Below are 57671 nucleotides of genomic sequence, written 5' to 3'. Positions count from 1 at the left end.
CCGAAATTTCATCAGCTCAAAGAAGTTTATATATGCTTTTAGGTGGAGCTATAATTGTGTTTTCATTTGCTTTTGTCACTCAGGTAACACCATTTAATCTGGAAATTTTTATGAAATGGGGAATTGTGCTGTCTTTATTCGGAACTATTATTCCGCCAATGCTTATGAATGCTGGTTTTCCGTTAACCGGAATTGGTTTAGGAAGCATTGTTTCAGCTTTAGAATTACCTGTTTCAGTAATGATGGCTTATGTCCTTTTAAACGAAAAAGTAATCTTTTCTCAATGGGTCGGAATTGTTTTAATTATCCTGGCCATTATTATAATGAATGTAAATTTTAAGCGTAAAAACTAGTTCATTTTACATAGTATTAAAAAAAAGCTTCTTGTAATGTTATAATTGTTAATTTTTTTATAAATTCGTGATAAACAATACGATATCATGAACTTACCCTGGCATTTATATTTAATGGCTTTTCTGTATATAGTTGCTGGAATTAATCATTTTAGAAAACCGGGAATGTATATCAGAATCATTCCACCTTTTTTTAAAAATCCCAAATTGATAAATACTTTAAGTGGAGTTGCCGAAATACTTTTAGGCATTCTTGTACTTTTTCCTTTTTCAAAAAAATTTGCTGCATGGGGAATTATAGCATTGCTAATAGCTATATTTCCTGCAAACCTATTCATGTTTCAAGATAAAAAAGCTAGTTTCGGCTTGCCAAAATGGATTTTATTTGTACGTTTGCCCTTACAAATTGTTTTAATTTATTGGGCTTACCAATATACATTCTAACATTAACCATTAAATTATTTTTATTATGAAAAAATTATTTGCAGAATTTTTCGGAACCTATTGGCTGGTATTTGGAGGTTGCGGAAGCGCCATTTTCGCCGCTGGAATTCCTGAATTAGGAATTGGATTTGCAGGAGTTGCTTTAGCTTTTGGTTTAACTGTATTAACGATGGCTTACGCTGTTGGACATATATCGGGTGGACATTTTAATCCTGCGGTTTCTTTTGGTTTGTGGGCTGGTGGAAGATTTCCGGCAAAAGATTTAATTCCATACATCATTGCACAGTGTATTGGAGCAATTGCAGCAGCAGGCACTTTATACACGATTGCACTAGGAAAAGCTGGTTTTGTTATTGACAATACTAAGGCTGGAGCATTTGCATCTAATGGTTTTGGGGCATTTTCTCCAGATGGATATTCGCTGCAATCTGCTTTTATTGCTGAGTTCGTACTAACCTTGTTTTTCTTATTGATAATTTTAGGAGCAACCGATAAATTTGCAAACGGAAGATTTGCCGGCATTGCTATCGGATTAGGTTTAACTTTAATTCACTTAATAAGTATTCCAATTACTAATACTTCTGTAAATCCTGCAAGATCATTATCACAAGCTATTTTTGTTGGTGGAGAACCATTATCTCAGGTTTGGTTATTTTGGGTAGCACCAATTTTAGGAGCAATTGTGGCCGGTTTTATTTATAAGTCATTACTTCAGAATCACGACGAAGCATAATTTTTTTACTGAATTATAAAATTTTAAGAGAAAATCAGATATATTTATATTTGATTTTCTCTTTTTTATTGATTGTAATAAAAGCATATTACCATGAATGAAATTATTGCTTATTTCAGTACAATTCCCTCTTCTCACCGCAGTTTAATCTTGGTTGGAGGGATTACTATTTTTTGGCTGATCGAAAATACATTTCCGTTATTCCAAATGCAATATCGAAAGTGGCATCACGCCGGAATTAACTTTTTCCTGACATTTACGACGATTATTGTCAATTTTGTTTTGGCTTTTATCCTAATTAAAACCGCCAGCTGGACAACAGAAAATCATTTCGGAATATTAGAATGGTTACCCGAAATTCCAATATGGTTATACACTATTATCGGATTGCTTCTTTTAGATTTAATTGGCGCTTATCTGGCTCATTTTGTACAGCATAAAGTAAAAATTCTATGGCGCTTTCACCTCATTCATCATACTGATACCTGGATTGATACTACGACAGCCAACAGACATCACCCTGGTGAAAGTATAATTCGTTTTTTATTTACCACTGCAGGCGTTTTAATTGTGGGAAGTCCGATGTGGATGGTTTTTCTTTATCAATCTTTATCGGTCGTAGCTTCCCAGTTCAATCATGCTAATATTTCTTTACCAAATAGATTAGATGTTTTTCTGAGTTATTTTATTGTTTCTCCCAATATGCATAAAGTTCATCATCATTATGTATTGCCTTATACAGATAGCAATTATGGAAATATTTTTTCTGTTTGGGACCGGCTTTTTGGTACTTTTACCACCTTACCAAAAGAGGATTTAATTTACGGAGTCGACACTCATATGATGCCTGAAGAGCACAACAAATTGAAAAATTTATTGCAAATTCCGTTTCAAAAATCAAGATCTGTAAAAAACAGTTAAAATCATTAAAAAAAATATCCCTGATCGTACCAACTAATTATTTTTTTTATTAATATTGATACTTAAATTGAAAATCAATCTATTAATCATTAACCCCTATTTTGAATTAATTTTCACGTGATGAAAAAGAGTAACCGCAAAGAGTTGAGCTGGGAACAAACAGAAAAACTTGTTTCGTTAGCCTTGGAAGAAAGAAATCCATTTGAAATTATTAAAAAAGAATTTGGATTGGCAGAAAAAGAAGTTTTGGAAATCATGAAAAAGAAAATGCCGCTTGAAAAATTTGAAATGTGGAAAAAGAAGGCTATAGCAAATAAACCAAAACCAAAACCCGTTAAAATAGATGATTTTGATGAAGATCTGGATGGTAAATATTATATAAAGAACAAACTAGATTAGCATAAAACTCCTGAATTTCAGGAGTTTTTTTTATATTTATCTAAGGACTGTAACAATTTTCTATTTTATAAGTCAAATACACATAACTAAACGCGAACAAATGAAAAAAATAATTTACACCTTAGCCCTTGCTGTAACACTATGGAGCTGTAAAACGGGTAGTACATCAGGTGCTGCAAAAAGCAATACTGTAGATGTAAACATTAATCTTACAGATGTGAAAGATGATAAAGTACTGGTAACGGTTACTCCTCCGGCGATTAAAACGGACGAAATTATCTACAGTATTCCAAAAACAGTTCCCGGAACTTATTCTACAGATAATTATGGAAAATATTCAGACGACTTTAAAGCCTTTGATGCTAAAGGAAACACTTTGACTGTAAAAAGAATTGATGATAATTCATGGTCAATCTCTAATGCAAAAACATTAAAAAAGATTACCTACTTAGTTGGAGACACTTTTGATACTGAAAAAGGAGCTGGTTTTGGAGGCGGAGACGTTTTTTCTCCAGCTGGAACTAACATCAACGCCGGAATCAACTTTATGGTTAATACGCATGGTTTTGTAGGTTATTTTCAAGATAAATTAGATGTGCCATATAAAGTTACCATTACGCATCCTGAAACATTATGGGGTGCAACTTCTATGACAGATACTGACGAGAGCAAAACAAGCGATGTTTTTACAACGCCACGTTACGCTGTTTTAGTTGAAAATCCAATTATGTATTCTAAGCCTGATTATACTACATTCAACGTAAATGGAATGGATATTTTGATTGCCGTTTATTCTCCGACAGGAAAATTTACTGCAGAAAGTATTACGCCGGAAATGAAAACGATGATGACGGCTCAGAAAAACTTTTTAGGAAAAGTAAATGCTACTAAAAAATACACTGTTTTATTGTATTTATCAAGCATGACCAAAGATGATGCACATGGATTTGGAGCATTAGAACATCCAACGGCAACAACGGTAGTTTTACCGGAATCGATGCCAAAAGAAAAATTAGTGGAATCAATGAAAGACGTGGTTTCACACGAGTTTTTTCATATTGTAACGCCATTAACTATTCACTCAAAAGAAATTCAGTTTTTTGATTACAATGATCCAAAAATGTCAGAACATTTATGGATGTATGAGGGAGTAACAGAATATTTTGCAAACCTTTTCCAAATCAATCAGGGTTTAATCAATGAAGATGAATTTTACACCCGTATTGCTGATAAAATTGAGCAGGCTAAAAGATTAAATGACACTATGTCTTTTACCAAAATGAGTGCAAATGTTCTTCAAGAGCCTTATAAAGATCAATACTTAAATGTATACCAAAAAGGAGCTTTAATTGGAATGTGTATTGATATTATTATCAGAGAAAAAAGTAATGGAGAAAGAGGAATTCTTGATTTAATGCATAAATTATCAAACGAATATGGTGTTGAAAAACCATTTAACGACAATGAACTTTTTGCTAAAATTACCGAATTGACTTATCCGGAAGTTGGAGAATTTTTGACTAAATATGTAGCCGGAACAACTCCAATTCCTTACGATTTTTATTTGGCAAAAGTTGGCGTAACTAAAGCATCTGAGAAAAAAGCAGGATCCATTTTTATTAAAGGGCAAACTCCATATATTGGTGTTGACAAAACAACGAAAGCAATAAGTGTTCGTCCTGATATTGACTTAAATGCGTTCTTCACTAATTTAAATCTTAAAGCTGGTGATGGAATTGTTTCTATTAACGATAAAGCATATAACTTAGACAACATTTATGATCTAATTGGAGAAAGCGAAAACTGGAAAGAAAATGATCCGATTACAGTTAAAATAAAACGTGCTGGTGCTGAACAAACTATCAAAGGAACTGTGAAACTACCATATGAAGAAACAGAAACTTTTAAAGCTACAGATGCCTCAAAAGAGAAACTTAAAAATGCCTGGTTAAAAGGATAATAATTCTTTTACTCATCATAAAAAAACCGACAAGTGATTGTCGGTTTTTTTGTTTTTTGTCAGGATGACAATATTGCGTTTATTTCTTAACTGGAAATTTCCAGTCAAATTCGTCTTTGTCATTAATGATCGCACCAATTTCAAATTTCACTACTTCATCAAATTCAGTTTGAAGAATAAACCAGTTGTCTTCATTAAAATAGTTTTCAAAAGTATCAAAAGTTTCCTGAGTATATTTTGTAATTCCTTTTGTTGCCAAATCTTTCTTTACATCAGCAATTTTTCTTCCGATTATTTTGAATCCAAAAACTTCTAAATCATTGCTTGAAGCTACTAAATAACCTAATTTTGAGTCTTCTTCTTCATAAAATGTCAATCTGATTTTTTGTGCATTGTATACAAAAATCACATTATCATCTTCGTCTTTATAATTCTTATCCGGTTTTCCTAAAGCAGCCGTAACATCGTTTTGCTTCATTCCGAAAAGCAATTTGTCAATTCCCGATTTTAGATTTATTTTCATATGGATTTTATTAAATTTTGAAGTACAAATTTCGTGAAGTTTTTTTAAACTCTCGTATGTTTGCCTTTTTATTAATTTTGATAATTCTTCTTATTCGGTTTACTGCTCATATAAAATGTAATTTTTCCACCATTCATAACATTTTCATGTTTAAGGAAAGATTTCGAAAGTTCTTTTCCGTTTAAAAGCACTTTGCTTACAAACACATTTTTATCGGATTGATTAACTGTTTCAACTTCAAATTTCTTTCCGTTTTCTAAATTAAAAATTGCATTTTTTACCAACGGACTTCCCAATGCGTATTCATCAGAACCAGGTGCTACAGGATAAAATCCTAAACTGCTAAAGATATACCACGCACTCATTTGTCCGAAATCATCATTTCCACCCAAACCGTCAGCACCGTTTCTATACATTTTTTTCAGGATCATTCTGATTTTGTCCTGTGCTTTCCAAGGTGAATTTGTCCAGTTGTACAAATAAACCACATGATGAGATGGTTCATTTCCATGCACGTAGTTTCCAATAATTCCTTCCCTTGTAATATCTTCTGTATTTTCGAAATATTTGTCTGGCAAATGCATGTTGAATAACGAATCTAATCGAACATTGAATTTGTCATTTCCACCCATCATTTTAATCATTTCTGCAGGATCTTGTGGTACGTACAAACTATAATTCCATGAATTTCCTTCAATAAAACCTTGTCCGTGAGTATCTAACGGATCAAATTCTTTTTTGAAAGTTCCGTCGTTTAGTTTAGGGCGCATGAAACCTGTTTTTGCATCATAAACGTTTTTATAATTTTTAGATCTTTCAATAAATTCATTATAGATTTCCGTTTTACCTAATTTCTTCGCAGCCTGAGCAATTGCCCAGTCATCGTATGCATATTCTAAAGTTTTTGAAACCGAAGAACCATTTTTATCTTCAGGAACATAACCAATCTTCATATAATATTCCAATCCGTCATAATAGGGTACTTTTGCTGTATTAATACAAGCCTGAAGTGCTTTTTCCGGATCGAAACTAGTATTACCTTTTACAATTGCATCTGCTACCACAGAAACCGAATGGTACCCAATCATACACCAGTTTTCATTGGCATAATGTGACCAGATTGGCAGCATTTTATGCACACTTTGGTCTGAATGTGCAAGCATCGAACTCACCATATCTGAATTTCTAGTTGGCTGAACAATATTAAAAAACGGATGCAAAGCCCTATACGTATCCCACAACGAATAACTGGTATAATTTTTAAAGTTCTCGGCTTTATGAACATTCATGTCCAAACCTTTGTAATTTCCATCTAAATCCATGTATTCTGTTGGACCTAAAAAAGCATGGTACATTGCGGTATAAAAATTCACATAATCTTCTTTTTGAATGGCGTCAATCTGAATTTTATTCAATTCATTATTCCACACTTCCTGACTTTGTTTTTTTACTTTTTCAAAATCCCAACCTGGAACTTCTTTCTTCATATTTTCTAAAGCTCCCGCAGAACTTACAGGTGATAAGGCCATTTTTATTTTGATTTTTTCACCTTCTTCAGTATTAAAATCAAAAAATAATTTTAAGTTTTGTCCTGCCATTTCCGGGAAATTTTTGGTTTGATCAAATCTTCCCCAAAAACCTCTATAAACACTTTTCTCCTGCGCTGCTTGTCCGTAACTCTTAATTGGTTTACTGAAAGACATCGCAAAATAAACTGTTCTGGTTCTTGCCCAGCCATTTGTTTGTGATATCCGGTAATTAAAGTATCATTTTCAATGCGAACAAATGTCCAAACATTCTTTTTATCGTAATTGTAAATTCCTGAAGTTAAATCCAGAATGATATGTGCTTCATCTGACTTTGGAAAAGTATATTGATGCATTCCCACGCGCGTTGTGGCTGTTAGTTCTGCTTTAATATTATGATCTTCCAAAAGAACGCTATAATACGCCGGCTCCGCTTTTTCGGTTGTGTGAGAAAATGCAGAACGATATCCGGAATGTGGTTTTGAAGCTACTCCTGGATTCAATTGCAACTTACCATTTGTCGGCATGATTAAAAAGTCGCCTAAGTCAGAATGTCCAGTTCCGCTGAAATGAGTGTGGCTGAAACCTACGATTGTTTTGTCTTCATATTGATATCCTGCACAATATTTATAGACATTACCATTATATTTTCCGTTTAAACCGTAAGCAATCGTATCTGTTTCAGGGCTTAATTGTACGCTTCCAAAAGGTACAGTTGCACCAGGATAAGTGTGTCCCATTTTTGCAGTTCCAATCATTGGATCTACATATTGAATCAAATTTTGTTTTTCAGTTGTTTTTTTCTGAGCATTGGCAACGCATCCAAGCATTAAAAATGACAATCCAAAAAGAATCTTTTTACAATTTAATCTATTCATTGGGCGGTTTTTTTTTAATCATTATTTTTTGGACAAAACAATATCAGGTATTTACTAAAACGTTTTATCAATATTTTTAGGTTAGAAAAATACAATAAAATATGCTTTTTAAAAAATATAAATTTCACTGAGCTGAAAAGGTTTTAAATATCTTTGATTCACTAAAATGTAATCCCATTCATGAAAAATTATATTTTCACATTGCTTCTTTTTTCTACCACATTTATTTACGCTCAAAAAGTAGAAAGTTACAGACTTACAAAAGAACAAATTATAGAACGAGAACTGGACGGTACGACAGACTTTCCAATCTATAAAGCGTTTGAATACAGTGATAAAGGCGGCGTTTATGAACTACTTTTATGCGAAAATCAAAAAACAATTACTAAAAAAGATACGCTAAATACTAAAATACAAGCCATTTGCACAATTAATGATCACGGAGGTTTTCTTGAAAAGTGGCGCATAAATGATCTTCTTGAAATTACAGAACCAAATGAAACTAATATCTGGTTTTGGACAAAATATTGCAGTACGAAAGATATTGACGGAGATGGTTATATTGAACCTATTATTATTTACGGAACAAGAAATGAAAATGATGAAATAAGTCGCGTTAAAATCATTACTATTTACAAAAACAAAAAATACGTAATTCGTGCTGTCGAATGCGATCTTGACTATTGCAGAAGTTTTAAAAAAGATGCTAACTGGAATTTATTACCACAGAAAATAAAAACTTATGTAGATAACTTAGTCGAGAAAATAAGAAAAGATCAGGGATTATTATTGAAAAATGGTTAGAGAATTCAATATCAAAAAGTCCAGCACTACAATATTGGTCACCCTATGCCTCTTTTTACAGCTTGCGCTTTAGATTTTCTTTTACTTCTTCAAACCATTCGTTTCTCAGAATACTTAAAACAATAGAGTCACGACGAACTTTACTGTTGGCTGTTGGCATATGGCTTCTTAAAACACCTTCGACTTTGCAACCAATACTTTTCATTGCAGCAATACTTCTTTCGTTGTTATTATCGGCGCGGAATTCTACTCTTTCTAATCCAAGGTTTTCGAAAGCAAATTGAAGTAATAGAAATTTACAATGCTTATTAAGACCAGTTCCTCTAAAAGCAGAACCATACCAGGTGTAACCTAATTGTACCGTTTTATAGGAAAGCTGAATATCGTAAAAACGAGTTGAACCAGCGTATTTTTGAGATTTTTTATCGAAAACAATGAAGGGAAATTCTCTTTTTTCGTCTCTTGCTTTTATTGCTGATTGAATGTAATTAATAAGGTTTTCTTTTCCGTCTGCTCCCACTAAAGAATATTTCCAGGTTTCTGGTTCATTGATGGAAATATCCAAGAGATTTTCGATGTCGGTAAGTTCTAACGGACGAAGTAAAACCATTTCGTCTTCGAGTACTAAATTTTGCGGAAAATTCAAATTCATATCTACACTATTTTGGACGAATACAAAGAAACGAAGTTCTTTTAAACATTAACCATATAAGATGTCAAAAATTAAAAATCAAGTTTTACAACAAACGTTAGTTGTGCCAGTTTTACTTAAAAATTAACAGAATTTAACTTATTAACATTCAATATTTTATTCTTTTTATTTCATTAATTTCGTTTTAAAATTCACTAACCAATTTATTTTAAGTAAAAAAAAATCAAGTTTAAACCACAAAAGCCAAACCATGAAATCAAATCTATTTTTAATACTTCTCTTTGTTTTTTTTACTGGATTTTCTTCTTATTCGCAAAATCAGAATAAAACAAGCCAGTCGAAGGAATTTAAGGTAGAATTTGAACAGTTTACATTAGATAACGGGCTAAATGTAATTTTTCATATTGATCGCTCTGATCCGGTTGTTGCTGTTGCTTTGACGTGTCATGTAGGGTCTGCCAGAGAAACTACAGGCCGTACCGGATTTGCCCATTTATTTGAACATTTACTTTTTCTCGAATCAGAAAACTTAGGAAAAGGAGGGCTTGATAAAATGAGCGCACGAATTGGTGGCTCTGGTGCAAATGGTTCAACAAATAGAGATCGTACGAATTATTATCAAACGGTACCTAAAGATGCTTTGGAAAAAATGATTTGGGCAGAAGCCGATAAACTAGGTTATTTTATTAATACAGTAACAGATCCGGTTCTTTCCAAAGAAAAACAAGTGGTTAAAAATGAAAAAAGACAGAGTCACGATAATAAACCTTATGGAAATACCCTTGCCGTAATTGATAAAAATTTATATCCTGCTTCACATCCGTATAGCTGGGAAGTTATTGGTTCTTTGGAAGATTTACAAAATGCGACACTAGATGACGTAAAAAATTTCTACAATCGCTGGTATGTGCCTAATAATGTAACATTAACCATTGCTGGTGATTTTGATACAAATCAAGCAAAAAAATGGGTGGAAAAATACTTTGGTGAAATAAAACCTGGCATAGATATTCCGAATATGGAGAAGCAGACTGTAACGCTCACAGCAACTAAAAAACTTTATTATGAGGATAATTTTGCCCGTTTACCGCAATTAACGATTACCTGGCCATCTGTTTATAAATATCACCCTGATAGTTATGCGTTAGAAGTTTTGGCCAATTATCTTTCAATAGGTAAAAAAGCACCTCTATACAAAACACTTGTAGAAGACAAAAAAATGACCGATGATGTCGAGATGTTTCAATATAATTCTGAAATAGCGGGTCAGTATTTTGTTCAGATTACCGCTTTTGATAAAACAAATTTAAATGAAGTACAAAAAGGAATAAACGAATCGTTTAAAAATTTTGAAGCCGAAGGAATTTCACAACAAGATTTAAATAGAATTAAAGCCACACAGGAAACCGCTTTTTACAATAACTTAGCAAGTGTTCAGGGTAAAGGATTTCAATTGGCCCAATATAAGATTTTTGCGGGAACGCCAGATTATATTAATCAGGATATAAAAAATATCCTTGCAGTAACTTCTGAAGATGTTATGCGGGTTTATAATAAATATATAAAAGGAAAATATTTTATAGCTACGAGTTTCGTACCAAAAGGTCAGGCGAATTTAGCTTTGGAAGGTTCTGAGTTAGCTGTGCTTGAGGAAGAAAAAATAATTAACGGTAAAGAGGATACTTTTGATGCCAGTATTGCAGCTACGTATAAAAAAACACCTTCAGCTTTTGACAGAAGTGTAGAGCCTCCATACGGACAAAGTCCCGATGTAAAATTGCCAGTGGTCTGGAGAAAGAAATTATCATCTGGTATAAACGTTTTGGGTATTGAAAACCATGAAGTACCTCTTGTTCAGTTTCAATTACAAATTAAGGGCGGAATGCTTTTAGAAACTGCAAATAAAATAGGCGTTTCTAATATGGTGGCACAATTGATGACAAAAGGAACACAAAACAAAACACCTGAACAATTAGAAAATGCAATCGAAAGTCTTGGCGCTGTAATTGACGCTTATGTAACTGATGAAGCTATTTTTATTACAGGCAATACCCTGGCAAAAAACTACAATGAAACAATGAAACTGGTTCAGGAAATAGTACTTACACCACGTTGGGATGCAAAAGAATTTGATTTGATCAAACAAAGTACTTTAAGTAAAATTCTAAAGCAAAAAGCAAATCCAAGCAATATTGCAGATAATGAGTTCAAAAAATTAATTCACGGTGAAACATCTATTCTATCAAATAACCTCATTGGAACCGAAAATTCTGTAACAAATATTACTATTGAAGATTTGAAAAATTATTATACAACGAATATTTCGCCATCTATATCCAATTTTCAAATCGTTGGTGCCATTTCTGAGAGAGATGTGAATAATTCTTTAAATTCCTTAAATGAAAATTGGAAGCCAAAAGATGTTGTTATTCCTAAAATAGAAAATACAAAAGGAGTAGTAGCCAAATCAAAAATTTATTTTTATGATGTTCCTGATGCAAAGCAATCTGTTATTCGAATAGGATACCTTGCTCTTGCTGCTACTGACAAAGATTTTTATCCTGCCAAAGTAATGAATTACCGTTTGGGAGGAGGTGGCTTTGCCTCTGAACTGACACAACAATTAAGAGAAGGAAAAGGATATACGTATGGAATCAGATCTGCGTTTCAAGGTTCAAACAACAAGGGTCCTTTTACTATTGATAGCGGCGTGAGATCCAATGTAACTTATGAATCAATTAGTTTAATAAAAGAAATAACGGAGCAATACGGTAAAAAATTCGGCAAGAGTGATCTTGATGTCAGTAAAGACTTTTTAATTAAAAGTAATGCACGAGCATTTGAAACTTTGTCGGCTAAACTGAATATGCTTTATGAGATCTGCAATTATAACTTTCAAAATGACTATGCTAAACAGCGTGAAAACATTGTAAAAAGTATAACAATTGAGGAGATTCAAAAACTTTCTGACAAATATTTAAATGTTAGTGAGATGATTTATGTAGTAGTAGGCGATAAAAAAACACAGCTGCAGAAATTGGAGCAAATAGGTTTTGGAGCACCAGTTCTTTTAAATTAATAACAGAAATGGCAAAAAAATAAAATCGCGTATAAATAAAAACTGTCCCTAAATTGGGACAGTTTTTTATAATTATTCACTCATTTCGTCATAACGCTCCGGAACCTGCGGATCATAAAGCGGACATTTGAATTCTTCCATTATGTCGACCAATTTATTCATGGTTTTTCCTTCTGTTCCGTAACAATCGATTTTAATACTTTGCGGTGTTGAAATTACCTGAAAAGCACCTTTTCCTTTGGTATTTTGCCAGCTGTTTTCATCTACTTTTTCCCATTCAGAGAATATCGAAGCGATTCGGTTTAAGATTACTTCAATAGGAAGAATCTCTAATCCATCAACTTGTTCTTTTTCAAGAAGTGCCTCATAAACTTCGTGATGATTCAAATAAATCTCATCTAAATATCTCCAAAAAAGTAGTTCGTACATAATAAAGTTTTTTTAAACCATATAAGTAATATAAGTTCATATTAAAAAATCGTCTTTCGCAATGTTAGACGCACTGCTGTGCGCCTCTACAAAAAACCTTTGTACCTCAGTACCTCTAAAAATTAATATTCAAATGTTCCGTATTCGCTAGTAATTGTTAATTTCTTAGCATCAGCCGCTTCTACTCTACCCACAATTTGTGCATCAACATTGAATGATTTTGAAATCGCAATAATATCCTGAGCAATATTTTCAGGAACATAGATTTCCATACGGTGACCGCAATTGAAAACCTGATACATTTCTTTCCAATCTGTTTTTGATTGTTCCTGAATTAACTTGAACAATGGTGGAACCGGGAATAAATTATCTTTTATAATGCGTAAATTCTGAACGAAATGTAAAATTTTAGTTTGCGCTCCTCCACTGCAATGCACCATTCCGTGAATTTCATTTGGAGTATACGTATCTAAAATTTTCTTGATAATTGGTGCATAAGTTCTCGTTGGAGAAAGTACCAATTGACCAGCATTTATTGGGCTGTTTTCAACCTCATCTGTTAAGTTTACCTGACCTGAATAAATTAATTCTTCAGGAACAAGGGCATCATAACTTTCCGGATATTTTTTAGCTAAATATTTTCCGAAAACATCGTGACGCGCAGATGTCAATCCGTTGCTTCCCATTCCGCCATTATAGCTTTTCTCGTAAGTTGCCTGTCCAAAAGAAGCCAAACCAACAATTACATCGCCCGCTTTAATATTAGCATTATCAACAACATCGCTGCGTTTCATACGAGCTGTTACGGTAGAATCTACAATAATGGTACGAACGACATCTCCAACATCTGCAGTTTCTCCACCAGTTGAATGAATGGTTACACCAAAAGATTTTAATTCGTTGATTAATTCTTCCGTTCCGTTGATGATTGCCGAAATAACTTCAGCAGGAATTAAGTTTTTATTTCTTCCGATAGTAGACGAAAGCAAAATATTATCTGTTGCCCCAACACATAATAAATCATCAATATTCATGATTAAAGCATCCTGAGCTATTCCTTTCCAAACTGAAATATCTCCGGTTTCTTTCCAATACATATACGCCAAAGACGATTTTGTACCAGCTCCGTCAGCATGCATAATTAAGCAATGATCTGAATCCTGAGTTAAGTAATCAGGAACAATTTTACAGAATGCCTGCGGAAATAAACCTTTATCAATATTTTTTATGGCGTTGTGTACGTCTTCTTTTGATGCTGAAACACCTCTTTGTGCGTACCTTTTGCTAGAATCTGAACTCATGAAAATTAGTTTGTGTTGATGTGGTGCAAAGATAACCAGTTTTTTTAAATCTTAGGTTTATACCAAATTTAAAATTAGATTTTATTCTAACTTAAATCCTGATTTTATTTTGTTTTTGATTCACAAAAAAATCGGCAGTTTTTGATCTCTGCCGATTTTTTAGAATTAAATTGTTTTGAAAATCTTATTATTTTATATTATTTCCAATCAGGCATTGAAGCATTTTGAAATAAGGTAGTCCTTGTGGTATCATCTGTTGTACTGACTGTTTGAATATTTTTAGCAGACAAACCATCATTCGATGTATTCACAAAAATTACTTTTGCTTCATTTGGCGAAAACTTCACATCTAAATCGTTAAAACCATTTTCTTTATTAGAAGCCAGTTCTGCTGAAGTATTTGTTGCTACCGTGTAAATAAATATTCTTGAATCTAATCGTCTGTAATTTGCATTTTCGAATCCTGAAACATCTCTGGTATACACAACACGTTTATTGTCAACAGAAATATCAATTCCGCTTGCACCGCCCGTTACTCCTGAAAGCACTTGGTATAAAACAGTTCCGCTCATATTTATTGCATAAATTTCAACATTGTAACCTGAAACATCATTTACTTTTAGGATAATCTGACTTCCATCCCTGCTCCATTCACATTCAGAAATAAATTTACCATTTGGCGTTTTAAATAACTGTACTAAACCTGATCCGTCAGAATCAATACGGTAGAGTTTGTCAAAATTTGGATAAATAATTTGTTTTCCGTTTGTACTCCATGCATAACTAACATTATCCATATTAAAACCAGCTATAGGGACAAAATTTGTTATTTTTTTGACATCTGTGCCATCCGGATTCATACTGAAAATTTGATTTAGAGATCCATCAGAACTGATATAAGCAATTCTGTTGATGCTTAAATTTTTTCTCGGTCTGTAACTATTCACTTCAGCTGAAGACAATTGGAGTTCATTTCCGGCTTCATCTGCTGTAAAAATTACATTGTTGTTTTTTATCTTTTTAACATACATATATCTCGGATTTGGGAAAGCCAATGTTCTAAACGAATTTGTCACGCTATTTATAGGCTTATTAATTCCGTCATCGACAGTTACCTGCCAATAATATTTTGTGCTAAAACTTAAATCTTTAATATTTAAAGTTGTCGTTTTAAGATCAGAATAGGTTTTAACTTCATCTGTCGTTCCATTTTTCACGGTAACTGTATAAGTAAGCGGATCTCCTTCCGGATCTTTAGCAGTCCAGGTCAGGTTAAGACTTAAAGCCTGACCAACAGCATTATCTGCAGGAGCCGTAAGCACGGGAATTTCTGGCGGTTTATTAGTAGCGGTTGACACTTCTAACTCAAAAATAACTTCAATTTCAATATCTTTTTCAATTGTAGCAGGTACAAATCTGGCAATAAAACCATCTTTTTGAGCCTGAAATGCATATTTACCACCTGGCACTTTATCGATTTTAAAGTATCCATCTTTATCTGTATAAACAGTGCTTGTAGTTGGACTAGACGACACACGGGCATTTTCGATTCCTGTGTAGGTACGAACATCAACAACTCTTCCTTTTATTGATCCTGTTCCTGTTTCGTCAAGTTGTTCTTCACTGCAAGAAATTAAAAGAATAAAGCATACCAAAATTTTAAATCCTATTTTCATTTGAGACTGAATTTTATTAAACTTATATTGAACTTAATCCTTTAATCTTTAATAATTAATGATTAAAAGGCTGCCTATTTTTTCTTGTAATTAAGATTTTTCGGAAAATAATATGTCATTCCTAAACCAAACCGATAGAAATAATCGTCACGGACTCCGGCTATCTTATGATCGACATTATCGCTAAAAGCAGCATTAAATTCGCCGTATAATTTGAGCCCAACATGTGGTGAAACAAGATATTCGACTCCTGCTCCAGCCTGAACTTTGGTATGAAAATTTTCGCGATGATGATCGAATTCAAATCCTGTTCCGGCAAAAAAGAAAGGAGAAAATACGTCCCGGGGCAATACGATGCATTCCAGATTTAAATCTAAAGACAGATAACCATAATCCATATAATTTTTATTTGCTACCTGAAAAGCATTTGATGAAGCGCTCAGGTTAAATGTTGGCGAAAAAAAGTACTTCACGGCTCCTCTTATCATTGGCATAGGTTCCGGATTTGGATAATCTCCCTGCATTAGGGTTGTTCCTCCTACGGCTTCAATTCCAAATCGGGCTCTTCTGTTTTCGCTTAAATTTCGGTTATATAATTGTGCTAAATCGGCTTCGTTTTTCTCCTTATCATATTCCGCAACAAAATCGTCAATTTGTTTTTGTGGCGCGTTTACCTCCCAAAGTTTATCTTTGATTCCGTCTACAATAAGTCCTTCAACCGCTTTTTCGATTGCCTCTGTCACCGCCATCTGAATGGGTTCATTTCGGGTAAAACCCGTTTCAACTTCTAAAAGTCTGTTTAAATTAACGTATCTGAATAAACTTGCATCGACACTTTGTGATAAAATAGTTTTAGAAACATAAACGGTATTCAATATTTTTCCGTTTGAGGTTGATACCAATCTCAAATAGACAGTTACGCGATCTTGTCTATATTGTGTTGACCCCCCAGCGCCAAAATACCTTGCTCCAAAACCACCTGTAATAATATTGGTATCATAAGAAATAATTCCCCCTTCCAGCAGTACTCCTGCAAATAAAAGAGGTGTTAAGACTGCTTCATTGGCTTCTGTTTTTGATGCATATTCCTGACGTGTTGAACGAATAATGTTTCTTTCATTTAAAAGGTTTCCTAAATTTTCACGTTCTATGGGTATAAACCATTTTGAGTCTTGCAAAGCTTTTATTAAAATAGATGTTGCTCCTTGTGTAACAGCAGTACTAAATGTACTTCCCAATTCGGTAGGTTTATACTGCCCGGTTTGGTCTTTAAATTTATAAACACCTACAACTACCTGTTCTTTTGGTTTTGGCATTTCTACTAATACAGTGGTTGCAGGAGTACTTTCTCCAAATACTGCTTTCTGCACTCCAACAGGTTGATTAAAATAAGCTCCGCATCCCGTGAACAGGAAAGTTACTAATAATAGAAAAAGGGGACTTTTATTCATAATTTTCAATTATTTATAATACTAAATGAACCTAACTACTATAAAACTAAATCTATTGACCTGGTAAAATTACTTGTGTCTGTTCGCCGGTCTCTGTATCCAGTACGTCGACTACCAATCCTAAATTAGAATGGTAAATATCAACTGATAAAGTTCCAAATACATAACTTCCGGGAGCAAGTGTACCTGTGCCTGTTCCAGTACCTGTGCCCGTTCCAGTACCACTTCCTGTACCTGTACTACTTCCGAATTGATTTTCGAATAATGAATTTGAAAGTCGGTTCAGTAATTGATTATTCAAATTGCTTTTGAAACGTTCCAAATCGGTCTGCTGTTTATATGCCGAATTGCTATCTTCCTTGTAATCATTCTGGGCCTGCGCCGAACTTAACAGCCAGGGATAGTTGAAAGTTTCGCCTCCAAAATTTGGATTTGCAGCTTTATATGCCAGGTTTTGTGCTATTGAAACAGTAGTAAAACCAAATAAGCAAACGAGTAACGCTATAGTTTTCATATAGATACTTTTTTATTATTTTGAACATTAAATTGTTATCGAAAAAAGACACTCAATTGTTTAATATTGAGTAATCATTTTATTTTGCTTTTCCTGATCTTTAAAATACTTGAATAATTTTGAAGCGGCTGATTCTGCCATGTATTTTAAAAAATCTTCATCAGGACGTGAAATAAACTCCTCTATAATATTACTGTCTACTAATATTGTGATTTTTGTTGTGCGTCCAAAAGTCAATTCCTCCTGAACGGTTACAATTTTAGTAGTATGAACTTTTAGTTTAGAATATTGAGCGTAAAACATATCATAATAATCATTTCCCAATTTTGTTTTGGTATCATTGGCCACGATTCCAACCATTTCGATACCATCAACAGGAACAGATTTTTCTGCGTCTGATTCTGTTTCTTCATTAAAAACAATTCGGTCTTTGCCTATTATGGCATTGCTTTCGTCATAAATCAATAACATTACAATTACTTCATCCTGTTTGGTATAATTTACCTGTGTTTTAGATAGTTCTACTTTTTGAATGGGTTCTAATGTTACTCTTCCGTCTTGAGCGTTTGTTGATTTATTTGAATTTGATTTGTTTTTCTTAAATACACTTAGCTTATATGAAATATTCTTAAACTCTGATTTTAAATTTTCTACAGTTCCGGTTATAAACAACAAATTCTCGATTTCCTTAACTTCTATTTTCGCTTTTACCTCTTTGTAAACGGTTTGCGAAAATCCGTTTTCAGAAAAAAAAATTAAAAAAACTGCAACAATTATGTTCAGATACTTTTTCATGATCTTAGCGATTGAATACGTAAATAGTACCCGAATTTCCAGACTGATTAATGATCATATCTTTGGATATCGAATTTGATCCTGTACTGAAAATCGTTAAATTATTGCCTTCCTGATTGACTTTCATTTGTTCATCTCCGCGGGAGTATAATGAAACATCACTTATATAATTATTGTTGCCTGACTGTATATAGGATTGGTTTATTTCGTCTGCTTTTTTGTAGACATTCATGTAGTTATTGTTACCAGTTTGCTGTGCAGTTACATTAGCATTATTACTGATAATAGTTAAATTGGCTTGATTATAATTGCCAATTTGAGCGATTTTGACTATATTATGACTAATAATATAGTGATTTGGATTTTGATTGCGATTGTTTGATTCATTCATTGCTATAACATATTCATTTATATTCCCATCGACTGATTGTGAGAATATAATTCCTGTAAAAAGAAAAAATATGATTATTGTAGCTTTCATAATTTTTGAAATAATAAAAAAAGGAAGAACTGATTGTATCAAGTCCTTCCTTTTTCTGGTTTGTTTTAGTTAGATTGGATTACTAAGCTTCCGTTAAGTGCTCCAACTTGAGTAACAGTGCTATCATGGCCCCATCCAAATTGTGCTGTAGCTGCAAAGTTAGCGATTCCATACTGTTGAATACTAGAATCGTTAAACAATCCTGCTTGAACTGTCAAAGCATTATTGAATATTCCGTATTGCTCAGTAGAAGCATCATTGCCAAATCCTACCTGAATTGTTGCTTCATTATTTAACCAGCCAACTTGTGTAGAAGAAGCTGTGTTGAAATCACCAAGCTGGAAGATATCAGAAGAGTTGTCTGCTCCAAACTGAGTAACATAAGCTTGATTTCCAATCCAGAATCCTTGAAAAACATTTGAATCATTGTCATCTCCTATTTGAGTTACAACGGCAAGATTTCCAGCTCCTAATTGAAGAATTTGAGAGTCATTGCCCTCCCCATATTGCCCAACAATAGCAACGTTTGCAATTCCGATTTGGTCAACATCAGATACGTTGTCCTCACCAACCTGAACTACTAATGCGCCATTTAATAAACCAGCTTGGTCTACATCACTGTTATTGTTTTGCGCAAAGGCAACGCCTACAAACAGCATCGCGGAGATGCTTAAAATCACTTTTTTCATAATAAATATATTTAATTGGTTATTAATACAACTTATTATGTAGGTTCGCAATTTGGGGTTATGCAGGTTGGCAACTTGGGGGAAGAACGGGGGCTTAAAAACATCATTTGAAAATAAAAATCTATGCTTATTTTCTCAATTTCATATTCAAAATTAGAAAACTTATCGAAAATCGAAACAGGTATAAATACCTATTTTCCAATATCTTAATGCCTTTTCGATGAACTGTGAAACTATGTCGATGAACTGCCGTTTTTATTTTTTGGCACTATAAGAAAAAGACTACTTTTTACAATTTCCTTACATTTAAAGCCAAACAATTGTTAAAAAAGAGACCTTCCAACGTTTATTTTAACATTATCACAAAAAAAGCCTGTCTTTTTAGGACAGGCTTTAAGTGAATGTTTTCTATATATTACTTGGTAAACAATAATTCTCTGTATTTTGTTAAGGTCCAACTTTCATCGTCAACCAATAATTCTAATTTATCACAGTGATTTCGAATATCTTCAAAATAGGGCTTTACATTATTACAATATGTTTCTGCCATTTTTTGGGCATCGGTCAATTGATTTGCTTTCTTTCTTTCATTGGTCATTGCCAATACTTTAGAATTAATTCCTTCAATATGACCAGAAATCTCTTTAATTAGAACGATTTGTTCTTTTGCAATGGTTTCAAACTCTTTTCCGAAGATTTCTTTTAAACCTTTTACGTTCTCAATTAAGGTATTTTGATAACGAATTGCTGTCGGAATAACATGATTTCTGGAAATATCACCTAAAACTCTTCCTTCAATCTGAATTTTTTTAGTGTATTCTTCCAATTCAATTTCATAACGGGCTTCAGCTTCTACATGATTTAGAATTCCTAATTCATCAAACAAATCAAGTGCTTGTTTTGAAACTTTAGCTTTAATAGCTTCCGGAGTAGTTTTAAAATTACTTAAACCTCTTTTAGCTGCTTCTTTTTCCCAGGCATCACTATATCCGTCACCTTCAAAAAGTATTTTTTTAGATTGTTTGATGTATTCTCTTAAAACATTAAAGATGGCATCATCTTTTTTCATGTCTTTAGAATCAATCAAATTATCAACCTCTATTTTAAAATCTTTTAATTGTTTGGCTACAATTGCATTCAATGTAGTCATGGCATTCGAACAGTTTGCATTTGAACCAACTGCTCTAAACTCAAATTTATTCCCTGTAAAGGCAAAAGGTGATGTTCTGTTCCTATCAGTATTATCTAAAAGAACGTCCGGAATTTTACCCACAACATTCAGTTTTAAATCGGTTTTTTCTTCTGGAGATAATTTACCTGTTGTTACACTTTCTAATTCAGATAAAACTTTTGTTAATTGTGCTCCAATAAAAACAGAGATAATAGCCGGCGGCGCCTCATTTGCTCCTAACCTGTGATCGTTACTTGCGGTTGCGATAGAAGCTCTTAATAAAGTCTCATAATCATTTACCGCTTTTATAGTATTGATAAAGAAAGTCAAAAACTGTAAATTACTCATTGGCGTTTTACTCGGACTCAACAAATTAACCCCTGTATCTGTCGCTAAAGACCAGTTATTATGTTTTCCTGATCCGTTTACGCCTTTAAATGGTTTTTCGTGAAATAATACTTTAAAATCATGACGTTCTGCAACACGCTGCATTACATCCATTAATAAAGAGTTATGATCTACAGCAAGATTCGTTTCTTCAAAAATAGGTGCCAACTCAAATTGGTTTGGCGCTACTTCATTATGACGCGTTTTTACCGGAATTCCCAATAACATACATTCTTGCTCTAAATCTCTCATGTACGTTAAAGCACGCGTTGGAATTGATCCAAAATAATGATCGTCAAGTTGTTGTCCTTTTGCAGAGGTATGTCCTAATAAGGTCCTTCCTGTCATCATTAAATCAGGACGTGAATTAGCCAAAGCTTTATCAATAAGGAAATATTCCTGCTCCCAGCCTAATGTTGCTGTTACTTTTTTGACATTTTTATCAAAATAGCGACAAACCTCAGTTGCAGCTTCATCCATTGCCGATAATGCTCTTAATAACGGAATTTTATTATCTAAAGCTTCACCTGTGTAGGCAATAAAAACAGTCGGAATACATAAGGTTGTTCCATAAATAAAAGCTGGAGAAGTTGGGTCCCAGGCTGTATAACCTCTGGCTTCAAAAGTATTTCTGATTCCGCCATTAGGAAAACTTGATGCATCAGGTTCTTGTTGTACTAATTGTGCTCCCCCAAATTTTTCTACAGGATCACTTCCGTCATATGATGTTTCAAAAAAAGCATCATGTTTTTCTGCCGTTGTTCCTGTAAGCGGCTGAAACCAGTGTGTATAATGTGTAACACCTTTGGCCAAAGCCCATTCTTTCATTCCCATGGCGATATAATCTGCCAGTTTTCTGTCTATTTTAGTTCCGTGCTGAATCGCATCCCTAACTCCTTTTAAAGCATCAGAAGTTAAATATTGCTTCATTGCTTTTTCATTAAACACATTTGAACCAAAAATGTTAGACTTTCTATCAATTTCTTCAAAATGTACTGGCTTTCTTGTAGAAGCTTCTTTTAAAGCTTGGAAACGTAATGTTGACATGTATATAAGTTTAAAGATTCGTAATAAATTTCACTAAAAAAAGAGGAACAAATATAAACAATAATACAGCCTATTTAAAAGATATATTTTAGAAATTTATGTGGCAATATTTCAATAGAAGGTCGTTTTTTCAAAGAATAATTAATTCAATTTGAAGAAATGTAACAAAATACACCGGTATTATTCATTAAATAAACATTTTTTCATAATTCCTTAACCCAGAAATTCAAAAAACTTCCGTAATTATTACGAATTTATTTTTTTATAGTGTTAAAAATTGCTTTTTTAAAAATATACCCCCATCTAAATTGCGCTTCTCTAAAAAATAATACTCCGTAAAACAAAATAGCCCCCTAATTTTTAGGACTAAAAAAATAAATCTATATTTGACCCAGCGAAAAAAAACAAAAAAATAAATTTATATTATTATGGCTAAAATTAAGTTAGAGTACATTTGGTTAGATGGATATGAACCAACTCAAAATCTTAGAAGTAAAACTAAAGTAGAAGAACACGAAAATTTCAAAGGTACATTAGAAGAACTTGGAAATTGGTCATTTGATGGTTCGTCAACAAAACAAGCAGAAGGTGGTTCTTCAGACTGTCTTTTAGTTCCTGTTGCAATTTACCCTGATCCAACACGTATCAACGGATATTTAGTAATGTCTGAAGTTATGTATGCTGACGGTACACCACACCCTTCTAACGGAAGAGCTACAATTGATGATGATAATGAAGATTTCTGGTTTGGTTTCGAACAAGAATATTTCATCATGGATACTAAAACTTTATTGCCATTAGGTTTCCCTGTTGGAGGATATCCTGCTCCACAAGGTATGTACTACTGCTCTGTTGGTGGAAAAAACACTCACGGAAGAAAATTAGTAGAAGAACATGCTGATTTATGTATCGCTGCCGGAATTAACTTTGAAGGTATTAACCAAGAGGTTGCTTGCGGACAATGGGAATTCCAATTATTCGCTAAAGGTGCTAAAAAAGCCGGAGACGAAATTTGGGTTGCTCGTTACTTATTAGATCGTTTGACTGAAAAATATGGTTACTATATCGAATATCACCCAAAACCATTAGGAGATACAGACTGGAATGGTTCAGGTATGCATGCTAACTTCTCTAACGAGGTGTTAAGAACATGTGGAGACCAGGCAACTTACGAAAGAATTTGTGAGGCTTTCCGTCCTGTTACTGCTGAGCACATCGCGGTTTACGGAGCTTACAATGACCAACGTTTAACTGGTAAACACGAAACTGCATCTATCCACGATTTCTCTTATGGAGTTTCAGACAGAGGATGTTCTATCAGAATTCCTTTAATGACTGTTCAAAAAGGATGGAAAGGTTGGTTAGAAGACAGAAGACCAGCTTCAAACGGAGACCCATACAAAATTGCTGCTAGAATTATCAAAACTGTAAAATCAGCTTTGTAATTATAGTTCAAATTATACTGAAAAGTGTCATCTTAATTGATGGCACTTTTTTTTTGCACAATTTTGTCATTTCAACGAAGGAGAAATCACACTAGAGACTCAGCAAAGCATGTTACCATCTTTGTGATTTACGCATGTGATTTCTCCTTCGTCGAAATGACAAAGATTGCGTTAAATTTGAAAGTAATTTTCTAATAATTAATTTTTAAGTTAAACTTCAAAACTTATCTTTGTAAATCATTTAAAAAATATCACAATGGTCTGGATTTTCTTTTTATTAGCCGTCATAATTATTCTTGCTTTAGATTTGGGCGTTTTTAACAAAACACCTCATATTATCAGTACTAAAGAAGCAAGTAAATGGACATTGATTTGGGTGACACTTTCATTTGCATTTTCAGGAGTAATTTACTGGCTTTATACTACAGATTATATCGCTAACCCGGATCAGCTCAAACCTGCCGTTGCTTCTATGAAGTTTATTACAGGTTACTTAATAGAACTTTCTTTGAGTGTTGATAATATTTTTGTGATTGCGATTATTTTTGCTTCGTTTAAGATTCCGCAAAAATACCAGCATCGTGTTTTGTTCTGGGGAATTTTAGGAGCGATCGTTTTCCGTGGTTTAATGATTTTCTTCGGAGTAATGTTAATTAATAAATTTACATGGACTACTTATGTATTTGGTTTATTCTTGCTTTTTACCGCTGTAAAAATGTTATTTTCTGGTGAAGACGAAGATTTTCATCCAAAAGATTCTTTTGTTTATAAAGTTTTAGGAAAAATAATCCCGATTACTTCTGAAACAGATGGTGAGAAATTTTTCCTTTTAACCGAAAAAGGAAAAAAAGCAGCTACTCCATTATTTGTAGCTTTAATTGTTATTGAAGTTATGGATGTACTTTTTGCAGTAGACAGCGTTCCCGCAATCTTAGCTATTACATCTGACCCTTTTTTAGTGTTCAGTTCTAATATTTTTGCAATTCTTGGTTTACGTTCTATGTATTTCTTCCTTGCAAATATGCTGGCAAAATTCAGTTACTTAGAATATAGTTTAGTTGCTATTTTAGCCTTTGTTGGATTAAAAATGCTACTTCATGATTTTATTCACGTTCCGGAATGGGCTTCTTTAGGATTTATTGCACTTTCGCTTTTAGTGGGAATATTGGTTTCTCTTAAATTTGGGAAAGAAAAAGAACTTACAGATTTAGATCTGGATTAATTTTCCGGAATTATATATTCATAAAAAAAGGAGATCAACATTGATCTCCTTTTTTACTTCTAATCTTATGATTATTTTATTCTCTTAACATTACTGTCATCAATATTATACTTTTTAATAACTGCATTATAATCTGAATAATCAACTTTATTTACAGTTTTAGAATTTGGTCCTCCAGTATTAACTCCATCATCTCCAGGAATAATAACAACTCTAAATACTTTTGCTGTTGTAAAACTAGATGGTAACTGATTTAAAGGAAAACTAGCATCGATCAAAATAGAAAATTGATCATATGAGAATTCATAATTATACTGTGCTGTACCGCTTGGGAAATAATAAATTTGTGGTAATAATGCCCAAGTATCAATTCCACTATTAGTATTAACTAATTGATAAATCAAAAGATTATCTCCTGAATACATTTTAGGATTTAAAGGAAAGGTTCTACCATAATTATTAGCAGATGTGAAATCCATCTGAACTTCAAAAACTTCAGCAATCCATTCACCACCATCTTGTCCCGGAGGTCCTTCTGGTCCTTCACAACTAGAGAATGCTATAAGTCCAACAATTGCGAAAAGGGTAAGTATCTTTTTCATAATATATTTTATTTTTTAAGGTTTATATATAAAGGTATTTCAAAAATCAAACCAAAAAAAATATTTCACTACTTCTCTGTTAAAATTTTTCTTATTTCTTTGCAACCAACTGATTTTTAAGCAATATTTTATTAAAAAATAATACATGATAAGGTAATGAATTTTCCCAATAATCCCATGTATGTGCTCCAGGTCGTTCTGTGTAATCATGTTCAACTTTATTATAAACTAATCTTCGGTGCAATTCACGGTTTGGTTCTATTAAAAAATCATCAACACCGCAATCTATAATTAAAGGCAATTTATTTTCTTTGATTTTATCCAACATATTCATAACAGCATATTTTGCGTACATTTCAGAGCTGTCACTTTTATCTCCAAATACAGGCTGCATCAATTTGACAACTTGAGCCGAAGATTCACGATTCAGCATTGTACTCATGTCTACTGCTCCACTCATACTTCCGGCAGCGCAGAATAAATCAGGATGCTTAGTGGATAAATAAAGTGCGCCGTGTCCGCCCATCGAAAGGCCGGTGATTACTCTTCCGTTTCTGTTGCTAATCGTTCGGTACGTTTTATCTACTTTCTGAATAACTTCCTGGGTAATAAAAGTCTCAAACTGACTTTCTTTGTTTACCGGACTATCCAGATAAAAACTAAAAGTTTCACCTTCGGGCATTACTATAATCATATTGTATTGATCTGACAATCCCTGAACTAATTTTTTATTAGGTGTGTTTTTCAACCAATCACCAAAATGTCCGTAAGCACCGTGAAGTAAATAGAGTACCGGATATGCCGTTTTACTTTTGGCATACGAATTTGGTAATACAACTGCAGCTTTGTAGGTTTTACTCATCGCTGTACTGGCAATTTGCAAAGTATCTACTTTTGCAGCATAACTCATAGACGAAATGCACAAAAAAGCTGCAAATACTAAAATTTTAAAATTTTTCATATTGGTATTTTTTGATTAGGGATTGTAAATATACTTTTTTCAAAATAAATGATATGAAAAATCTCACCTGTTTTTTATCGATAAGATTATCTATTTGTTGTATTTTTTTTCCACATATTAAAATCTGATAGAAATAAAAAAACCATTCGTTACGACGAATGGTTTTTTACTTTATGAATATTTATTTCCTACCAAATTGCGACGCGCAAACTATCCGGTTGATACATTTTATCTCCTTTTTTGACATTAAATGCTTTATAAAATTCCGGAATATTACTCAACGGTCCGTTTACTCTAAATTGTTCCGGTGCGTGAACATCAGTGGTAATAAGATTTAATTTAGATTTATCTCTCCTATTTACCATCCAGGAATAAGCATATGCAAGAAAATAACGCTGACCTGGAGTCTGTCCGCTGATTTTTTCATTATTTTTATATTGAGCCGTTTTTTGAAAAGCCTCATACCCCATAACTACTCCTCCTAAATCGGCAATATTTTCACCCTGAGTTGCATCTCCGTTTACATTTTTTCCAAGAATAGTAAATTTATTGTATTGAGAAACAATCAATTTGGTTTTATCATTAAATTTTTTCAAATCTTCTGCAGTCCACCAATTATTTAAATTTCCTTTTTCATCATATTGGCTTCCCTGATCATCAAATCCGTGTGTAATTTCATGTCCGAAGAATGAACCTCCAATTACACCGTACAATATTGCATCGTCTGGTATACGACCTTCATAACCTGGCACTATAATATTACAAGCCGGAATAACAATCTCATTATTACTCGGATTATAATATGCATTATAGGTTTGTGGCTGCATAACCCATTCGTTTCTGTCAACCGGTTTACCAAATTTATTGGTCATATAATTGTAATCCCAAATTTTTGCTTTCATGACATTGCCGCAATATGATTTTCTGTCAATTACCAGTGAGCTCATATCTTTCCATTTATCAGGATAACCCAATTTCATTACAATTTTACTCAGTTTGTATAATGCTTTTTGTTTCGTGGTTTCGCTCATCCAATCTAACTTTTTGATATGCGAAGCAAATACATCACGAATATTATTTCCAACTTCCAATAGTTTTTCTTTTACTCCTTTTGGCATATAATCACTAACATATACCTGACCAACCAATTCGCCTAAATATTCATCCGTTTTTCCCACCACTCTTTTCCAACGAGGCTTTTGAGTTGAGACACCAATCATTACGGTAGAATAAAACTTGAAATTTTCTTTCTCAATAGCTGCATTTAAATACGGTGCATAAGAATGCAAAAGATTCCATTTCAAATAAGTCTTCCACTCCTCAATTGTATAGCTTTTTAAAATGCTGTTAAATGCCTTAAAGAATTCAGGCTGACCAACAATTACAGTATCAGCTTTTGCTATTCCTAAAATCGGAAGTACTTTTTTCCAGTCAATATTTGGTGTAAGGACATTAAATTGATTAACGGTAAGTTTGTTATAGTTTTTTGCAGGATCGCGAAGCAATTCTAATTTTCGGGATGATTTTGCTAATTCCGTTTCCAGTTTCAGAATTGTTGCTGCACTCTTTCCTGCAACTGATTCATCTTCTCCCGTAAATCGCATCATTGTTTTAAGATGTGATGCATAAGCTGTTCTAATTTCTGTATTTCGCTTATCTGTTTCAAGATAAAAATCTCTCTGTCCCATACCTAAACCGTCTTGTAAAAAATACAATGCATATTTTGTACTTATCTTATCATCCTGATAAACATTAAATGAAAAAACCGGATCTACTCCAACCGTATGTAAATGTGCAATTGTATTTACAACGCCTTCAACATCGGTAATTTCGTTTATTTTTTTGATTTCGGGATTTAAGGGAGACAACCCTGCTTTTTCAATGGCAACAGTATCCATTCCGGAAGAATAAAAATCGCCAATTTTTTGTTTATTGCTTCCTTTAACGACAGATTCGTCTTTTGCTGCTTTTTCGCAAATGCTTTTAATTTGCCCGTTGATTGTATCCATAACAGTTCGCATTATACCATTATTACTGTCTGTGCCTGCAATCGGATTTTTTTTAAACCAGCCATTATTAGCATAATTAAAAAAATCGGTCGCGGGACTAATCGTTGTATCCCGATTAGTAATTAATGGATCTGAAAATGCTGTTTCTTTTTTGTTACAGCTAAAAAGAGTCATTCCTATAATAAAGAAGACAACAGGTTTTTTAAATAAATTCATTCAGTTATAAATTTGGTGGTTATATAAAAGCTAATATTTACGAGATTATTAGTTTTAAATTGTACTAATAATCTCGTAAATATATATTTTTTAACCTTATAAATGAATGGCTTAACTAATTATAATCTTGTGTTCGTGACGATATTGTGACGCACTTACACCAGTATACTGTTTAAAGGATTTACTAAAATGGCTAAAATTATTAAAACCACTTTCGTAACAAACTTCATTGATACTTATTGGTTTCTCTGCCAAAAGTTTTGAGGCATGAACCAAACGATATTCATTGACAAACTCGGTAAATGTTTTGTTTGAAACTTTCTTGAAATACCTGCAAAATGAAGGTGTTGTCATACTAACCAGACTTGAAACCTCATCTATAGCAATTGATTCCTGAAAATGATCTTTCACATAATTAAAAATCATTTTCATTCTGTCATTATCCTGAGTGTTCAATTCGAGTGAGAAACCATCTGCATTCAAAACGGTATACTCTTCTGACGCTTCCAGTTCGTCTAAAATACTCAAAAGAGTAAGCAAACGCTCAAACGGAAGCTGGTTCTCCATTTTTTCAATTTTATCACCAATTTGCTTTTTAGTTTTACCTCCAAAAGCAATTCCTCCTTTAGACTGTGTCAGGACATTTTGAACCCTTCTCATCTCTGGAGCACCAAAAAAGTCACTACCTAAGAATTCAGGCTTAATATGAATAACTGTTTCGTTTATATTTCCTGTCAACTCATTTGTAAAACCACAATGAGGTAAATTAGCACCTATTAGCATCAAACTACCATTTGTATAATAAGAAACATGGCTTCCTATTTGTCTTTTCCCTGCCCCGCCGTTAATATAAACCAACTCAATTTCAGGATGATAATGCCATAAATGAGCTTTACTATTGGTCTTTTCGGCGTGTTTAGTGTAGGTAAAAGAACTTCCGTATGAGTTTGATATCACTTCAAGAGCTGGGGCTATTGTCTTCATGATATATTTTTTAAATAATAATAGCAAATTTAACAAAAACACCTAAAATAATTCAAATTTTAACCTATAACGGTTTCGTAAATGAGAATTCATCATCGTTTTTCATCTTTAAATTATGTCGAAAAAAGGCTTATTTAGCCATTTTTTTTCAGACCCTTATTTTTATCCATGATTTTTTTAATATATCATATTTAATCAGGCATTTTTATATATATAAAGCATTTTTGTAAGAATGTTAGAATATTATAAAAATGTTAAAAAATAAAAAATGATTGAAAAATAATTCCAGAATTAACCAAAACACCAATAATAATTCAAATTTTAACCTATAACGGTTTCGTAAATGAGAATATAGCATATAAATCGGCAAATATAGTTGTGAAAAAAAATCAACAACCGAAGTAATTTAGCATCAGAAAAAGAAACTAATAATTTAAAGCATAATGATTATGAAAAAGATTTTAAAATTAAGTTTAGTATGTGCAGTACTTTTTACAGGAATGAGCACTTATGCAATTGATGGTAATGAAGATTTTGGCCTACATGTATTAAAAGGAAGCGGAAACGGAAAATTAGTAACTTTTGCTCTTAATCAGGTTAAAAAAGCAAGTCTAACTATATATGATAAAGATGGTTCAATACTTTATCATGAAAACGCTTCTGGTAAAGATGGAATCTTAAGAACTTTTAGTTTTGAAGAATTTCCAGCAGGAACTTACATCTTAGAAGTTGAAGACAGTTCAAAAAAAGTAAAACATGAAATTACAGTAACTGATGATGCTTCTGTATTATCATCAAAAGCAGTTTCATCAGTTTATAAAGCAGATTCTGCTGCTAAAAATACAAGCGTAGTAGTACGCTAAAAAAGTTATACTCTTATAAAGTATAAAAATGAGGTTAGATAGTTAGTAAAGTTTAAAAACTGTATAGTTTTAGAAACAGCTCTTTGTGGTTATTGAGCTGTTTTTTTTTGCTTTTAACTTAATCATTTAACCGCAAAGTACGCAAAGGTTTATTCTGGATTACTTATAGCACACATAAGTTCGCAAAGCTTTATCAATACAAAGCTTTGTGAACTTTGTGTTTGTAAAAACAGGGTATAAAAAACCTTTGCGCACTTTGCGGTTAATTTTTTACGAACCTATTTTTTGTAAGAAATACAGATAATTTCACATTATCTTAATTCATACGAAACATTGAAAAATAATAACCATATCAACGAAAACGCTAAAAATAATTCAAATTTTAACCTATAACGGTTTCGTAAATGAGAATATAGCATAGAAATTGGAAAATAGAGTTGTGCAAAAAACAGTATAACTGAAGTAATTTAGCATCAGAGAATTAGAACTAATAATTTAAAAACTAATGCCATGAAAAAGAATTTAAAATTGAGTTTAGTATGTGCAGTGCTTTTCACAGGAATGAGCACTTATGCAATTGACGGGAATGAAGATTTTAACCTTCATGTATTAAAAACAAATGGAAAACTAGTGACTTTTGCGCTTAACCAGGTTAAGAAAGCAACTTTAACTATTTACGACCAAGATGGTTCTGTACTATATTATGAAAATGCTTCTGGTAAAGATGGAATTCTAAGAACTTTCCGTTTCGAAGAATTTCCGGAAGGAACTTACATCTTAGAAGTAGAAGACAGTGTAAAAAAAGTGAAACATGAAATTACAATTACTGACGAAACTTCAGTTTTATCATCAAAAGCAATTTCATCAGTTTATAAAGCAGATTCTGCTGCAAAAAATACAAGCGTAGCAGTACGCTAAAAAAGTTTATACTTCTCATAAAGTATAAAATGAGGTTAGATAGTTAGTAAAGTAAAAACGTGATTGTTTATAAACAGCTCTTTGTGGTTATTGAGCTGTTTTTTTTGTGCTTTATTTAACCGCAAAGAACGCCAAGTTTACGCAAAGTTCGCAAAGTTTAATTATAAGCTTTGCGAACTTTGCTTTTTCAATTGCGCTTTTTGCGGTTAAATTTTAAAACATTTTTGTAAGAAATAGAGATAAATTTACATTATCTTAATTTAGGTAAAACGTTGAAAAATAATAACCATATCAACGAAAACGATAAAAATAATTCATATTTTAACCTATAACGGTTTCGTAAATGAGAATACAGCATCGAAATTGGAAAATAGAGTTGTGAGAAAAAATTCATAACTGAACTAATTTAGCATCAGAGAATTAGAACTATTAATTTAAAACTAATGCCATGAAAAAGATTTTAAAATTGAGTTTAGTATGTGCTGTACTTTTCACTGGAATGAGTACTTATGCAATCGACGGGAATGAGGATTTTAATCTTCATGTTTTAAAAACAAATGGAAAGCTTATCACATTTGCCCTTAATCAGGTAAAAAAAGCAAGCTTGGCTATTTATGACAAAGATGGTAATCTAATTTATTCTGAATATGCTTCAGGTAAAGATGGAATTTTGAGAACTTTTAGCTTAGAAGAATTTCCGGAAGGAACTTACTATCTGGAAGTTGAGGATAATGTAAAAAAAGTAAAGCATGAAATTACTATTACTGATGGAACTTCTGTTTTATCAAAAAAAGCATTTTCATCAGTTTACAAAGCAGGTTTTTACGATAAAAATACAAGTGTGGCTACACGCTAAAAAGTTATACTCTCTTACAGTATAAAAATGAGCTTCGATAGTTAGTAAAGTAAAAACATGATGTTTTAAAAACAGCTCTTTGTGGTTATGGAGCTGTTTTTTTATGCCTTATATTTTTTGAAACCCCTTGCCGAATTATTTTTGAAAAACTATTCTTAATAATTTTAAAAGTCTGGTTTTTACACTTTTAAAAAATAACACAAAAAAACATCCAATCCTTAAGTTTTTACGTACATACTTTAATAAAAACATAGAAAGATCTTTAATTCAGCAACTTATCCGTTTGAAAACGGCATTTTTTTGCACAAAATTAATTTTTTTTGCTAGTTTTACCGTTCCACTATATTAGTATTAACAATTAAAAAAACAATTAAAAAAGACATGACAAAATTTACCCAAATGGGCTTAGTTGTTGCCTTATTTTTAACAACAATTTTTACCTACGCAATTGATGGAAAAGGAGATTATATTTTGAATATAATTACCGGAAACGGAAAAGTAGTTAGCTTTACTTTAAACACCGTTGAAAAATCAGTTTTTTCTATTTATGACCAAAACAATAATTTAGTTTACACAGGAGACTCTGCTGCAGACAAATTAGAGATTTCTAAAACAATAAGTTTAGAAGGTTTTCCAGCCGGAACTTATGTATTAGAAGTAAAAGAAAATGGTACGGTTGCAAAACATGAAATTAAAGTTGTGGCTAAAAAAGTGAAAAAAACTTCTTTAGACGAATCTGTAAACGAAAGTCCTGCTTTTCGTCGTTAATCACTCTTTTTGCCCAAAAAAGTAAAAGCAGCTCTTTACCAGGAGCTGCTTTTTTTCTTTATAATACAATATAACAGAATTATTCCGTTACACTATTACAGACTTAACAAACTGTAATTATGGAAGTTAATCTAAAATTATAGCTGTAAAAAAATCAAACTTGAATAGATTTAAATACATTTGCACTATTAAAGTTACTTATTCTCAGAGGCGTATGAAAAAAAAGTTAGCCATTTTATTATTATTAAATCTTTTTTGTTTAGAGCTTTCTGCTCAGAATGAAAATTACGTGACCAATAAAATAGGCGAAAAATACGCTTACATTGATGTAACCAAAACTTACGAGAAAGTGGCTGCAAAAGGTTATAAGTCTATAGATTTATTCCAAAAACTAGGAAATTCTTCTTATGCTATTTGTAATCTGGATAAAGCAGCAAAATGGTACGGCGAGTTATTTGCTATGACATATGATCTTGACCCCATGTACTATTACCGTTATGCCGAATCCTTGCGATTCATTTCTCAAAATGAAAAAGCTGATGCGCTGATTGAAAGATTAAAACGTAAATCAAAATAAACGCTGCTCATTTTTAGATCTGCTTTTTATTTAATTTGTTTCCGTAATAATTTTATACAATTCCTGACAATAAGTAAACTTGTCATTTTGTTGGTTTCTTTTATATTCCTGCCCAGTTTCATAAACCGAAACCTGAAACCAAAATAATATCCTAATAGCCATATTCTGGACTAAAGGATTTTTGTTGTCAAGTTTCATAACATTTAAATCCTGAATTTCAGATTTCCAAAACTTAAAATTAGTATTACTCTTAGCCGATTTTAATTCCTGGTCAAAACGAAGCGAAAGTTTATCCAAAATTTTATTTTCCAAAACCTTTATCTCCTCCATTTTTGCTATTTCATCTTTGTACTCTTTAGATTTTTTGATTTCGGCAATATTAGCTCTTAGAAAATTGTCTTCATTCGTATTAAAAAAAGTAATTCCTTTTTCGTACGCATTTACCGAAAGCACCATTTCTTTATTCGCCTTTAAACTATCCCCTATTCGCAGATTCTTATTATAAATTTGTTTAATAATAGTATCGTTCTTTGGTCTTATATTTTTTCTATAAGCCTGAATTTCCAACCAGTTAAATGCGAGAAGCATTTCAGATTGTTTCGGCCAAACATGTTCTTCATGAGCAATAAATAGTGTATTTACAATTTTTGTGTTATCCAGCCAATCTTTATTTTCTATCATTTCCTGATAATTCATATCCCGATCTCCAACCATACCTACATACGAAAAATTATTAGAAGGAGGTATAAACTTATCCATACCATTAAAAGAAGCGCCACAAGCAATAACCCCTTGAAAAGCGCCTGCGGATATACCAAAAAAACCAGCTAATCTTGCACCACCCGAAAAACCTGAAATATAAAGTTGTGAAGTATCAATAGTATAGGTTTGCAATACATCATCAAATAATCTATTGGCAATAGTAATATTCTTTTCGACTGATCCATTTCTCAAAGTATTAGAGCATACCAAAATATAATGATACGTTTCTGCAGCCAGAATAAAGGGCTCAATTCCTTTTTTGCCTCTCGCAGCTGGCTCAAAAATAAAAACCAATGCCAATGGGGTTTTACCATCGTATTTTTTAGGGAAATATATTGCATAGGATTCTGTTGGAGCAACTGCAATTTTCACCGAATCGATAATAACTCCCGTTTTTAATAATTGTTTATTTTGGGCATACCCAAAAACCGTAACAAAAAGAAAGAGAATATAATAGACAGTACTTTTCATGACATTAAAATTAAAAAAACCTTTCGTTTCTGAAAGGTTTTTATTTTCGTTAAAAATCTGAAGATTTTACCTATTGCTGTGCGAAGTCTTCCGACTTCGTGCCGGTCGCTATATTCTATTCCAATATTATTATGTTTTATTCTCTTCGTTGATTATTGGAATGGGTACGAAGCCAGGAGACTTCGCAGAGCGGGGAGCGTAATAAAAATAACAATCATACTTATTGTATACTATATTTTAATTATTAATAAACTTTTCGAAAATTTTTGATTTATATTTTTTGATTTAGTTTTATAACTCCTATTGATGATATTATAAAAGTCAAAAAGAGAAATAAAAACAAAAAATCGATTCTTTTATAATTAGTTATTAAACTAGGTATCTGTGTTATTAATAAACCTAAAAAGCAAAAAAGTAAAATTTTATTGTTTTTACTAATAAAAAAAACAACTAAAGTAGCCAATATAGGTACAACAAAAAGTCCTTGCCAAAATATAGTATCTAACTGACCAAATATGCTCATAATAAATAGCCATAAACAATATAATAAAAAAGCAAAATATGGAATTCCATTTTCACTAAGTCCTGGTAGCATTAAAAATGAAATTATTGCTACTATTTTTAGAATTTTTATTAAGAACATATTTTTTTTGTTTTTGGTGCATAATTAGTCTTTGAAGTATGATTTGGTAGTTTTTCTAATATGCTTTCTACTGTGTCAGGAGTATCAATCTGATTATTACTTTTAACTCCCACAATACTTAATACATCAGTTGCGAAATCAGAACAATTATTATTATCTAGTTCGTACCAACTACTTTGATATTTTTCTGACAAAGAAATAATTTTCTGCAATTGTAGTGGCGTAATTTGTCCTATGTTTCCGGATACATTATAAATATGGCCTCCATTTTCTCCCATATGCTGGCGCGAGCGTCCCGCTCGTGCACATAAGTTATCTTAATTCTTTTTATAAAACTTTGAGTTGACGAGCTGACACACACGACAGCAGGGTCAATAAGTAAAAGCAAAAATTGGAGCGTATATTCCCATTTTTAAAAATTCAAATCTATTTACATTTTTTATAAATTTTATACAATAAATATATTACTGCTATCCAAAATATAATACATAATATCTGCCATATAAATAGCATAATATTAAAATCGTCTATTATTACCATTTCCATAAATACAATTTTATTTTACCCTACTCCCTGAAATTTTAATTTTAAGGTTCATAATTTTAAGGTTTTGAATTAATTAAAACCAAATTATCACTCTAAAAACCAAATACTTGACACTAAAAATTTAATAAATATCAAAATAAGACACTTTTTAAAACAATAAATTATTTATAATTTTCAATAGTATAAAAAACATCTTGACATAATTTAAACAAAAAAACCTCCCATTTCTGAGAGGTTTTTTAAATCTATAAAACAGTAAAACTTACATATTCCTTCTATACTGACCACCAACTTCAAACAACGCCGAAGTAATCTGACCTAAAGAACAAACCTTTGTAGCCTCCATTAAATGATCGAATAAATTTTCGTTTTTAATCGCTGCTTCTTGTAGTTTATTTAAATGCTCATTAACTTTTGCTTCGTGAAATTGATGCAAATTCTCAAGCATGGTGATTTGATATTGTTTTTCTTCTTCGGTGGCGCGAATTACTTCTGCCGGAATTACTGTTGGAGAACCTTTTGAACTTAAGAAAGTATTTACACCCACAATTGGGAAATCGCCATTGTGTTTCAACGTTTCATAATACAAACTTTCTTCCTGAATTTTAGAACGTTGGTACATTGTTTCCATTGCACCCAAAACGCCGCCTCTTTCCGTAATTCTGTCGAATTCTTGTAAAACCGCAGCTTCAACTAAATCAGTTAATTCTTCGATGATAAACGATCCCTGAATTGGGTTTTCGTTTTTAGCTAAACCTAATTCTTTATTGATAATCAACTGAATCGCCATTGCACGACGTACAGATTCTTCCGTTGGTGTTGTAATCGCTTCATCATATGCATTAGTATGCAATGAATTACAGTTATCATAAATTGCATATAAAGCTTGCAATGTTGTTCTGATATCATTGAAATCAATTTCCTGAGCGTGTAACGAACGTCCAGAAGTCTGAATATGATATTTCAACATTTGTGCTCTTTCGTTGGCTCCGTATTTGTTTTTCATGGCTTTCGCCCAAATTTTACGTGCCACACGACCTATAACTGAATATTCGGGATCTACTCCGTTTGAAAAGAAGAACGATAAATTCGGGCCAAAATCGTTAATGCTCATCCCTCTACTTAAATAATATTCCACGTAAGTGAAACCATTCGAAAGCGTAAAAGCCAACTGCGTAATTGGATTTGCTCCCGCCTCGGCAATATGATATCCTGAAATTGAAACCGAATAAAAATTACGAACGTTTTTAGTAATAAAATATTCCTGAACGTCACCCATTAATCTCAAAGCAAATTCAGTTGAGAAAATACAAGTGTTTTGCGCCTGATCTTCTTTTAAAATATCAGCCTGAACAGTTCCACGAACTTGCGATAATGTTTTGACTTTTATTTCATTATAAACATCTAAAGGTAAAACCTGATCTCCGGTAACACCCAAAAGCATTAATCCTAAACCGTTATTTCCTTCCGGTAAATCGCCTTGATAATGCGGACGCTCTGTTCCTTTTTCTTTATATATTTTGTTGATTTTTGCTTCAACTTCTTTTTCTAAATTATTCTCCTTTATATAATACTCACATTGCTGATCGATCGCCGCATTCATAAAGAAACCTAACAACATTGGCGCAGGCCCATTAATGGTCATACTTACAGAAGTTAAAGCATGTACTAAATCAAAACCGGAATACAATTTTTTGGCATCATCTAAACAGCAGATTGAAACTCCGGCATTTCCAATTTTCCCGTAAATATCAGGACGAATGTCCGGATCGTTTCCGTATAAAGTAACACTATCAAAAGCGGTTGAAAGTCGTTTTGCCGGTAATCCCGCGCTCACATAATGAAAACGCTTGTTCGTTCTTTCCGGTCCTCCCTCGCCCGCAAACATTCTTGACGGATCTTCGCCTTCACGTTTAAACGGATATAATCCTGAAGCAAATGGAAATTCTCCAGGAACATTTTCCTGTAAATTCCAACGTAAAATATCGCCCCAAGCTTCATATTTAGGTAAAGCAATTTTCGGAATTTGTAAATGCGATAAACTTTCAGAATGCGTTGCAATCTTGATTTCTTTGTCGCGCACTTTAAAGGAGTAAACCGGATTTTTATATTTGGTAACTTTCTCCTCCCAATTCAGAATAATTTCCCAATTGTACGGATCTAAATCCATTTTTACTTTATCGAATTGATTCAGCAAAAGATTCAAAAAGATTCTGTTTTCATCATGCGCTTCGGTTGCGCTTGGCAGAACAGTAGAATCATCAATTCCCGCTTTTATAATTTGTGGAATTTTTCCAGAAACCGATTCAATGGTTTTGAAAATTCCGTATAATTTCTGTGCTACTTTTTGTTGCGAAAGTGCGATTTCATCATAACTTCTATTATTCTCTGCAATTTCAGATAAATAACGTGTTCTGTGAGGCGGAATCACGAAGATTTTCTCGCTCATTTCTTTCGTAATCTGGAAAGTCGATTTTAATTCGGATTGTGTTTTCTCAACAATTTTATCCATAATCGCTTTGTAAAGCGTGTTCATTCCAGGATCATTAAATTGAGAAGCAATAGTTCCAAAAACCGGCATATCATCCGGATTTTTATCCCATAAATTATGATTGCGCTGGTATTGTTTTTTTACATCACGAATCGCATCTAAAGCGCCTCTTTTGTCAAACTTGTTCAAAGCTACTAAATCAGCAAAATCAAGCATGTCGATTTTCTCTAATTGTGTTGCAGCTCCAAATTCCGGAGTCATTACATATAAGGATACATCAGAATGATCCATAATCTCTGTATCTGATTGTCCAATTCCTGAAGTTTCCAGAATAATTAAATCGTATTTTGCAGCTTTTAAAACCTGAATCGCTTCAGCAACATATTTAGATAAAGCCAAATTAGATTGACGCGTTGCCAAAGAACGCATGTAAACACGAGAATTATTAATCGCATTCATTCGGATTCTGTCTCCTAATAAAGCTCCTCCCGTTTTTCTTTTTGATGGATCTACAGAAATTAATCCGATAGTTTTTTCGGGAAAATCAATTAAAAAACGACGAACCAATTCATCTACCAAAGAAGATTTTCCGGCACCCCCAGTTCCTGTAATTCCTAAAACCGGAATTTTAGAATTGATATTGCTTTCGTGAATTTTATCGAAAACGGGTTTTGCGATTTCAGGAAAATTCTCTGCTGCCGAAATTAAACGTGCAATTGCAGTTGGAACTTTATTTTCGATATGATCGATCTCTCCATTTAGTTTATCTCCGATAGGAAAATCGGATTGCTGAACCAAATCATTAATCATTCCCTGAAGTCCTAATGATCGGCCATCATCCGGTGCATAAATTCGGGTAATACCATATTCATGTAGTTCTGAAATTTCGCTTGGCAGGATTACTCCTCCGCCTCCGCCAAAAATCTTGATATGTCCTGCTCCTTTTTCCTGAAGTAAATCATACATATATTTAAAGTATTCATTGTGCCCACCCTGATAAGATGTCATCGCAATGGCATTAGCATCTTCCTGAATAGCAGTATTTACAACTTCTTCAACGCTTCTGTCGTGACCTAAATGAATTACCTCAACACCTGTTGACTGTATAATACGACGCATAATATTGATTGCGGCATCATGTCCGTCAAAAAGAGAAGCTGCAGTAACAATTCTTACTTTATTTTTAGGAATATATGGTATTTGTTGTTCCATTTTATGAATATGATAATTTTAAGGGAGCAATTTACAAAATATTTTAATATTTGATCACCTCCATAGCTTTATGTTAACAAAAAAAAAGAATAGTTTTTTCATCCAATAGGGTAACAATTTGAAGCTTCACCTTATATAATGTATATAAACCTACAAGACATGGCAATTTCGCAACATTAAAATAGAATCTAACAACGTGTTTCCCAGCATCCTAAAGTAATTTAGCATTGTAGAAAAGCCCCAAATTTTTACCAAAACTTACTTATTAAAGCAATAACGTAAAAATTTAAAATAAAATGAAAACATTATATCCAATCGCCATAATTTTAGTTACAAGTTTCTTTATTTCATCTTTTAATAACCTTGATAAAAATGATTTAAATAAAAAGGAAACTTTAACCTCTAATTACACTTCTACTAATAATGATGATGTAGTAGACAGTGAACTTTTAACTGATTTTTTCAAAAGATATACCGATTTGAAAAAATATCAAAACGACGTAATCTCTTTGTATAAAAACAGATCGTACGGAACCATTTGGTATGAAAATGGAAAATTAACTCAATATGGACAATTATTATATGCCAAATTGAACAACGCTACTTATGAAGGTATAGAAATTCCATACAAAAATGAAATTGACCAAATTTTCAACAAACAAGCAACAGAAAAACCTTCAAAAACCGATTCTGACATGTTGTTGAGTGCAGCTTATATTATATATGCTAATCATAAATTTGAAGGAGTTGATATTGAAACAGTTAAAAAATCAGAATGGCTATTACCTAAGAAAAAAATAGCACATGATACTGTAACTACTTCAACAACAAAACCAGTAGCGGAGAAAACCACAGTGGTAAAATTTGATCAATACAACAAACTTCAGGATGTTTTAAAAAAATATAAAAAAATAGAGCAAGACAATACCTGGACACCGATAACAGTAGAAACTCCTTATAAAGATATTAGACCAGACGCAAAATCTGTTACAGTGGCCCAAATCAGAAATAGATTATTTGTGATGGGAGATTTACAAAACGACTCAAAAAGCGATTTCTATGATCAGGAATTAATGGATGGCGTAATGAAATATAAATTACGTAACGGTTTAAAACCAAATTACATTATCTCTGAAGCCAACATTAAAGACATGAATGAGTCGATACAGGAAAAAATTAAAAAAATCAGTATTAACATGGAACGTTGCAAAGATATTTATCCAACCTTGTTAACTGACACAGAATATATAATGGTTAATATCCCTTCTTTTGAGTTGGTTTATGTAAAAAACGGTAAAATTGAATTGGTATCAAAAGTTTTTGTTGGTGCTCCTTTAACTAAAACAACTATTTTTAACGGAAACATTGATAAAGTAGTTTTTAGCCCTTACTGGACAGTTCCTCAAAGTATTGTTGAAAATGAGTTGAAAATGAAAATAGCTTCTGATCCAAATTATTTGGCAGAGCATAATATGGAAATCGTAAATGGTCAGGTAAGACAAAAACCAGGTCCTGATAATTCATTAGGTTTAGTGAAATTTATTTTCCCAAATCCAGATGATATCTACATGCACGATACGCCTGCAAAAACCTTATTTGATTTTGAACAAAGAACTTTTAGCCACGGTTGTATTAATGTTAGTAAAGCCAAAGAACTTGCTATTGCAATGCTAAAAGATTATCCGGAATGGACTGCGGACAGAATTGATAAAGCTATGGATGGTTCTGCAGAAACAACTTTTAAATTGCCAACTAAAGTGCCAATCTATATTACTTATTTTACAACATGGGTAAAAGAATCTGGTGAAATTAGCTTTTTTCAGGATGTTTATGACAGAGATGGAGATTTGAATAAAGTCCTTTTTCCAGAACAAAGCATCACTAGTAATCCTTAATTTCAATTTTAAAATATAAAAACAAAAGCTGAACAAAATTTTGTTCAGCTTTTGTTTTTTCAATAAGATTTCTGTAGAAATAAAAAAATCCTAACTTATTAATTTAAAATCTTTTAAAGGATTTCAATATTTAAAAACTAAAAGATCTTTGTACTATAATAATACCACTATTTTACAAAAATTAATTTATCATGAAAACAGAAAATATTGAAGGATTAACACTCTTTGAAATAAATTTATTAATTCAGCAAGGCGGAAGATTTGTAACATTTTCAAATCTTAATAATAAATTAAAAGATTCAACTATTTATTTTATTCGTCCCGGAGAAAAGACATTCAAATACGCACTAAAACATTTTTTTAAAACTTTATCTAATGGTTGGCGTACATTTCCCTTAAGACCATTTTACATTTCAAAATCTTTATTTTATTTAGCGATTGGAGGTAAAGATTATACACATTGTTTATTAGCCGACTTCAATAAAATTAATCCGGTTAACAATCCCAATTTGGACTGTTTGCAATATTTATAAGTTTTACAACTTAAAAAACTAAAGCGAAAATGGACTTCTATTTTCGCTTTTTTTATTTTAAAATCTTTATCTGATTAAAAATTATGTACTTTTAAATTCAATTATTATACTAAATAAATACTACGACTTTAAAGAAAATTATGGGAGATTCAAACGAATTAATTGTTAGAAAAAACTGGTGGGACAGAAATTGGAAATGGTTTGTTCCAACCGGATGTTTAAGCCTTTTGGTTCTTTTTGGATTATTTATTGCTGGAATATTCTTCGGCGTAACTTCAATGATGAAAGATTCCGATGTCTATAAAGAAGCCATGACCATAGTACAACACGATAAATTAGTAAACGACAAATTAGGTACTTCTATTGAAGCTGACGGAATCGTGAGTGGAAATATCAGCATTAATAATGATACAGGAAATTGTGATTTACAAATTCCGATAAAAGGGTCAAAAGGAAAAGGGACTTTATTTGTCGTAGCAGAAAAAAGAGGCAAATGGGAATACCGTGAATTGTCTGTTTACGTTGAAGCTACAGAAGAACAAATTGATTTGATAGCGAAGTAATATTTATATTTTTTTTCAAATATATTCACTGCATTTCAATCAATTAACCCTTATTCCGTATTTTTTATTTTATTTATTTCTCTTTTTTCTATATTCGAAAATCTTAGAACCTTAGCAACTCAGAATCTTATCAACTCAAAAAAGTTATTTCTGAAACAAATTATCTGTGCTCCAATAATAAAATTGTGGCGTTGTTTTTGAATAAGTAGTATTTTTGAAACTTATAAAACCCCAAACATGAAAAATATTCTATTATTAGCCCTTACGTTCTCACTTACATCTTGTGCTGAAATGCAACAAACCTTAAATCAGTTCCCGCAAATTTCATCGCAAATACCAGGAGTTGGAGGTGTAGATATCGCTTCTGGATTGAAGGAAGCATTAAATAAAGGAATTACCCAACAAGTTAGTAAATTAACTGCTGTTGATGGTTTTTATAAAAATGAGGCTGTAAAAATTTTAATGCCTGCAGAATTACAAAAAGTAGATGCTACTTTACGAAAAATAGGCCTTAGTTCATTGGCAGATGAAGGTGTGAAAATGTTGAATCGTGCTGCTGAAGATGCGGTAAAAGAAGCAACTCCAATATTTGTATCGGCAGTAAAAAACATGACTTTTACAGATGCTAAAAATATTTTACTAGGAAACGATAGCGCAGCAACAAGTTATTTGCAGGGAAGCACAACAACAGCTTTGTACGGAAAATTTAATCCGGTGATTAAAAGTTCATTCGAAAAAGTAGGTGCCGATGTGGTTTGGACAAAAATTATTACAAAATACAATACAATTCCGTTAGTCAAAAAAGTAAATCCTGATTTGACTGACTATACAACAACACAAGCTTTGGCAGGTGTTTTTAAAATGATTGCCGTTGAAGAAAAAGATATCCGAAATAATATTAGTGCAAGAACAACCCCTTTATTGAAAAGTGTTTTTGCAATGCAGGACGGAAAATAATTTTTTTGAAGGTTCATAGGCTCAAAGTTACAAAGGTACAGAGTGAACCTTTGTAACTTTGAGCCTATGCAACTTTGTCACTAACCAAAAAACAACCAAAAAATGCAAAAAATTACCATTCTGATTCACTGTAAAGACCAAAAAGGAATTATAGCTGCAGTGACCACTTTTATCGCCAAAGTAGAAGGAAATATTACTTATATTGACCAACACGTTGATGTGGAGCAAAATGTGTTTTTTATGCGATTGGAATTCGAATTAACTAATCATCATATCACGATCGAAGGATTGAAAACCGATTTTGATCAAACCATTGCAGCTGATTTTAATATGTCATGGGATTTGTACAATCAGGAACAAAAACCAAAAATGGCTTTGTTTGTATCTAAATATGATCATTGTTTGTTTGACATTTTGGGACGTTACAGTGCAGGAGAATTGAATGTTGAAATTCCGGTAATTATTAGTAATCATAATGATTTAAGATCGATTGCGGAGCGTTTTGATATACCTTTTCATTGTGTCCCTTTTACAAAAGATAATAAAGAAGAAGGCGAAGCCAAACAAATTGAACTTCTCAAAAGATATCAGATCAATTTTATTGTTTTAGCGCGTTATATGCAGATTGTAACGCCAAAATTGATTTCGCTTTACGAAAATAAAATTATTAATATCCACCATTCATTTTTGCCAGCTTTTCCGGGTGCAAAACCTTATCACTCGGCTTTTAAGCGTGGGGTCAAAATTATTGGTGCAACAAGTCATTATGTAACAGAAGAATTAGATGAAGGACCAATTATCGAGCAGGATATTGCAAGAGTTTCTCACATTCATTCTGTTGATGATTTTATCATGAAAGGGCGTGACTTAGAACGTATTGTTTTGGCTCGTGCTATTAAATTACATGCAGAGCGTAAGACTATGGTTTATAGTAATAAAACGGTTGTTTTTTCTTAGGTTCAAAGAGGCAGAGTAGCAAAATCCCAAAGGTTTTTTTAACCGCAAAGTGCGCTAAGGTATTTTCTTTTTGTATTTTACTAAACTTTAAAAAGTTCGCAAAGCTTTGTCTATAAATTTTGCCCACGGATTTTTCCCTGCAAATCGAGTCAAAGGTCCTTTTATAGTTCCCAAGGAACGAATTATATTGTAGGGCTGGACTTCAGTCCAGTTTAAATAAAATAGCTAACCATTTAGAAATTAATTTTTTTTAGGTTCAAAGAGGCAAAGCAACAGAGGTTCAAAGGCTTTTCCTTTCAACTAAAAAAGTAACCCCGACAGGTTTTTAGAAATCTGTCGGGGTTACTTTTTAACTTCTATTCACATCAGAAACCTTTGTGCCTATGAACCTTTATCTAACAACTATCGACAATCTCGGATCATCAAAGTTATTTACCTGTTCCATTGTTAATCCCAGCGCATGTGCAACTCCTTCTCCGTATGCAGGGTCTGCTTTATAGCAATTTCTAATATGACGAATTTGAATAAAAGGTTGTGCTCCTCCTACTTGTCCGGCGGTATTTTTAAACAATAATTGTTTTTTCTCATCTGTTAGCAAACGGAACAATAAACCTGGCTGAGTAAAATAGTCATTATCGTCTTCCCTGAAATTGTGTGCATAAGCATCTCCATGAAGTTTTAATGGTGGTTCTTTAAATTCAGGTTGTTCCTGCCATTCTCCAAAACTATTTGGTTCATAATGTTTACGACTTCCATTATTTCCGTCTACACGCATCGCGCCATCACGGTGGAAAGTATTGTAAGGACATCTTGACGAGTTCACCGGAATTTGATAATTATTAACTCCTAAACGATAGCGGTGTGCATCTCCGTAAGAAAATAAACGCGCCTGCAGCATTTTATCCGGAGAAAAACTAACTCCCGGAACTACATGCGCGGGATTAAATGCTGCTTGTTCTACTTCGGCGAAATAGTTTTCAGGATTTTTATTTAATTCGAATTCACCAACCGGAATTAGAGGAAAATCACCTTTTAACCAAACTTTAGTTAAATCAAAAGGATGAAAACGATAATTCTCCGCTTGTTCTTCGGTCATGATCTGAACGAACATTTTCCATTTTGGGAAGTTTCCTTCTTCAATTGCATCATATAAATCTCTTTGATGACTTTCTCTGTCGCCGCCAACTAATTTTGCAGCTTCTTCATCAGAAAGATTATCTATTCCTTGTTGTGTTACAAAATGAAATTTCACATAATGTCTTTCATTTTGATGGTTTATAAAACTAAAAGTATGACTTCCAAAACCGTGCATTTGTCTGTACGATCTCGGAATACCTCTGTCACTCATTACGATTGTAATTTGGTGTAAGGCTTCGGGTAATAAAGTCCAAAAATCCCAATTGTTATCAGCACTTCTCAAATTGGTTCTTGGATCACGTTTTACAGCATGATTTAAATCGGGAAATTTCATCGGATCACGGAAAAAGAAAACTGGTGTATTGTTTCCTACCAAATCCCAATTTCCTTCATTGGTATAAAACTTCATTGCAAAACCGCGAATATCTCTTTCAGCGTCGGCGGCACCTCTTTCTCCTGCAACAGTTGAAAAACGTACAAACATATCGGTTTTTTTACCAATTTCTGAAAACAAGTCGGCTCTCGTATATTTTGTAATATCATGAGTTACCGTAAAAGTTCCGTAAGCACCAGAACCTTTGGCATGCATTCGTCGTTCCGGAATTACTTCACGATCAAAATGCGCCATCTTTTCTAAAAACCAAAAATCTTGTAATAAAACAGGTCCGCGAGGTCCGGCCGTTTGAATGTTTTGATTGTCTGGAACAGGAGTTCCTGTAGCAGTTGTTAATTTTTTGTTTGATTCCATCTTGCTGATATTTAATGTTTTATCAAATATACAAACTAATACTTATCATATTAATAAACAAAATTGATTGTTATTATATTTTAATAACCAAAAACAATATATAGCAATAAAATCCTCAGAATGAGTTCTTAAAAAATCTTAACTTATGTCCAACAAAGTAATAACAAAACCTTAACAGCATAACATTGATATATGTTGGATCTTTGTAATGTAATAAACTGGTTATTTATTATTTTGGTTTTGGTTAGTTAAATGATGCCGGCGTCTTCGAGATGCCGGCATTCTTTTTTTATGAACTTTTGAATAAATTAGTTCTACCACAGAGATACACAAAGTTATTCACAGAGATACACAAAGAATTTAAATTGTTTGTTGAAATAGTAAGTTTATAAAGCTTTTATTTAAAAATATAACTTGGTGAAACTTTGCGAAACCTCTGTCTATCTCTGTGGTAAAATTATACTCAAAGCCAACCTAAAACTAATTTTTCAATCTTTCATGGAGTAATTTGAAATATGGGAAAGCCTTTAAAAGTCGGCTGCCGTGCCAGGAGAACATTTCTCCGTCTACAAAAATAGTTTTGGCATGATGCGTAAAACGTCCTATTTCGAAAGCGTCTTCTTCTTTAAAAGGATAAGGTTCTGAAGAAAGAAAAACCAAATCCGGATCACCTTCTAAACGCATTTTTTTGAGTTCAATTTCAGGATAACGACCTTTATCTTCGTAGATATTCTGAAAATGATTCAGCTTTAATAATTCATTAATATAGGTATCTTTTCCTGCAACCATATAAGGGTTTTTCCAAATAAAATAGGCTGCTTTTTTTAACGGAATATCCTGAATGTATTTTTTAAAATCGCTCAGGGCAAAAGTTAGTTTGTCATTCCATTTTTGGGCTTCGGTTCTGCAATTAAACAATTGACCGAAATCTGAAATCATCTGAAAGTTATCTTCAACAGAAACTATATTCGTTACCCAAATCGGACAAATTTGACTTAATTGTTCAACGATTTCGAGTGTATTTTCTTCTTTGTTGCAAATGATAATATCGGGTTGCAATAATTTTATTTTTTCAAAATGAATCTTCTTTGTTCCCCCAACAATTTTCTTCGTCGATTTTAAATGATACGGATGCACACAAAATTTCGTAATTCCGATAATTCTTTCTTCTAAACCTAAATCATACAACAATTCGGTTTGAGAAGGAACCAAAGAAATAATTCGTTTTGGAGCTGTCTCAAAAGAATGTAAAGTGCCGAGCTGATCTGAAATTTGTTTCATGTTTGGTTTGGATTGAGTTTTTCTAACACAGAGATACACAAAGTTTTTCACAGAGTTACGCAAAGATTTAGAAGATTACTTCGTGAAACTCTGTGAAAAACTTTGTGTATCTCTGTGGTAAAATTTACTTTGAACTTAAAATCTCTTCCATTTCCTGTTGCACTTTCAATGCTTCTTCCCTAGCCTTTTCAGCGAAGTCAGTCCCTTTTGAGGCGTAGATAATGGCCCTTGCAGAATTTACCAATAAACCAACTTTATCGTTCATTCCGTATTTACATACTTCAGATAAACTTCCGCCCTGAGCACCAATTCCCGGAACTAATAAAAAACTGTCAGGAACAATCTTTCTGATATCTGCAAAATATTCGGCTTTTGTAGCGCCTACAACGTACATTAAATTTTCACTATTCTTCCATGTTTTAGATGTTTCTAAAACTTGTTTGTATAATTCTTTTCCATTTGTAGTTAAAGTCTGGAAATCAAACGCTCCTTCATTAGATGTTAAAGCCAACATGATGGTATGTTTGTTTTCGAAAGCCAGAAAAGGTTCAACTGAATCTTTCCCCATATAAGGTGCAACGGTGACACTATCAAAATTTAAATCTTCAAAAAAAGCTTTCGCATACATACTTGATGTATTACCGATATCGCCACGTTTTGCATCGGCGATGGTGAACATCTCAGGAAAATTTTCATTGATATAATTGATTGTTTTTTGCAATGACATCCACCCTTTTATTCCGTATGCTTCAAAAAAAGCAGTATTGGGTTTGTATCCAACAGCCAAGTCATGCGTTGCATCAATTATAGCTTTATTGAATTCGAAAATAGGATCTTCTGTTTCTAATAAATGAGGTGGAATCTTAGTTAAATCAGGATCTAAGCCAACGCATAAAAATGATTTTTTTTGAAGAATTTGTTCGTGTAGTTGTTGTGTTGTCATGTTGTATTTTACTAGTGCGGCAAAATTACAAATAAGTTATGAGTTATGGGTTATGAGTTTTGAGTTTCAGGTTTAACATTTGACTTTTTTCAATTCTAACTTCTAACTCTTAATTCATAACTCTCAAGCAAAACATTGAATTCCTATAACATCTTCTCAAAATTATATAAGAGAAAAAATTAACTGCTAAGCTATTTTTGTAAAACAACCTTAAATCAAGCAATTATGAGCCCAAATATCGGAATTAGTCCAAAAAATTTAAAGAAAAGCACAACTATATTAGCCACAATTTTGTCTAACGAAATGACTTTGTATGTGAAGACCCGAAAATTTCATTGGAATATTTCAGGAAACAGCTTTATGGAATTACATAAATTGTTTGAAGATCAATATCGAATTTTAGAAGCAAATATTGATGAAGTTGCAGAACGTATTAGTCAGCTTGGTGAAAAAACGATTGGTACTATGAAAGAGTTTATTGAAAATTCGACTTTAAAAGAATCTCCGAAAGAATATGCATCGCAAAAACACATGCTGGAAGAACTTTTAGAAAATCACGAGCAATTAGTAACGGAATTCAGAACTTATATTCCGGTATTTGAGAATGAAAATAACGATATTGGTTCCGCTGATTTTATTACCGGATTATTACAGCAACACGAAAAAATGGCTTGGATTTTAAGACGATACCAGGTTTAACAAAAAAAACAAATGTGAATTATACAACAGTTGCCGAAATAAATGTAACAATGACCTAATCGATAATTTGCAATTTTACACTACTATTAATATAAATATAATTATCATGAATACGACTCAAATAAAAGGGAACTGGAACGAGCTGAAGGGAAAACTTAAACAACAATACGCAGAACTTACAGATGATGATTTAATGTACGCTGAAGGTAAAGAAGATGAAATATATGGAAGACTTCAGCAAAAATTAGGTAAGACTAAAGAAGAAGTTCAACAAATCATTTCAGATTTGTAAAATCTTCCAGGTCAGCCAGGATACCGTCTAATAAAAAAAACATTAGACGGTATTTTTTTGATTTTTTTTAGTATATTCATGTATTACTTAAAGTATCCGATGGGTATTACACCCAGAACCAAAAATAAATTAATTATCTTTAACCAAATTTTTATAAAATGAAACTATTTATAAAGTTCGACATAAACACCATTTGTTCTCTTTATTTAAAGCAAAATCTTGAAGAACAAAACATAAACTTTAGAACTTTGGGTTTTGGTGAGATCGAAATTGAAGATAATCTGGATGTAGAAGCGATTGAATCTTTAAAAGAAAATTTAGCTCCACATGGTTTTGAAGTCGTTGAGAATCAAAAAAGTGTTTTAGTTCAAAAAATTAAGGATGCCATAATTGAACTTGTTTTCCTTGAAGACAGTAATAATTATAAAAGTTCTGTATTTTTAGCTGAGAAACTAAACCATAGTTACGGATACTTATCGAATGTTTTTTCGGAAGTAACGTATTCATCTATCGAGAATTTTATCATTTTACAAAAAATTGAAAGAGCCAAACAATTAATTATTATTAATGAAATGAGTTTGACCGAAATTGCTTTTTTACTAAATTACTCCAGTGTTGCGCATTTGAGTACACAGTTTAAAAACACTACCGGAATTACGCCATCGGCTTTTCAGAGAATCATTAAAAAACGAAGAGAAAATTTAAAATAAAACCTAAATACTATACTAAAATGCAAAAAAACGCATTATATATTTTATTGGCAGATGATGACGAGGATGATCGTCTTTTTTTCAAAGACGCTTTTGAAGAAATCAAAATACAAACCAAAGTACAATTTGTTCATGATGGAATGCAGTTAATGGATCATTTATTGGATCCTGAAACCAAATTACCGGATATTTTGTTTCTGGATTTGAATATGCCAAAAAAAACTGGTAAAGAATGTTTGATCGAAATTAAAAAAACAGATCGCCTAAAAAACATTATTATTGCCATTTACTCCACTTCATCATCTGAAGAAGATATTGAAGACACATTTGTACAAGGAGCCAATATTTACATTAAAAAGCCAAGCGACTTTAATACGCTTAAAAAAATCATCAACGAAGTTGTGACCGTTAACTGGCACTATCATACTTCAGGTTTGAATCGTGATAACTTTTTGTTACGACTAAAATAATACGCATGCCTAATGAAATGGATACCAAATTTTAATTCTTCAAACTCTTTGAGAGTTATTTTTGTCATCGCAGTTTTCATTCTGTTATTTCTGTCTTCTATTGCTTATAAACACAATCAGGATTTAAATGAATCCAGTAAGTTGGCAATGCATACGTATGAGATCAACATACAATTAGAACGATTAATGTCTGCGATTAAAGATGCGGAAACTGGCCAACGTGGATATATCATCACACGAAACAACAGGTTCTTAAGTCCGTATCTTTATTCGCGTGACAAAGTAAATGCTTCTTTTCTTACCCTCAAAAAATTAACTGTTGACAATGCTGTTCAACAGAAAAATCTCGAAAATTTATTCAAATTAATTATTCAGCGATTTGTTTCGTTCGAAAATTGCCTGAAATACAGCGACCCAAAAACATACGATAAAAGAAAACTGGACAATCATATGTTTGGTGGACGAATACTGATGGAAAACATACGTTTTCAGGTTGATAAAATGAATGATATCGAGAAAAAATACCTCAAAAAAAGACTGGAAATTTATGATCAGGAAATTTCATTAAGTCCGGTTTTTTCAATCTCTTTATTTTTAACTGCATTACTTTTTATTTTATTAGCTTACAGACAAATCAGTCGTGATTTTGAGCGTTTGAAAGGTTTCAACAAACAACTTTTAATTTCTGGCGGCTTGATGGCTGAATCTGAAATTATTGGAAAATTTAGTACCTGGCAATGGGAATTAGACGCTAATAAAATTGCTTATTCTGATAATCAGTTCCGATTATTAGGAGTTACACCAAATTCTTTTGTGCCCGTTAGAGAAACTTTTCTGGATTTTGTTCACCCTGATGACAAAGCAGCTGTTTCAAAATCGATGGACAAAATAGTAGAGAAAAAAAATCTTCCTTTTATTTATTATAAAATTGTTCGCCCGAATAATGAAATCAGATATTTTAAATCTACCGGAAAATTATTAACTGATCAGCAAGGAGGCAAAATTCTGCTTGGAATCAATTTTGATATTACCGATGAACATTTACTTAATATCGAACTTCAGGAGAGAAATAGAGAATTAGAAAAAAGTAATAAAGAATTAGCTTCTTTCAACCATGTCGCGAGTCACGATTTACAGGAACCGCTTAGAAAAATTCAAACCTTTATCTCAAGAGTTTCTGAAGCTGATAAAGCGGTAATGTCTGAAAGCGGACAAGATTATCTTTCTAAAATTGCAGTTTCAGCAAAAAGAATGCGTGTTTTGATTGATGATTTGCTTTTATTTTCAAGAACCAATACGACTAAAAAAGAATTTATAGAATCGAATCTAAATGAATTGCTTCAAAATGCCGAATCTGAATTAACAGAAGTTATCAATGAAAAGAAAGCGATTATTACAGCTTCAAAATTGCCAAAACTCGATGTTATTCCTTATCAGATCGAACAGCTTTTTATCAATCTAATCGGAAATTCTTTAAAATATAATAAACCCGGAGTTGCTCCTGAAATTTCTATTGAAAGCGAAAAAGTATCAGCAGCAGATTATCCTGATTTATTAGAACAGTCTGCCAAAAAATTCCATAAAATAACTTTTAGAGATAACGGAATGGGTTTTGACCCGCAGTTTAAAGAAACCATTTTTATACTTTTTCAACGTTTGCATTCTAAAACAGATTATCCCGGAACCGGAATTGGTTTAGCGATTTGCAAAAAAATTGTTGAAAATCATAAAGGGCATATTTTAGCAGACAGTACTCCTGATGTCGGATCTGTTTTCACCGTATTTCTACCAGAATAAGGCATACAATATTGTAGGAAGGCGTTTACCGCAAAATGATCTGATTTCATTTGCTGTAAACGCTTTTTTTATTCCCTCAAAACACCTTAAAAAACGTTATATAAAGCCGTTATGGGAATTATATAACGTTTCTTTTTTATGCTGTAAAGCAAAATCTTTCATTCGTTAGCATCTTTGTAATGTAATACTTTATGAAGTAATAATGAAAACAATGCCCTTATTAAAAGTACCTATTTTTAAAGTTCTTTTCTTGTTGATTTTTATAATTTGTTTTTCTTCCTGCGGGAAAAAAAATCAGCAACAAAGTTCATTTAAAAAAGAAACTTTGAATAAAAGTAGAAATGAAGAAGTCGAAACTTCTTTTTTTATCGAAATGGGAAATATTGTGAATTCAATGATTTCAAAAAGTCAAATTGCACAACAAAAAAGTTCTGAAAGTAAAATTCTGGAAGTAAGTAAAAAAATTGAGAATCATCAAAATCAATTGTTGCAGAAAGTAAACGAAATGGCAAATAAAAAGCTCATTATCATTACCGACATCAACGCAACTCATAAAGATGAGTTAGTAGAATTGAATAAAACAAATGGTATCGATTTTAACAAAACTTATTTAAGTTCTATGACATTATCGCTTGCACAACAAATCAACTTATTTGAAAAGATTTCGAAAGAAACAAATGACCAGTTGATCTTGAAATTAGTGCTTCAGTATTTGCCGGAACAATACCAGCTTTTACGAGAAACAGAACAAATTAAAAGTGAATTTAATTAAATGCCTTTATATCTATTTTTTAACAACTAAAATTTTTAACAATGAAAATGCAATCAAATTTTTTATGCGCCTTAACCCTTTTTATGACAGCTTCATTTGGAATGCTGCACGCACAAGATGACAATGTAACCACAGAGTTTGGTATAAAAGGAGGTTTCAATATGTCTAACTTATATCAAAGTGAGGCTGATGACAATAACGTAATTTACGGTTTTAATGCCGGTGTTTATGCTACTTTACCAGTTTCTGATTTTATCGCGATTCAGCCAGAGATTTTGTTTACTACAAAAGGTGCCGAATTAGATTATAACAATGCCTTTTTACAAGGAAATGCAAAATTCAAATTGAACTATATCGAAGTTCCTTTATTAGTAAGAGTTAATATCACTAAAAACTTTAATGTTCATGCCGGTGGTTATGCATCATACCTGGTAAGTTCAAAAGTTACAGGTGACGGAGATATCAATTTTGATGAAGCAGTTGATACTGATGATTTAAACAAATTTGATGCTGGTATTGCAGCTGGTGTCGGAGTAGATTTTAACCCGATAAGTGTTGGTTTACGTTACAATTATGGTTTAACAACTGTTGGTAAAGAAAGAACTTTTGCAGGAACAACATATACATTTCCAGATGCAAAAAACAGCAATCTTACCTTATACGTTTCGTATAAGCTGAATTAAAAAAAACAATTAATTATTAACCCTAATAATAAAACCATGTCAAATTTATTATACACAGTCGCAGTTATTTTAGTTATTCTTTGGGCTCTTGGGTTCTTTTATTATAGCGCCGGTGGTATTATCCACATCTTATTAGTAATTGCCATTATCGCAATAATCTTCAGACTTATCAAAGGTCGAGAAATTTAAAAATTAAAAATTAAACAAATTTATATTAATCACTAAATCAAATATTATGAAAACGAGTAGCACATTATTAGGAATTTTAGGAGCCGCAGCGGCGGGAGCATTTTTAGGAGTATTGTTTGCACCAGACAAAGGATCAAACACAAGAAAAAAAATCTCAGATAAATCAAAAGATTACGGAGATAACCTAAAAGGCAAAGTTGATGGAATTTTAAGCACAATTACTTCAAATGGTAAAGATATCATTGATGAAGGAAAAGCAAAATTTAATCAGGTAAAAGAAGACTTCAATCAAATTAAAGACGAAGCAAAAACTGTAAAAACTAACTATTAAAAGTGAAATTTTTCAACCATAAAAATACCCTATATCATGGAAACAAATGCAACAACTAACGAAAACCTTAATATGTATGAAAAAGCTGAAAACTATACCAAAACGAGTTTAGAGTTAATCAAACTCAAAACGGTATCAGCAGTAGCAGATGTATTATCATCACTAACATCCAAAATTGCGGTTGGCGCTGTTGTTGCATTTTTCACTTTGTTTCTAAATATTGGAATTAGCTTATGGATTGGGAAAGAACTTGGTGAATATTTTTACGGATTTTTTATAGTGGCGCTTTTTTATCTTATTGTGGCTATTGTTTTGCTTAAAACACAACATTCACTGATAAAAACGCCTATCGGGAACATGATTGTTTCCAGCATTTTAAAAGAACAAAAAACTGATTTAACTAATTGATAATAAATAAAAGACTGTTATGGAAGCTGTTTATACAATTGATGCATTAAATCAGAGAATAAAGCAATTAGAAGCACAACAAGATGTGGAATGGATTGCAATAAAAGATGAAATCGATGAAATCAAAGAGAATTTAAAACCTCTTAATCTTATTCGAAATACGGTGTCAGAAATTAATGAAACTGTTGGTTTTAAAAGCGATCTGGCGCAATCAGCGATCAGTATCGGAATTGGTTACCTCGCAAAAAAATTAGTTGTAGGGAAAACAGATTCTATATTTAAAAATATCCTGGGATCTATAGTACAACTTGCAGTAACCACATTAGTTTCAAAACCACATCATGAATCTTCACCGGAAGAATCATCACAACACGAATCGTCAGAAGAGTAAATGCCTAACTAAATATTATGTATTATGGAAAAGATAGAAGAAATAATTCTAAAAAATGGTGTGTACATGTACTCTAATCTATATAAATGTTTTGAATTTACAAGAGTATTTCTAGGTATCTAACTTGTTTATACGTTTTTACTTTAACAACGGTTAAGCAGTTAATACTTCACTATATTTTTTTTAAGGTTCTGAGGTGCTAAGAGACTAAGGTACTAAGTTTTTTTTACTAAACCTGAACCAAACAGTTGACCTCAATCTTAAGCAAAAGAGACTATTTCATATTAGTGAAATAGTCTCTTTTTTATTTAAAGGTGCTGAGGTGCTGAGGTGCTGAGGTGCTGAGGTGCTGAGGTGCTGAGGTGCTGAGGTGCTGAGGTGCTGAGGTGCTGAGTTCAAAAAGATAAAAAACAAAAAGCCGAACAAAGTTCGGCTTTTTTATATGATCAAGAAACCTTAGTACCTTAGCAACTCAGTACCTCAGAACCTTTAATTATAATTTTGATAAATTGGCAATTTCAAACCAACATATAAATTACAAGCTTTAGAATTATTTGAAAACAAATTCGAAATTAAAGAACCCGAACCAATAAATAACGGACCAGCTCTAAAACCAGTTCCTATTTGAGTTCCGCTGTATTCCATATAAGTTACCGGAAGATAAAAACTGAATTGTCTCGTTTCATATCTTGGTGTAAAAGTAACGGAATTTGCAATCGCCGTTCGGTTTATTTTTTTAGCATCAACCAAACTAAAATCAGTGCTCAAATCAAATAAAACTTGTTGTCAATGTTCCAGTCAAAATTAGTGTGCAAAGCAGTTGGCAAATTGGCTTTTACGCCTTTTCTGGTTGCTGTTTTGGTATAATTAGCGTCGAAAAATTCGAAAATATCATCTGCACTATCAATATCGTCTTGTGTAACACTACCGGTTAGATTATACGTGTTTTCGATGGCATTTTTATAGTTTAGCTTACCAATATCAGTTACAGCTACTGCTGCTTTCAATTTATAGCGATTTCCTATACAAGTATGGCAGTTCGTACGATATTCATACGTAAAACCCAAATCAACGCCAACACCTGCAGATGTTGCATCAAACTCCGGATCTTTACCGTTTTCATAATCGTAGCTTGCAGATGTTCTTAATGTTCCCGTAGAGTAATATTGACTCAAAGCAGGATTAGCATCATTTTTATTAAAGGCTACACTTAAGTTATTTCCGTTGATGTAACCGTTTACACCTGCCATTAAATATTTCACGGTGATACCGCCTTTTATAAAATGCATATCACGATCTAATAAGACAGTTGCATAACTGGCTCCAATCTCAGCCCATGAATTGCTAACACCATTTGGGTTTCCGCCAGATATTAAAAAGCTGTTCGACATATCAATGTCTTTATTAACTTCATCAACAAGCTGACCATTTACATCCACAAGATTGGTAATGCTTCGAACGCGCGAAAAAAGAGCAATACTATGAACCGGCGTAATATTCATCATAAACGAAGGTCCCATAATATCTACATTAAAATTTCCTCTGTTATTCGATTTGATATTTTTGCTGGCATCAGCCTGCAAATCAAAACCGCCGTCTAAAACTTCAGCAAAATTAACGCCATACAAATCATTCTGTGCGGTGGAACTCGCAGAGAAAATCGTAACATCAGCCTTGTATTTAGAATCTACAATAGCAGACGGATTAAATAAAGCTGCCTGAATTCCGGCATAATTATCATCCCGAAATCCGAAATAAGATTGCCCTCGGGCACAAAAAAAGCTTCCTAAGAAGCAAAATAAAAGTAAAGTTTTCTTCATAAATTGGTAGGTTTGTCATGTTTAAAAGATTTACAAATATTTAACAAAAAATCTCAATAAAAAAAACCAACCGATTAGGTTTTAGTTAAGTTTTTGATTTTATTTCAAAAATTGTAATAAAAACCTCGCGCATAACTTCACAATACCAAACAAAAAAGCCGAATTACAAAGTAATCCGGCTTTCTCAATAATCTTTATCTTGCTTCTTTCTTCTATGCTCTAAAGTAAAAAATCTAAGAAGTCTAAAATTAAAATACTTCAGAAGCTTCTTTCAATTTCTCCATATTATTCACCAACTGAAGCTCAGCTACAATTTTCTGAATATCACCATTCATG

The 57671-nt window shown here is 32.5% G+C and carries 56 protein-coding genes and 1 pseudogene (2 of these 57 running past the window's edge); 31 read left to right on the top strand and 26 right to left on the bottom strand.

The window, feature by feature from the left end:
* The 6 genes from AC1RRN_RS01035 to AC1RRN_RS01010 all read left to right on the top strand — a co-directional run.
* A protein-coding gene (locus AC1RRN_RS01035; RefSeq protein ID WP_492965489.1) for an EamA family transporter crosses the window boundary here: on the top strand, window positions 1-353 show its 3' portion. It extends 544 nt beyond the left edge of the window; 353 of the gene's 897 nt are visible here — the last part of the coding sequence; its start codon lies off the left edge, out of view; it ends in the stop codon at window positions 351-353.
* A gap of 87 nt (window positions 354-440) precedes the next feature.
* On the top strand, window positions 441-797 hold the full coding sequence (locus AC1RRN_RS01030) for a DoxX family protein (RefSeq protein ID WP_492965487.1): 357 nt from the start codon (window positions 441-443) through the stop codon (window positions 795-797).
* 25 nt (window positions 798-822) lie between these two features.
* Window positions 823-1530, top strand: a complete 708-nt coding sequence (gene aqpZ / locus AC1RRN_RS01025; protein ID WP_492965486.1) for an aquaporin Z — start codon at window positions 823-825, stop codon at window positions 1528-1530.
* Between the two features lie 93 nt (window positions 1531-1623).
* Complete coding sequence (locus tag AC1RRN_RS01020) at window positions 1624-2451, top strand: sterol desaturase family protein (protein ID WP_492965485.1); 828 nt, start codon at window positions 1624-1626, stop codon at window positions 2449-2451.
* A gap of 120 nt (window positions 2452-2571) precedes the next feature.
* Window positions 2572-2850, top strand: coding sequence for a DUF2805 domain-containing protein (locus AC1RRN_RS01015; protein WP_042563191.1), 279 nt, complete (start codon window positions 2572-2574; stop codon window positions 2848-2850).
* A 100-nt stretch (window positions 2851-2950) separates the two neighbouring features.
* Entirely contained in the window at window positions 2951-4810 is a 1860-nt protein-coding gene (locus tag AC1RRN_RS01010) for a M61 family metallopeptidase (protein ID WP_492965484.1), read from the top strand.
* A 79-nt stretch (window positions 4811-4889) separates the two neighbouring features.
* Here the strand turns inward: AC1RRN_RS01010 and AC1RRN_RS01005 are convergent, their stop codons facing one another.
* Window positions 4890-5333 carry a hypothetical protein gene (locus AC1RRN_RS01005; protein ID WP_492965482.1) on the bottom strand — a complete coding sequence of 148 codons (444 nt, stop codon included), beginning with the start codon at window positions 5331-5333 and terminating at the stop codon, window positions 4890-4892.
* A 71-nt stretch (window positions 5334-5404) separates the two neighbouring features.
* Window positions 5405-7689 (bottom strand): annotated as a pseudogene (locus AC1RRN_RS01000) (GH92 family glycosyl hydrolase).
* Between the two features lie 228 nt (window positions 7690-7917).
* Here AC1RRN_RS01000 and AC1RRN_RS00995 point away from each other — a divergent pair.
* Complete coding sequence (locus AC1RRN_RS00995; protein WP_492965481.1) at window positions 7918-8541, top strand: M949_RS01915 family surface polysaccharide biosynthesis protein; 624 nt, start codon at window positions 7918-7920, stop codon at window positions 8539-8541.
* 55 nt (window positions 8542-8596) lie between these two features.
* Here the strand turns inward: AC1RRN_RS00995 and AC1RRN_RS00990 are convergent, their stop codons facing one another.
* Entirely contained in the window at window positions 8597-9193 is a 597-nt protein-coding gene (locus AC1RRN_RS00990) for a GNAT family N-acetyltransferase (protein WP_492965480.1), read from the bottom strand.
* A 250-nt stretch (window positions 9194-9443) separates the two neighbouring features.
* Here AC1RRN_RS00990 and AC1RRN_RS00985 point away from each other — a divergent pair, with 250 nt between their 5' ends.
* Window positions 9444-12272: a M16 family metallopeptidase gene (locus AC1RRN_RS00985; protein WP_492965479.1), complete on the top strand. Its 2829-nt coding sequence runs from the start codon at window positions 9444-9446 to the stop codon at window positions 12270-12272.
* Between the two features lie 72 nt (window positions 12273-12344).
* On the opposite strand, the gene AC1RRN_RS00980 is transcribed toward AC1RRN_RS00985, so the two are convergent.
* The 9 genes from AC1RRN_RS00980 to AC1RRN_RS00940 all read right to left on the bottom strand — a co-directional run bounded on the left by AC1RRN_RS00980 (window position 12345) and on the right by AC1RRN_RS00940 (window position 22213).
* Window positions 12345-12701, bottom strand: coding sequence for a hypothetical protein (locus tag AC1RRN_RS00980; protein WP_492965478.1), 357 nt, complete (start codon window positions 12699-12701; stop codon window positions 12345-12347).
* 122 nt (window positions 12702-12823) lie between these two features.
* Window positions 12824-14002, bottom strand: a complete 1179-nt coding sequence (locus AC1RRN_RS00975) for an AIR synthase related protein (protein WP_492965477.1) — start codon at window positions 14000-14002, stop codon at window positions 12824-12826.
* 197 nt (window positions 14003-14199) lie between these two features.
* Entirely contained in the window at window positions 14200-15678 is a 1479-nt protein-coding gene (locus AC1RRN_RS00970) for a carboxypeptidase-like regulatory domain-containing protein (protein ID WP_492965476.1), read from the bottom strand.
* Window positions 15679-15752: 74 nt separating this feature from the next.
* Entirely contained in the window at window positions 15753-17129 is a 1377-nt protein-coding gene (locus AC1RRN_RS00965) for a CsgG/HfaB family protein (RefSeq protein ID WP_492965475.1), read from the bottom strand.
* A 52-nt stretch (window positions 17130-17181) separates the two neighbouring features.
* Window positions 17182-17643 (bottom strand): curli assembly protein CsgF, encoded by a 462-nt coding sequence (locus AC1RRN_RS00960; protein WP_492965474.1) that lies wholly within the window; start codon window positions 17641-17643, stop codon window positions 17182-17184.
* A gap of 60 nt (window positions 17644-17703) precedes the next feature.
* Window positions 17704-18438 carry a CsgE family curli-type amyloid fiber assembly protein gene (locus tag AC1RRN_RS00955; protein WP_492965473.1) on the bottom strand — a complete coding sequence of 245 codons (735 nt, stop codon included), beginning with the start codon at window positions 18436-18438 and terminating at the stop codon, window positions 17704-17706.
* A gap of 4 nt (window positions 18439-18442) precedes the next feature.
* A complete protein-coding gene (locus tag AC1RRN_RS00950) occupies window positions 18443-18919 on the bottom strand; it encodes a hypothetical protein (RefSeq protein WP_492965472.1) in 477 nt (158 codons plus the stop codon).
* Window positions 18920-18984: 65 nt separating this feature from the next.
* Window positions 18985-19608, bottom strand: a complete 624-nt coding sequence (locus tag AC1RRN_RS00945) for a hypothetical protein (RefSeq protein WP_492965471.1) — start codon at window positions 19606-19608, stop codon at window positions 18985-18987.
* Between the two features lie 415 nt (window positions 19609-20023).
* Entirely contained in the window at window positions 20024-22213 is a 2190-nt protein-coding gene (locus AC1RRN_RS00940) for a glutamine synthetase III family protein (RefSeq protein ID WP_492965470.1), read from the bottom strand.
* A 428-nt stretch (window positions 22214-22641) separates the two neighbouring features.
* Here AC1RRN_RS00940 and AC1RRN_RS00935 point away from each other — a divergent pair, with 428 nt between their 5' ends.
* Together AC1RRN_RS00935 and AC1RRN_RS00930 are read left to right on the top strand one after the other, a co-directional pair.
* The gene (locus AC1RRN_RS00935) at window positions 22642-23658 is read left to right on the top strand and encodes a glutamine synthetase beta-grasp domain-containing protein (protein ID WP_072971733.1); all 1017 of its coding nucleotides are present in this window, start codon (window positions 22642-22644) and stop codon (window positions 23656-23658) included.
* Between the two features lie 256 nt (window positions 23659-23914).
* Entirely contained in the window at window positions 23915-24880 is a 966-nt protein-coding gene (locus AC1RRN_RS00930; protein ID WP_492965469.1) for a TerC family protein, read from the top strand.
* 71 nt (window positions 24881-24951) lie between these two features.
* On the opposite strand, the gene AC1RRN_RS00925 is transcribed toward AC1RRN_RS00930, so the two are convergent.
* From AC1RRN_RS00925 to AC1RRN_RS00910, 4 genes are all read right to left on the bottom strand, one after another.
* Window positions 24952-25482, bottom strand: a complete 531-nt coding sequence (locus AC1RRN_RS00925; protein ID WP_492965468.1) for a hypothetical protein — start codon at window positions 25480-25482, stop codon at window positions 24952-24954.
* 91 nt (window positions 25483-25573) lie between these two features.
* A complete protein-coding gene (locus tag AC1RRN_RS00920) occupies window positions 25574-26443 on the bottom strand; it encodes an alpha/beta hydrolase (RefSeq protein ID WP_492965467.1) in 870 nt (289 codons plus the stop codon).
* 188 nt (window positions 26444-26631) lie between these two features.
* Window positions 26632-28668: a M13 family metallopeptidase gene (locus AC1RRN_RS00915; protein ID WP_492965466.1), complete on the bottom strand. Its 2037-nt coding sequence runs from the start codon at window positions 28666-28668 to the stop codon at window positions 26632-26634.
* Window positions 28669-28779: 111 nt separating this feature from the next.
* The gene (locus AC1RRN_RS00910) at window positions 28780-29652 is read right to left on the bottom strand and encodes an AraC family transcriptional regulator (protein ID WP_492965465.1); all 873 of its coding nucleotides are present in this window, start codon (window positions 29650-29652) and stop codon (window positions 28780-28782) included.
* Between the two features lie 449 nt (window positions 29653-30101).
* Between AC1RRN_RS00910 and AC1RRN_RS00905 the strand changes: the two genes are divergently transcribed.
* The 5 genes from AC1RRN_RS00905 to AC1RRN_RS00885 all read left to right on the top strand — a co-directional run bounded on the left by AC1RRN_RS00905 (window position 30102) and on the right by AC1RRN_RS00885 (window position 33634).
* Window positions 30102-30515, top strand: a complete 414-nt coding sequence (locus tag AC1RRN_RS00905) for a T9SS type A sorting domain-containing protein (RefSeq protein ID WP_492965464.1) — start codon at window positions 30102-30104, stop codon at window positions 30513-30515.
* A 510-nt stretch (window positions 30516-31025) separates the two neighbouring features.
* Entirely contained in the window at window positions 31026-31433 is a 408-nt protein-coding gene (locus AC1RRN_RS00900; protein ID WP_492965463.1) for a T9SS type A sorting domain-containing protein, read from the top strand.
* Window positions 31434-31881: 448 nt separating this feature from the next.
* A complete protein-coding gene (locus AC1RRN_RS00895) occupies window positions 31882-32289 on the top strand; it encodes a T9SS type A sorting domain-containing protein (RefSeq protein ID WP_492965461.1) in 408 nt (135 codons plus the stop codon).
* A 381-nt stretch (window positions 32290-32670) separates the two neighbouring features.
* Complete coding sequence (locus tag AC1RRN_RS00890) at window positions 32671-33057, top strand: T9SS type A sorting domain-containing protein (RefSeq protein ID WP_492965460.1); 387 nt, start codon at window positions 32671-32673, stop codon at window positions 33055-33057.
* 214 nt (window positions 33058-33271) lie between these two features.
* Entirely contained in the window at window positions 33272-33634 is a 363-nt protein-coding gene (locus AC1RRN_RS00885) for a flagellar motor protein MotB (RefSeq protein ID WP_492965459.1), read from the top strand.
* Window positions 33635-33664: 30 nt separating this feature from the next.
* Here AC1RRN_RS00885 and AC1RRN_RS00880 read toward each other — a convergent pair whose 3' ends face one another.
* The 4 genes from AC1RRN_RS00880 to AC1RRN_RS00865 all read right to left on the bottom strand — a co-directional run bounded on the left by AC1RRN_RS00880 (window position 33665) and on the right by AC1RRN_RS00865 (window position 39759).
* Entirely contained in the window at window positions 33665-34867 is a 1203-nt protein-coding gene (locus AC1RRN_RS00880) for a hypothetical protein (RefSeq protein ID WP_492965458.1), read from the bottom strand.
* 271 nt (window positions 34868-35138) lie between these two features.
* Window positions 35139-35510, bottom strand: coding sequence for a hypothetical protein (locus tag AC1RRN_RS00875; protein WP_492965457.1), 372 nt, complete (start codon window positions 35508-35510; stop codon window positions 35139-35141).
* The gene (locus AC1RRN_RS00870) at window positions 35501-35788 is read right to left on the bottom strand and encodes a hypothetical protein (protein WP_492965455.1); all 288 of its coding nucleotides are present in this window, start codon (window positions 35786-35788) and stop codon (window positions 35501-35503) included. The genes AC1RRN_RS00875 and AC1RRN_RS00870 overlap by 10 nt, the downstream gene beginning before the upstream one ends.
* Window positions 35789-36318: 530 nt before the next feature.
* The gene (locus AC1RRN_RS00865; protein WP_492965454.1) at window positions 36319-39759 is read right to left on the bottom strand and encodes a methylmalonyl-CoA mutase family protein; all 3441 of its coding nucleotides are present in this window, start codon (window positions 39757-39759) and stop codon (window positions 36319-36321) included.
* A 296-nt stretch (window positions 39760-40055) separates the two neighbouring features.
* Between AC1RRN_RS00865 and AC1RRN_RS00860 the strand changes: the two genes are divergently transcribed.
* The 5 genes from AC1RRN_RS00860 to purU all read left to right on the top strand — a co-directional run bounded on the left by AC1RRN_RS00860 (window position 40056) and on the right by purU (window position 44664).
* Complete coding sequence (locus tag AC1RRN_RS00860; protein ID WP_492965453.1) at window positions 40056-41654, top strand: L,D-transpeptidase family protein; 1599 nt, start codon at window positions 40056-40058, stop codon at window positions 41652-41654.
* 191 nt (window positions 41655-41845) lie between these two features.
* The gene (locus AC1RRN_RS00855) at window positions 41846-42187 is read left to right on the top strand and encodes a hypothetical protein (RefSeq protein ID WP_492965452.1); all 342 of its coding nucleotides are present in this window, start codon (window positions 41846-41848) and stop codon (window positions 42185-42187) included.
* A gap of 140 nt (window positions 42188-42327) precedes the next feature.
* Window positions 42328-42750 carry a cytochrome c oxidase assembly factor Coa1 family protein gene (locus AC1RRN_RS00850; RefSeq protein ID WP_492965451.1) on the top strand — a complete coding sequence of 141 codons (423 nt, stop codon included), beginning with the start codon at window positions 42328-42330 and terminating at the stop codon, window positions 42748-42750.
* 237 nt (window positions 42751-42987) lie between these two features.
* Window positions 42988-43707: a DUF4197 domain-containing protein gene (locus AC1RRN_RS00845; RefSeq protein ID WP_492965450.1), complete on the top strand. Its 720-nt coding sequence runs from the start codon at window positions 42988-42990 to the stop codon at window positions 43705-43707.
* 102 nt (window positions 43708-43809) lie between these two features.
* Window positions 43810-44664 (top strand): formyltetrahydrofolate deformylase, encoded by an 855-nt coding sequence (purU, locus tag AC1RRN_RS00840; protein WP_492965449.1) that lies wholly within the window; start codon window positions 43810-43812, stop codon window positions 44662-44664.
* Between the two features lie 391 nt (window positions 44665-45055).
* Here the strand turns inward: purU and AC1RRN_RS00835 are convergent, their stop codons facing one another.
* From AC1RRN_RS00835 to pyrF, 3 genes are all read right to left on the bottom strand, one after another.
* The gene (locus tag AC1RRN_RS00835) at window positions 45056-46549 is read right to left on the bottom strand and encodes a catalase (protein WP_492965448.1); all 1494 of its coding nucleotides are present in this window, start codon (window positions 46547-46549) and stop codon (window positions 45056-45058) included.
* A 480-nt stretch (window positions 46550-47029) separates the two neighbouring features.
* The gene (locus tag AC1RRN_RS00830; protein ID WP_492965447.1) at window positions 47030-47830 is read right to left on the bottom strand and encodes an ABC transporter substrate-binding protein; all 801 of its coding nucleotides are present in this window, start codon (window positions 47828-47830) and stop codon (window positions 47030-47032) included.
* Between the two features lie 124 nt (window positions 47831-47954).
* Window positions 47955-48773, bottom strand: coding sequence for an orotidine-5'-phosphate decarboxylase (pyrF, locus tag AC1RRN_RS00825; RefSeq protein ID WP_492965445.1), 819 nt, complete (start codon window positions 48771-48773; stop codon window positions 47955-47957).
* Window positions 48774-48998: 225 nt separating this feature from the next.
* Between pyrF and AC1RRN_RS00820 the strand changes: the two genes are divergently transcribed.
* The 11 genes from AC1RRN_RS00820 (at window position 48999) to AC1RRN_RS00770 (ending at window position 55515) form a co-directional block, all read left to right on the top strand.
* Window positions 48999-49472, top strand: coding sequence for a Dps family protein (locus tag AC1RRN_RS00820; RefSeq protein WP_492965444.1), 474 nt, complete (start codon window positions 48999-49001; stop codon window positions 49470-49472).
* A 106-nt stretch (window positions 49473-49578) separates the two neighbouring features.
* Window positions 49579-49764, top strand: a complete 186-nt coding sequence (locus AC1RRN_RS00815; RefSeq protein ID WP_492965443.1) for a CsbD family protein — start codon at window positions 49579-49581, stop codon at window positions 49762-49764.
* Between the two features lie 158 nt (window positions 49765-49922).
* Window positions 49923-50474 (top strand): helix-turn-helix domain-containing protein, encoded by a 552-nt coding sequence (locus AC1RRN_RS00810; protein WP_492965442.1) that lies wholly within the window; start codon window positions 49923-49925, stop codon window positions 50472-50474.
* 20 nt (window positions 50475-50494) lie between these two features.
* Window positions 50495-50944 (top strand): response regulator, encoded by a 450-nt coding sequence (locus AC1RRN_RS00805; protein ID WP_026981937.1) that lies wholly within the window; start codon window positions 50495-50497, stop codon window positions 50942-50944.
* Between the two features lie 12 nt (window positions 50945-50956).
* Window positions 50957-52741, top strand: coding sequence for a sensor histidine kinase (locus tag AC1RRN_RS00800; RefSeq protein ID WP_492965441.1), 1785 nt, complete (start codon window positions 50957-50959; stop codon window positions 52739-52741).
* A gap of 325 nt (window positions 52742-53066) precedes the next feature.
* Window positions 53067-53513 (top strand): DUF4142 domain-containing protein, encoded by a 447-nt coding sequence (locus tag AC1RRN_RS00795; RefSeq protein ID WP_492965440.1) that lies wholly within the window; start codon window positions 53067-53069, stop codon window positions 53511-53513.
* Between the two features lie 41 nt (window positions 53514-53554).
* Window positions 53555-54196: a porin family protein gene (locus tag AC1RRN_RS00790; RefSeq protein ID WP_492965439.1), complete on the top strand. Its 642-nt coding sequence runs from the start codon at window positions 53555-53557 to the stop codon at window positions 54194-54196.
* Between the two features lie 36 nt (window positions 54197-54232).
* Window positions 54233-54385: a lmo0937 family membrane protein gene (locus AC1RRN_RS00785; protein WP_492965438.1), complete on the top strand. Its 153-nt coding sequence runs from the start codon at window positions 54233-54235 to the stop codon at window positions 54383-54385.
* A 46-nt stretch (window positions 54386-54431) separates the two neighbouring features.
* The gene (locus tag AC1RRN_RS00780; RefSeq protein ID WP_492965437.1) at window positions 54432-54716 is read left to right on the top strand and encodes a YtxH domain-containing protein; all 285 of its coding nucleotides are present in this window, start codon (window positions 54432-54434) and stop codon (window positions 54714-54716) included.
* Between the two features lie 36 nt (window positions 54717-54752).
* Window positions 54753-55124: a phage holin family protein gene (locus AC1RRN_RS00775; RefSeq protein WP_492965436.1), complete on the top strand. Its 372-nt coding sequence runs from the start codon at window positions 54753-54755 to the stop codon at window positions 55122-55124.
* A 19-nt stretch (window positions 55125-55143) separates the two neighbouring features.
* On the top strand, window positions 55144-55515 hold the full coding sequence (locus AC1RRN_RS00770) for a hypothetical protein (RefSeq protein WP_492965435.1): 372 nt from the start codon (window positions 55144-55146) through the stop codon (window positions 55513-55515).
* A gap of 489 nt (window positions 55516-56004) precedes the next feature.
* Here AC1RRN_RS00770 and AC1RRN_RS00765 read toward each other — a convergent pair whose 3' ends face one another.
* The 3 genes from AC1RRN_RS00765 to prfA form a co-directional block, all read right to left on the bottom strand.
* Complete coding sequence (locus AC1RRN_RS00765) at window positions 56005-56283, bottom strand: DUF5723 family protein (RefSeq protein ID WP_492965434.1); 279 nt, start codon at window positions 56281-56283, stop codon at window positions 56005-56007.
* Window positions 56280-57335 (bottom strand): DUF5723 family protein, encoded by a 1056-nt coding sequence (locus AC1RRN_RS00760; RefSeq protein ID WP_492965433.1) that lies wholly within the window; start codon window positions 57333-57335, stop codon window positions 56280-56282. The genes AC1RRN_RS00765 and AC1RRN_RS00760 overlap by 4 nt, the downstream gene beginning before the upstream one ends.
* Window positions 57336-57583: 248 nt before the next feature.
* Window positions 57584-57671, bottom strand: the end of a protein-coding gene (prfA, locus tag AC1RRN_RS00755) for a peptide chain release factor 1 (protein WP_072975643.1). The gene runs 989 nt beyond the window's last position; only the last 88 of its 1077 coding nucleotides appear in the window; the start codon falls outside the window, past its right edge; the stop codon is at window positions 57584-57586.

The sequence above is a fragment of the Flavobacterium sp. GW821-FHT11G01 genome (assembly GCF_058808175.1).
The sequence above is the reverse complement of the archived record's forward strand: the minus strand, read 5'-3'. Positions and strand labels throughout refer to the sequence as shown.

What these genes read in the sequence shown, in the direction of transcription:
- AC1RRN_RS01030 (WP_492965487.1), top strand. Translation starts at nt 441, where the DNA reads ATGAACTTACCCTGGCATTTATATTTAATGGCTTTTCTGTATATAGTT.
- aqpZ (WP_492965486.1), top strand. Translation starts at nt 823, where the DNA reads ATGAAAAAATTATTTGCAGAATTTTTCGGAACCTATTGGCTGGTATTT.
- AC1RRN_RS01020 (WP_492965485.1), top strand. Translation starts at nt 1,624, where the DNA reads ATGAATGAAATTATTGCTTATTTCAGTACAATTCCCTCTTCTCACCGC.
- AC1RRN_RS01015 (WP_042563191.1), top strand. Translation starts at nt 2,572, where the DNA reads ATGAAAAAGAGTAACCGCAAAGAGTTGAGCTGGGAACAAACAGAAAAA.
- AC1RRN_RS01010 (WP_492965484.1), top strand. Translation starts at nt 2,951, where the DNA reads ATGAAAAAAATAATTTACACCTTAGCCCTTGCTGTAACACTATGGAGC.
- AC1RRN_RS01005 (WP_492965482.1), bottom strand. Translation starts at nt 5,333, where the DNA reads ATGAAAATAAATCTAAAATCGGGAATTGACAAATTGCTTTTCGGAATG.
- AC1RRN_RS00995 (WP_492965481.1), top strand. Translation starts at nt 7,918, where the DNA reads ATGAAAAATTATATTTTCACATTGCTTCTTTTTTCTACCACATTTATT.
- AC1RRN_RS00990 (WP_492965480.1), bottom strand. Translation starts at nt 9,193, where the DNA reads ATGAATTTGAATTTTCCGCAAAATTTAGTACTCGAAGACGAAATGGTT.
- AC1RRN_RS00985 (WP_492965479.1), top strand. Translation starts at nt 9,444, where the DNA reads ATGAAATCAAATCTATTTTTAATACTTCTCTTTGTTTTTTTTACTGGA.
- AC1RRN_RS00980 (WP_492965478.1), bottom strand. Translation starts at nt 12,701, where the DNA reads ATGTACGAACTACTTTTTTGGAGATATTTAGATGAGATTTATTTGAAT.
- AC1RRN_RS00975 (WP_492965477.1), bottom strand. Translation starts at nt 14,002, where the DNA reads ATGAGTTCAGATTCTAGCAAAAGGTACGCACAAAGAGGTGTTTCAGCA.
- AC1RRN_RS00970 (WP_492965476.1), bottom strand. Translation starts at nt 15,678, where the DNA reads ATGAAAATAGGATTTAAAATTTTGGTATGCTTTATTCTTTTAATTTCT.
- AC1RRN_RS00965 (WP_492965475.1), bottom strand. Translation starts at nt 17,129, where the DNA reads ATGAATAAAAGTCCCCTTTTTCTATTATTAGTAACTTTCCTGTTCACG.
- AC1RRN_RS00960 (WP_492965474.1), bottom strand. Translation starts at nt 17,643, where the DNA reads ATGAAAACTATAGCGTTACTCGTTTGCTTATTTGGTTTTACTACTGTT.
- AC1RRN_RS00955 (WP_492965473.1), bottom strand. Translation starts at nt 18,438, where the DNA reads ATGAAAAAGTATCTGAACATAATTGTTGCAGTTTTTTTAATTTTTTTT.
- AC1RRN_RS00950 (WP_492965472.1), bottom strand. Translation starts at nt 18,919, where the DNA reads ATGAAAGCTACAATAATCATATTTTTTCTTTTTACAGGAATTATATTC.
- AC1RRN_RS00945 (WP_492965471.1), bottom strand. Translation starts at nt 19,608, where the DNA reads ATGAAAAAAGTGATTTTAAGCATCTCCGCGATGCTGTTTGTAGGCGTT.
- AC1RRN_RS00940 (WP_492965470.1), bottom strand. Translation starts at nt 22,213, where the DNA reads ATGTCAACATTACGTTTCCAAGCTTTAAAAGAAGCTTCTACAAGAAAG.
- AC1RRN_RS00935 (WP_072971733.1), top strand. Translation starts at nt 22,642, where the DNA reads ATGGCTAAAATTAAGTTAGAGTACATTTGGTTAGATGGATATGAACCA.
- AC1RRN_RS00930 (WP_492965469.1), top strand. Translation starts at nt 23,915, where the DNA reads ATGGTCTGGATTTTCTTTTTATTAGCCGTCATAATTATTCTTGCTTTA.
- AC1RRN_RS00925 (WP_492965468.1), bottom strand. Translation starts at nt 25,482, where the DNA reads ATGAAAAAGATACTTACCCTTTTCGCAATTGTTGGACTTATAGCATTC.
- AC1RRN_RS00920 (WP_492965467.1), bottom strand. Translation starts at nt 26,443, where the DNA reads ATGAAAAATTTTAAAATTTTAGTATTTGCAGCTTTTTTGTGCATTTCG.
- AC1RRN_RS00915 (WP_492965466.1), bottom strand. Translation starts at nt 28,668, where the DNA reads ATGAATTTATTTAAAAAACCTGTTGTCTTCTTTATTATAGGAATGACT.
- AC1RRN_RS00910 (WP_492965465.1), bottom strand. Translation starts at nt 29,652, where the DNA reads ATGAAGACAATAGCCCCAGCTCTTGAAGTGATATCAAACTCATACGGA.
- AC1RRN_RS00905 (WP_492965464.1), top strand. Translation starts at nt 30,102, where the DNA reads ATGAAAAAGATTTTAAAATTAAGTTTAGTATGTGCAGTACTTTTTACA.
- AC1RRN_RS00900 (WP_492965463.1), top strand. Translation starts at nt 31,026, where the DNA reads ATGAAAAAGAATTTAAAATTGAGTTTAGTATGTGCAGTGCTTTTCACA.
- AC1RRN_RS00895 (WP_492965461.1), top strand. Translation starts at nt 31,882, where the DNA reads ATGAAAAAGATTTTAAAATTGAGTTTAGTATGTGCTGTACTTTTCACT.
- AC1RRN_RS00890 (WP_492965460.1), top strand. Translation starts at nt 32,671, where the DNA reads ATGACAAAATTTACCCAAATGGGCTTAGTTGTTGCCTTATTTTTAACA.
- AC1RRN_RS00885 (WP_492965459.1), top strand. Translation starts at nt 33,272, where the DNA reads ATGAAAAAAAAGTTAGCCATTTTATTATTATTAAATCTTTTTTGTTTA.
- AC1RRN_RS00880 (WP_492965458.1), bottom strand. Translation starts at nt 34,867, where the DNA reads ATGAAAAGTACTGTCTATTATATTCTCTTTCTTTTTGTTACGGTTTTT.
- AC1RRN_RS00875 (WP_492965457.1), bottom strand. Translation starts at nt 35,510, where the DNA reads ATGTTCTTAATAAAAATTCTAAAAATAGTAGCAATAATTTCATTTTTA.
- AC1RRN_RS00870 (WP_492965455.1), bottom strand. Translation starts at nt 35,788, where the DNA reads ATGGGAGAAAATGGAGGCCATATTTATAATGTATCCGGAAACATAGGA.
- AC1RRN_RS00865 (WP_492965454.1), bottom strand. Translation starts at nt 39,759, where the DNA reads ATGGAACAACAAATACCATATATTCCTAAAAATAAAGTAAGAATTGTT.
- AC1RRN_RS00860 (WP_492965453.1), top strand. Translation starts at nt 40,056, where the DNA reads ATGAAAACATTATATCCAATCGCCATAATTTTAGTTACAAGTTTCTTT.
- AC1RRN_RS00855 (WP_492965452.1), top strand. Translation starts at nt 41,846, where the DNA reads ATGAAAACAGAAAATATTGAAGGATTAACACTCTTTGAAATAAATTTA.
- AC1RRN_RS00850 (WP_492965451.1), top strand. Translation starts at nt 42,328, where the DNA reads ATGGGAGATTCAAACGAATTAATTGTTAGAAAAAACTGGTGGGACAGA.
- AC1RRN_RS00845 (WP_492965450.1), top strand. Translation starts at nt 42,988, where the DNA reads ATGAAAAATATTCTATTATTAGCCCTTACGTTCTCACTTACATCTTGT.
- purU (WP_492965449.1), top strand. Translation starts at nt 43,810, where the DNA reads ATGCAAAAAATTACCATTCTGATTCACTGTAAAGACCAAAAAGGAATT.
- AC1RRN_RS00835 (WP_492965448.1), bottom strand. Translation starts at nt 46,549, where the DNA reads ATGGAATCAAACAAAAAATTAACAACTGCTACAGGAACTCCTGTTCCA.
- AC1RRN_RS00830 (WP_492965447.1), bottom strand. Translation starts at nt 47,830, where the DNA reads ATGAAACAAATTTCAGATCAGCTCGGCACTTTACATTCTTTTGAGACA.
- pyrF (WP_492965445.1), bottom strand. Translation starts at nt 48,773, where the DNA reads ATGACAACACAACAACTACACGAACAAATTCTTCAAAAAAAATCATTT.
- AC1RRN_RS00820 (WP_492965444.1), top strand. Translation starts at nt 48,999, where the DNA reads ATGAGCCCAAATATCGGAATTAGTCCAAAAAATTTAAAGAAAAGCACA.
- AC1RRN_RS00815 (WP_492965443.1), top strand. Translation starts at nt 49,579, where the DNA reads ATGAATACGACTCAAATAAAAGGGAACTGGAACGAGCTGAAGGGAAAA.
- AC1RRN_RS00810 (WP_492965442.1), top strand. Translation starts at nt 49,923, where the DNA reads ATGAAACTATTTATAAAGTTCGACATAAACACCATTTGTTCTCTTTAT.
- AC1RRN_RS00805 (WP_026981937.1), top strand. Translation starts at nt 50,495, where the DNA reads ATGCAAAAAAACGCATTATATATTTTATTGGCAGATGATGACGAGGAT.
- AC1RRN_RS00800 (WP_492965441.1), top strand. Translation starts at nt 50,957, where the DNA reads ATGAAATGGATACCAAATTTTAATTCTTCAAACTCTTTGAGAGTTATT.
- AC1RRN_RS00790 (WP_492965439.1), top strand. Translation starts at nt 53,555, where the DNA reads ATGAAAATGCAATCAAATTTTTTATGCGCCTTAACCCTTTTTATGACA.
- AC1RRN_RS00785 (WP_492965438.1), top strand. Translation starts at nt 54,233, where the DNA reads ATGTCAAATTTATTATACACAGTCGCAGTTATTTTAGTTATTCTTTGG.
- AC1RRN_RS00780 (WP_492965437.1), top strand. Translation starts at nt 54,432, where the DNA reads ATGAAAACGAGTAGCACATTATTAGGAATTTTAGGAGCCGCAGCGGCG.
- AC1RRN_RS00775 (WP_492965436.1), top strand. Translation starts at nt 54,753, where the DNA reads ATGGAAACAAATGCAACAACTAACGAAAACCTTAATATGTATGAAAAA.
- AC1RRN_RS00770 (WP_492965435.1), top strand. Translation starts at nt 55,144, where the DNA reads ATGGAAGCTGTTTATACAATTGATGCATTAAATCAGAGAATAAAGCAA.
- AC1RRN_RS00760 (WP_492965433.1), bottom strand. Translation starts at nt 57,335, where the DNA reads ATGAAGAAAACTTTACTTTTATTTTGCTTCTTAGGAAGCTTTTTTTGT.